The organism is Salegentibacter mishustinae, assembly GCF_002900095.1.
GTDB lineage: Bacteria > Bacteroidota > Bacteroidia > Flavobacteriales > Flavobacteriaceae > Salegentibacter > Salegentibacter mishustinae.
Map to the genome: position 1 here is coordinate 865,070 of NZ_LLKN01000002.1, position 57,671 is coordinate 922,740.

Consider the following 57,671-nt stretch of genomic DNA (forward strand, 5'->3'; position numbering starts at 1 on the left):
TGGGGAAAGGAATTACATCCCGTATATTCCCCATTCCGGTTACGAATTGAACCAGTCTTTCAAACCCAAGTCCGAAACCACTGTGTACACAGGTTCCAAACTTACGAGTATCCAGGTACCACCACAATTCTTTTTCGTCTATATCTAACTCCTTCATTTTGCTTTTAAGTACGTCTAAACGCTCTTCTCTTTGGGAGCCACCCACAATTTCCCCAATTCCCGGGAAAAGAATATCCATAGCTCTTACAGTATTGCCATCTTCGTTAAGACGCATATAGAAAGCTTTGATGTTTGCGGGATAATCGAATAAAATTACCGGGCATTTAAAGTGTTTTTCCACTAAAAAGCGTTCATGTTCACTTTGCAGATCGGCACCCCATTCTTCAATGATATAGTTGAATTTCTTTTTCTTGTTAGGTTTGCAATTTTTAAGAATTTCGATAGCCTCGGTATAACTTACTCTTTTAAAATTGTTATCTATTACAAAGTGAAGTTTTTCCATTAAGCCCATTCCACTACGGTCTGCTTTTGGCTTGGCTTCCTCTTCAGTTTTGAAACGCTTGTCTAGAAATTCAAGATCGTCCTTGCAGTTTTCTAGAATATATTTCAATACATATTTTATAAAATCTTCGGCTAAATCCATGTTGCCATCAAGGTCGCAGAAAGCAACTTCTGGCTCTATCATCCAGAATTCAGCTAAATGACGCGAAGTATTGGAATTTTCGGCTCTAAAAGTAGGTCCGAAGGTATAAATCTGCCCAAGTCCCATTGCGTAAGCTTCTCCTTCTAATTGTCCCGAAACGGTTAAATTGGTTTCTTTTCCGAAGAAATCTTCACTAAAATCAATACTGCCGTCTTCTTTCTTTGGTGGGTTTTCCATGTCTAAAGCACTCACCCTAAACATTTCGCCGGCTCCTTCGGCATCACTTCCGGTAATAATTGGTGTGTTTACATAGTGGAAGTTATTTTGCTGAAAATAACTGTGCACAGCAAAAGACAGTTTAGAACGTACACGCATAATGGCGCCAAAAGTATTGGTGCGTACTCTTAAATGAGCCTGTTCTCTCAGTTTTTCAAGACTATGGCGTTTTGGCGAAAGAATGGTAAGTTTTACCTCTTCTGGATTCGCATCTCCAAGAATTTTAAATTCTTTTACTTCAATTTCAACTCGTTGTTGATTCCCCTGGCTTTCAACCAGCGTACCTTTTACCGAAATCGCCGAGCTAACGGTGATTCGTTTTAGTTCGTCCTGGTCAAAATTTTCAAAATCTATTACACATTGCAGGTTGTTGATGGTTGAACCATCGTTTAAGGCAATAAAGCGATTGCTCCTAAAAGAACGTACCCAGCCGTTCACCTCAAATTCCTGTAGGAATTGATTGCTGTCTAATATTTCAGCAATTTTTGCTTGTATCATTTATGTAAGATTTTAAAAAAACAAATATAATTTTTCCGCTTCAGCCTGCAAAGCAAGCCGGTTTTTATTAATTTTTAGATTCTTCTTTTTCAATTTCAGCTTCATCCTCATCGGTATCTATAATTTTCATTGCCGGCTCCTTTAAAGTTTCCTTATTAGCAATATTCTTTTCAAGGGAAAGCAACAAAGAAGGTAACAATAATAAATTAGCAAGCATTGCGAAAAGTAAGGTTGCCGAAACGAGTCCGCCAAGAGCTACAGTTCCACCAAAACTACTGATCATAAATACTGAAAACCCGAAAAACAGCACGATTGAAGTATAGAACATACTCACGCCGGTTTCTCGTAAGGCCGCATAAACCGAACGTTTAATTTTCCAATTATTGGCTTTTAGTTCCTGCCTGTATTTCGCTAAAAAGTGAATCGTATCATCTACCGAAATCCCGAAAGCGATACTAAAAACAAGGATCGTAGAAGGTTTTATTGGAACCCCTAAAAAGCCCATCATTCCCGCTGTTACTAACAGTGGCAACAAGTTAGGAACCAGGGAGACAATTATCATCCTAAATGATCTAAACATCCACGCCATAAGCAGGGCAATTAATAAGATGGCCAGGGAAAGGGAGATCACAAGATTTTTTACCAAATAGTTAGTTCCTTTCTGGAAAATAAGAGCCTTCCCAGTCATAGAAACTTCGTAGCGTTCTTCAGGAAAGATCTTATTGATCTTTGGCCAAAGATCTTCTTCCAAATCCTCCATTTTGTCGGTACCCACATCCTTCATATAAGTGGTGATCCTGGCGTATCTGCCGGTACTATCTACATAAGAGCTCAATAAGTTATCGTTTGAAGAAAAGCCTTTAGCGTAAGGCATAATGAAATTTTGTTCCTGGGAACTCGGTAATTGATAATATTTAGCCTCGCCGTTATAGAAAGCCTGTTTAGAATATTTTACAAGTCGTGTTACCGAAATAGGTTGGGAGAACTCTGGAATTTCGGCAAGATGATTTTGCAGTTCTTCCATCCGCTTGAGCGTAGCCGATTTTAGCACGCCGTTTTTCCGTTTTGTATCTACCAAAATTTCTAAAGGCATCACGCCGTCAAATTCCGCTTCAAAGAATTTAATATCCTGAAAAAACTCTGCATTTTTTGGCATATCTTCCAGTAGACTTCCTGATATTTTTATGGTATAAATTCCAATTATACTCGCTACCAGGAGCATAATTGAAATTATATAGATGCTAATGCGATGATGCCTTACCATTTGCTCCATCCAGTTCACAAAACCACTAATCCAGCGCTTATTAAGGTGTTTTAGGTGTTTGCGTTTCGGCATATTCATATAACTGTAGATAACAGGAATTATCAATAAGCTTAGAATAAATATGGCAACGATATTAATGGAGGCCACAATACCAAATTCCTTCAATAAAGTACTATCGGTAAGTATAAATGTTGCGAAGCCCGAAGCCGTGGTAATATTGGTCATTAAGGTGGCATTTCCCACTTTAGTAATTACACGTTGTAATGATTTTGCCTGGTTACCGTGTTTCTTTATTTCCTGTTGGTATTTATTTATCAGGAAGATGCAATTAGGAATTCCTATTACAATAATAAGCGGCGGAATAAGGGCCGTAAGCACGGTAATTTCGTAATGCAGTAAACCAATTACTCCAAAGGCCCACATAACGCCAATGCAAACCGTGATCATTGAAATAATAGTTGCTCGAATAGATCTAAAAAAGAAAAAGAAAATGAGTGAGGTAACCGCCAGTGCTGCAAGAATAAAAAGCCCAATTTCGTCAATAATATTTTGGGCATTTAATGTTCTTATATAAGGCATCCCGGAAACTTTTACATCTATGCCTGTTTTTTCTTCAAAATTGATGATAAGTGGCTGTAACTCTTCTAAAACAAAGGTTTTGCGCTCTTTAGAGTTTACAATTTCCCTATTCATATAGATCGCCGACTGTACCGTATTAGAATGAGAACTATAAACCAGGTTTTCGTAAAAAGGTAATTGGTTATAAAGCTCGTCTTGATATTGCTGAAGTTCTTCTTTAGTAGGGTTTTCTTCAGAAATAAAAGGAACCATTTCAAACCGGCTGGGATCTTCAAACTTTTTTAGCTGTTGAAGGTTACTAACAGAAATCGCATATTCTACTGCAGGATATGCCTCTAGTTTTTTGGTAAGTTCTTTCCAGGCCTGGAAGTTTTCAGGTTGAAAAAGCGTGGAGTCTTTAACTCCCAGAAGCACAACATTTCCCTCTTCTCCAAATTTGTCTAAAAACTCGTTATAGGCAATATTATCTTCGTGATCGTCTGGTAACAGGTTAGCTTCTGTATAAGAAAAGCGCATATTTTTCCACTGGGTAGAAAAAAACACTGTAGTGGCAACAATAAGTAGAAGTATAATTATCCTATTACGCAAAATTAATCGCGCAATCGAGTTCCAGAATCCGAAACTAAAAATCTTGGCCATGAGAAGGGTTTAAGCGAGCGCAAAGGTATAAAAAGGAAGCCTATTTATCAGGCTTTAAGAGATTAAAGTAGCGCCGACTTAAATATCTAAATGAAAAGTAAATTTAAAGGCGAAATTTTCATCAAAGGTAGGCAAACTGTAAGGTCCGTAGCGATAGGCAGCTCCCAGGCCAAATCCTAAAATTATCTTTTGTAATTCTATACCAAATTCGTGATAACCTTCTTTTAAACTTTTAAAAGGAATACTATGCCTTTCGGGATTACTAATATCTCCAATGACGTGACGCGAGATAAAAACCAGTTCCGGCTGAACTAACCGGTGAATATTTATAGGTCTTAATTGATGCTTAATATGTAACATCGCTTGCTTATCACTAAAAAATTCATTGTAATACATGGTTTCAAAACTGCGTCTTCCTGCTACTGAAAACCTGCTGAGAATACCATTCCGACTGGGACTGTTGGGTAGAGAATGAAATAAATGTGTAAGCGGAACTTCGCCTGTGGCATAATTACCTTCAAGGATGATTTCGGTTCTTGATTGGTTAAGTCTTTTTATTTCGTGTTCTACCAAAAGTCCAAATTTGGTATAATCGAAATCTCCACCAAAAACTCCGGAAAACCCTTTCGTGATCTGTCCTGTAAATTTAGGATAGCCTTTTTCTATTAATTTAGTAGCATTTGGTGTCTTTAAAAATTTAGCAAATGGTCGCCATAAGAAAGAAAATGTAGCTTCTGAAAGGATGTATTCAGAAAATTCCTGGCCGTTTAAAAGAAAACTATAATCCCGGGTTTGACTAATATCACTTTTAGAAAGCCGAAATTCTGTTTTGAAATCTGAACCAAATCTATGTGTTAAGCCACTACTTATGGTACGATGCTCGTAAAAGAAATTAATATTTACAAAACGTGGTTCTACAATAGAAAATTCATTTTTTCCCTGTAAATAATGGAAGCTTCCGGTTTCTACAATATCCCGGGTATAATTGAATTTGAGATCGGTTTCGGTTGCTTTATTAAGATAAATTGAAGTCCCTAAATTATATTTAAAAACTTCATCTTTTGTACCATAAACCAAATAGCCGTTTAAACTGAAATCATCTGAAATCTGCTTATTGGTTTTTCCGCCAAAGCCTAATCTGATTCCTTCGTAATTATTGAATTTAAAGAATTTTCCCAGTGAAAAATCCCAAAAACCAACGGGATAATATCCAGAAGAGATCGAATTTTTAAAGCTAATCTGCTCTTCAATTTCTTTTTCTTTTATAAGCCGTTCGGCTCTTTCCTGGGTAATTTTATTTTGATTGCTTAAGGCTTCAGTTCTATTTTTCTGCCAAAAATCCTCCAAGCGGGACTTAGCTTCGGGTATTACCACAATTTCTGCTGAAGTATTCAAGCTCTCTTCAGAATTCAACTGAATATCAAAATTGGTGCTCGTGGTGGTTAGGTATAAATTAGGATCTGTCTTTCCCGGGGCGAGAATATTATTAAGAATTGATTCTTTCTTCTGCAGCGTTCCGGAAGAGATCATGCCGCCGAAGATTGAAATAGATTTGCCGCCATTTCCCGGACGAATTGTTGTTTTTTGCGTTTTTGGAAACCATAATTTTTTTTCAGGAAAATATTGATATTCCTGGTCTATTTCCAGTTTTACCGCTCCTAAAAGTTGTGCTTTTGCCTGCTGAATTGCGTAAGATTGGGTGTCTAAATAAAGTATTCCTTCTAAGCCTGCGACCGCGCGTTGCCTTTTTGGTTTAAAATAGATAACATAAGCCGGCCGGGCAGAAGAAGTGGTATCAAGAATTTTAAAATCGTAATTTTTAAATGACGATTTCTCAAGCGGCCCTGCGTAATCGGTCTCAAAAATATTAAAATCTTTATGGTAAAGCGAAAACGGATTTACAGAAAGGGAAAGGATCTCATAAACGGGTTTTTCAAATCCCGCATTTTTTAAAGCTAAAACCTCTTCTTTTAAACCTTGTTTTTGGGAAAAATAAAATCTGGATATTTTTTCAGAAAAATAGCTGGCTCCCGAATTTATAACAGTGCTTAATTCAAAATTAGTACTGTCGCTCTGCATTTCAAGTTTATTGGCTTCATTATCTATTATAAACTTGTTATAGTTTTTAAAGTTGAAACTTTTTAATCTTTTTTCAGGATCGTTTTGCGGTTTAAGCGCAATAGCATTTTTAATAATGGCTTCAGGTTTATTTTTTTCAGAAGAAATAGTTACAGGCTTAAGCGCTTCGATCTTTGGCGTTAATTTAACCCTAATGTATTCTACCTCTTTTGAAACTGTAAATTTTTGAGGTTCAAAGCCTATATAGGAAAAAGTAAGTTCGGTTTTGTCTTTTGTTAGGTTGAGAGAAAAACTACCATCTATTTTACTTAGATTTTCTTTATTCTCGTATTCCATTTTTGCGTAGGCAAGGGGCTCACCGGTTTGCTCATTTACAATCCTACCTTGAAGTTCTTGCTGGGCAAAGCTAATGCCTGAAAAAAGCAGAAAAATAAGCAAGAACGAATAACGCATAGGTTTTTCTGGATTTTAAACAATTTTGATGAAGCCTAAAATAAAGGAGGCTGTTTGAGAAACTTGTTTTCGTCAAGCTTTCCCGACACTTCGGGAGTATTTATAGCTTCTAGTTTAGATCCTGAAACCAGTTCAGGATGACGATTTTAAAATTCTTCAAACAGCCTCTAAAATAACAAGAGAAAATGACTTTCTATTATATAGTCATAATTTCTTTTTCCTTGTTTTCAAGGATAGAGTCAATACGTGTAATATGAGCATCGGTTAATTCCTGAACCTCATTTTCAGCATCTCTAAGTAAATCTTCAGAAATATCAAGTTTCTTTAATTCGTTGTTAGCCGATTTTCGGTCGTTTCTTACTCCAATTTTAGCATCTTCCGCTTCGGCTTTTGCTTGTTTTGTAAGTTGTTTACGGCGCTCTTCAGTTAAAGGTGGTACGTTTATAATTACACTCTCCCCGTTGTTCATTGGATTAAAACCGAGGTTTGCCATCATAATTCCTTTTTCAATATCTTTAATAAGACTTTTCTCAAAGGGCTGAATAGAAATAGTTCTGGCATCTGGTGTATTCACATTGGCAACCTGTTGAAGCGGTGTTTGAGCTCCATAATATTCTACCATTACACTACCAAGCATTGCCGGGTTGGCTTTACCCGCCCGAATGTTTTGCAATTGTTTCTTTAAGTGATCAATCGCCTTTTCCATATTTTCTTTGGCGGTGTCTATAATAAATTCAATTTCGTCTTCCATTTTTAAAATATTAGTTGAGCGTAATAAAACTTTATAAATTAACTTTTGTTCCTATTCTTTCGCCGGTAACTACTTTTAGAAGGTTTCCGGGAGTATTCATATCGAAAACAATAATTGGCAGCTCGTTTTCCTGGCTTAGGGTAAAAGCAGTGGTGTCCATTACTTTTAGACCTTTTCTAATCACATCATCAAAAGAAATAAAATCGAACTTCGTCGCTTGCTTGTCTTTTTCAGGATCGGCATTGTAAATTCCATCTACGCGGGTTCCTTTTAAGATAACATCGGCGTGAATTTCAATAGCTCTTAAAACTGCAGCAGAATCTGTTGTGAAATAAGGATTTCCAGTTCCTCCTCCAAAGATCACCACACGGCCTTTTTCTAAATGGCGAATAGCTTTTCTTCTAATAAAAGGTTCGGCTACTTCATTTATTTTTACGGCAGATTGTAACCTGGTTTGTACATCGGCATCTTCCAGGGCGCTTTGTAAAGCAAGCCCGTTAATAACAGTGGCAAGCATTCCCATGTGGTCGCCCTGCACGCGATCCATTCCTTTGCTGGCCCCGGCAACACCTCTAAAGATGTTTCCGCCACCAATAACTATGGCTACTTCTATTCCTTTATCGGTTACTTGTTTAATCTCTTCGGCATATTCTGCCAAACGATCGGGATCTATGCCATATTGGCGCTGTCCCATTAATGCTTCTCCCGATAATTTTAAAAGTATTCTTTTGTACTGCATAGTCTTTTTGTAGTGATTGGTGCAAATATAGGTAATATCTTAAACTGAAAAATAACATATTCACAATCAATCTTCCGCTAATTACTAATTTTTTTATTCGATAATCAAGATTTAAATATTCGGGGCCTTGCTTCGAAATCAAAAAAATCATTTTCTGACTAATGGATTTATCACCTGATAATTTAATAAAGAGAAAGTTGGAATTCAGTTAAAATTATGGGAGGATTTTTTCAGAATGTCAGCCAGGGTTTATGAATTGAAATGGCGAGGTTTTTGCTACATTTGAATTAATAAAAATCGATAAACTATGTTAGGATATTATATAATTGCCGGGCTCATTTTTATAGTGAGTATGTATGTGAGCAATAAACTGAAGAGTAAGTTTAAAAAATACTCTAAAGTGCATTTGCAAAACGGAATGAGTGGAAAGGAACTTGCCGAAAAAATGTTGCGTGATAACAATATTAATGATGTAAAAGTTATTTCTACACCTGGGATGCTTACCGATCATTACAATCCTCAAAAAAAGACTATTAACCTTTCTGAAGGTGTTTATAGTCAAAGAAACGCGGCTGCAGCAGCTGTGGCAACGCACGAAACCGGTCACGCTATTCAGCATGCTAATGCTTATAGCTGGTTAACCATGAGAAGCCAGTTGGTGCCGGTGGTAAGCGTGGCTTCAAGATTTTCACAATGGGTAATTTTTGGAGGATTAATCTTAATGGCCACTACGGCTATAGGAAGCACCGTTTTACTTATTGGAATTATTATGTTCGGGATGGGAACTTTGTTTAGTTTTATAACTTTACCCGTAGAATATGATGCGAGTAAGCGCGCTTTAGCCTGGTTAGAAACCGAAAATATGGTTTCGGGCCAGGAACACGAAGCCGCCGAAGACTCCTTAAAATGGGCCGCAAGAACTTATGTGGTTGCCGCAGTTGGTTCTTTAGCTACTTTACTTTACTTTCTTAGTATTTATATGGGAAGAGATTAATACTGAAATTGTTTCTTCGGAAAATTATAAAAAGAAAACCCGCTTCAGCTGAAGCGGGTTTTTTATTTCGTATAATTAGAAAAGCCTTTATTCGTCAAACAGAACTAGTTTCGGCTTCTAATATGTTTTGATAATCAAAAACTTAGATCCTGAAATAAATTCAGAATGACGATGTAAAAGGAAGCTTAATTCCAGAAATATTTTTGCTAAAAATCTATTCCGGGCGTTTATCTCTAATTTGTGGGATACGCTCGTCTAGCAATTTAAGTCCAAGACCATCGGTTCCCATAAGGTCGAATAACTCAAGCGCACGGCGCATGGTTTGTTCTTCTTCCATTTGTTCCTGGATAAACCAGTGTAGAAAATATTCTGTAGTATAATCGTTTACCTTTCGGCATTTTCCTACCAGGTTATGTATTGATTTGGTGATAGCTATTTCCTGGTCTAAAGCGGTTTCAAAGATTTCTTCCAAAGATTTAAAATCGTGGTTTACACCACTAACTTCAGGAGAAAAAGCAGTACCGCCGTTATCGTTAATATATCTAAAGATCTTCATCATATGCTCTCTTTCTTCGGCAGCCTGTTCGTAGAAAAAATCTGCGCTATAAGAAAGGGCGTTATGGTCACACCAGGATGCCATTGCTAAATAGGCTGATGAGGAGTGTGCTTCTTTTTCAATTTGTTTATTTAAAAGATCCATGACATCTACATGGATGCTTAATTTTTGTCTTACTAAATCTTTCATTGGTCATTTTTTATAAAATTAGCCAAATAGCAAGTAAGAACCTAATTGCGAATTGAATTTAGAAGTAATCTAAAGTGAAGAAATTAAACTGAAGTAGCGAGCAGTGAATTGAGTTCAAGCATAGCAAAAGTTCCTGTAATGAATTCTTTTAGATCTATGCATTCTAGAGTATTAAACAGGAAAAAATGCTGACGGTTGCAAAGCATAAGCATTTCCATCCCGTGAATGTTTTGCCCGTTAAAATGTGATTCCAGGTCAATTTCCTTAACCTGTTGCCTAAAAGCCAGCAACTGGCAAAAACCAAGCTTAATGGATTTATGCGGAAACTCAATGAAAAAGCATCTTTGCTTATCGCACTGATAAGAAATAAAGAATTGAGACTGGTGTAATACTTTCATCTTGCGGCAAAATTAATTCTTATTTAGAATAAATCCAAAGAATTAAATTTTGATTTGCCTTTTTATTTGTTGATTTAACGAAATAAAAGTTTCTGTTCGCGAAACGCCCTCTATAGCCTGAATATTTTTATTTAAGACATTCATTAAGTGCTCGTTGTCTTTACATAAGATCTTTATAAAAATAGACCAGTTTCCAGTAGTGTAATGGCATTCTATAACTTCTGGGATTTGGCTAAGTTGCTTTACAGCTTGCGGGTTGCTAACCGCTTTATCTAAATAAACCCCCACAAAGGCCATGGTTTTATAGCCAAGCAAGCGGGGGTTAATCATAAGTTTTGAGCCTTCAATTAAACCGGCTTTTTCCAATTTTCGTAAACGTTGATGAACTGCCGCGCCGGTAATTCCAATATTCCGGGCAATTTCAAGGATAGATTTCTTAGCATCTTCCATTAAGAAATTTAAAATGGTCTTATCTATACCATCTATAACTACATTTTCGTTTACAACTTTCATTGGGGGTGGTTTGTTTAATTAAAAAGCTAAAGTAGGAAATTGAATTCAAAAATTTAATTTCCTACTTCGCCAAACGGATTGTACCCTAAATATTCAGTTTCGGTTTCTTTGAAAATAATATCGTGTTTTTCTAATTCTTTCAAGATAGGTCCATAAACTTCTTTCTTTATAGGAAGCTGAACGCCCGGTGTGGTTATTTCACCTTTTAAAATTTTTAAAGTGGCTATCGCAACCGGAAGTCCTACGGTTTTAGCCATAGCAGTTTCTTTTTGATCTTTCCCAATATGTACCATGGTGGCATCTATTTGTTTTTTCTCGCCATTTAGTTCATAACCGAATTTATGATACATCACGATCATATCTTTATCATCTGCCGCAAGGCTCCATTTATCCATTAATATTTTTTGAAGAGCCTGGGCTGGAGTGGCTTCTTTAATGCCAATCTTTTTGTTTTTGTTGAAGATATCTAGCTCCAAAAGCTTCTCCCACATAAGATCGTCCTGATCTATCTTTAAATTATGCCGAAGTTTAAGCTCAACGGTATCTGTAGGAGAGTAAGGAAGAAACGAATTTACAAAATCACGATAGCTCATATCTTCTGAATCTTTAATTGTAAAGCTATCATCTGTCATTCCCAGTTGCACAAACATATTCCAAGCCCGGCTGAAACCAACTCTTCTAATTGTCCCACGATAAAGTGTAAGTACATCTTCCAGGCCGTAAATACTCATATAATCTAATGAGTTTCTATTGGCGTAACCTTCAAATTTTCCATAACCTTCTACTTGTAAAAGTTCTGTTCTTCTAAACAGTCTATGATATGGAATGTATTTGTATTTACCTTCCTGGATAAATTTGGCAACACCACCCTGGCCTGCAACGACAACATTTCTTGGGTTCCAGGTGAATTTATAGTTCCAGAGGTTGGTATCACTTTCTGGGGCAACGAGGCCGCCGGTAAAGGATTCGAATAAGAGCATTTTTCCACCTTTATCGCGAATTCGGTCTATTACCTGCATGGCACTCATATGGTCAATGCCGGGGTCTACCCCAATTTCATTCATAAATATGAGTCCGTTTTCCTTTACTTCTTCGTCTAAAGTTTTCATTTCTTTGCTTATGTAAGAAGCGGTTACCATATTTTTTTTGAATTTCACGCAGGCCTGGGCCACTTCAATATGAAACCTCGCCGGAAGCATAGAAATTACGATATCGGCGTTTTTAACCGCGTTCTCCCTGCTTTCTGCATTAAAAATATCAAGGTGAAATGCTTCACAGCGACTTTTATTTCCGCAGGCTTTTTTAGCATTTTCCAGATCAATATCTCCAATTTTTAAAAATAGATCTTCTGCCTCGGCTTTAGACAAAAGGTGGTCAATTAGGACGGAGGTAGATTTTCCCGCCCCTATTATTAAGATTTCTTTCATAAAATAAATTAGTTTTGTGTAGTGGTTAACGAATGTATTAAATCTTTAACTCATAAAAAATAACCTAAATGAATAGGAAATTTTTAATAACCGGAGCGATTTTAGGACTTTTAGCGGTAATAATTGGGGCTTTTGGTGCACATGGCTTAAAACCATTATTAGATGAAGCAGCCAGCGATTCTTTTGAAACCGGGGCGAAATACCAAATGTATCATGCCTTGTTGTTTCTTTTAATAGGAGGTTTTAGACTGGAGCCATTTCGCTTTCAAAAACCTATTTTTTTCTTACTATTATTTGGAGTGATTTGCTTTTCTGGCTCAATATATTTGCTAGCTACTAATAATTTAACACCTATAGATTTTAGTGGAATTGCATTGGTTACCCCGCTGGGAGGTACGCTATTAATAGCGGGGTGGACTTTTCTACTGCTCGAATTCATAAAAATAAAGCGGAAATAATTTAAGAAAGTTTAGCAGTTTATCTCTATAAGATTTATAATTTTGTACCCATAAACAAACCACACACTTTAATTTTATGGACGTACATACCCAAACTACGAAAACGATTTCGCTAGAAAATTACGGAATCAAAAACGCAAGGGTACATTACCAGTTATCTCCTGAAGAACTTCATTATGATACCATCGAACATGGCCTTGGAACTGAAACAAATTCTGGCGCTTTGGCAATTAATACTGGAGAGTTTACCGGGAGATCCCCAAAAGATCGCTTTATAGTAAAAGATGAGGTAACTCGCGAGAAAGTTTGGTGGGGAGAGATCAACATCCCTTTTGATCCAGATAAATTTGACAAGCTGTATGCTAAAGTTGCAACATATCTTTCTGGGAAAGAAATCTATGCACGAGATGCTTATGCTTGTGCGGAAGATAAATACCGCTTAAATATTAGGGTGGTAAACGAATATCCCTGGTCTAACATGTTTGCTTATAATATGTTTTTGAGACCCGAAGAAAAAGAGTTGAAGAACTTCCAGGAAGATTGGTTAATCCTGAATGCGCCTGGTTTTAAAGCAGATCCTAAAGTAGACGGTACCAGGCAAGAGAATTTTGCCATTCTTAATTTCAGCAAAAAAATTGCTTTAATTGGTGGCACCGGATATACCGGCGAGATCAAAAAAGGAATTTTTTCAGCTTTAAATTTTATACTTCCGGTAGATAGAGATACCCTACCAATGCATTGCTCGGCAAATGTTGGGGAAGATGGAGATACCGCGATATTTTTCGGCCTTTCCGGTACGGGTAAAACTACGCTCTCTGCAGACCCAAATAGAAAACTAATTGGAGACGATGAGCATGGTTGGACCAAAGAAAATAAAATCTTTAATTTTGAAGGAGGTTGCTACGCGAAAGTGATTAACCTAACCGAAGAAAACGAACCCGATATTTACAGGGCTATTAAACCCGGAGCCATTCTAGAAAATGTTGTTCTGGATGACGAAGGCAATGTAGATTTTGCTGATACCAGCATTACTCAAAATACAAGGGTGAGTTATCCAATAGATCATATAGATAACATAAAGGTGCCTTCGGTAGGTGTAAATCCAAAAAATATATTTTTCCTTACGGCTGATGCTTTTGGAGTTTTGCCTCCAATAAGCAAACTTACACCAGGCCAGGCTGCATATCATTTTATAAGTGGATATACGGCTAAAGTGGCGGGTACAGAAGCTGGAATTAACGAGCCTTTACCAAGCTTTTCAGCTTGTTTTGGTGCTCCTTTTATGCCTTTACATCCTACGAAATATGCCGAGATGTTAAGTGCAAAAATGAAAGAAGCCGGCGTGAACGTATGGTTGGTTAATACCGGGTGGACCGGGGGAGCTTATGGTACCGGAAACCGAATGAAGCTTAAGTACACTCGTGCTATGATTAGCGCTGCGCTCAATGGAGAGCTGAAAGACGTTGAATATACCACTCATGAAGTGTTTGGCTTAAAAATGCCTGTAAATTGTCCAGATGTTCCTGCTGAGGTTTTAAATCCTAAAAAAACCTGGGAAGATAAAGCGGCTTATGATAAAAAGGCGGGAGAACTTTCAAGCTCCTTTAAAAAGAACTTTGAAAAGTTTGAAGAATATGCCAATGATGAAATTATGGCCGGCGGGCCAACTTCCTCATAGCATTGTTTTTAATTAGTTAATTGAATCAAAAAAATCCGGTACATATTCGTACCGGATTTTTTAATGGAAATATATAAATGGAAGGTAATCTTAAATCACTGGGTGAAGTTTAAAATGCTTCTATAGGTTATTTCTTATTTGCTTCAGCAATATATTTTTGCAATGCCATCGTCATAGATGGAGTATCTGGTGTTGGCGCCTTGATGTTTACGGTTAGTCCGTGTTCCTTAGCTGCCTTTATAGTAGTGTTTCCAAACACCGCTATTTTAGTTTCATTCTGTTCAAAATCTGGAAAATTTTCGAATAGTGATTTAATACCGCTTGGGCTAAAGAAAACCAAAATATCATAAGTTACGTCACGCAGGTTAGAAAGATCGCTTACTACAGTTTTGTAAAATGTAGCCTGCTTCCATTCAACGCCTAATTTATCCAGGGTTTTAGGAACATCTGGCTTCAGCATATCAGAAGATGGTAATAAAAACTTCTCGTTCTTATATTTCTTAATAAGTGGAGAAAGATCGGCAAAAGTTCTTTTGCCAACATAGATTTTCCGCTTGCGGTAAACTACATATTTCTGTAAATAATAGGCTACAGCTTCACTCAAACAAAAATATTTAAGGGTATCTGGCACCTTAAACCTCAATTCCTCGGCAATTCTAAAAAAATGATCTACGGCATTACGGCTGGTAAGGATAATAGCTGAATACTTAGTAAGATCTACTTTTTGCTGGCGTACTTCTTTAGAAGAAACACCTTCTACGTGGATAAAAGGGATGAAATCAATTTTTACTTTTTGTTTTTCCTCAAGCTCAAAATAAGGAGAATTCTCTACTTTAGGCTCGGGCTGGGAAACCAAAATTGTTTTCACTTTCATATATCAATACTTTTATTTGATCCTTTTTTTAAATTGTAATTAGCTTGTACAAAATAATATAAGGGGCAATTTCGAGAGCGCAAAGGTACAAAATAAAATAAAACCAATTACCTGTAATAAGACTTTGATTTTTTCTGTAAATCAATAACAGGCTAAATATATTGGTTAGGACTAAAATACCCAATAGACTGTATAGGGTAAAGGCAGTAGGAGTAAAGGTATAGATGAATATTAAACTGGGAATTAACAAAATAAGTCCTATAAAATTGCGGTAACTTATTTTTTGGTATAGGTAAGAATCTATCTGTGCATCTAAATCAAAAACGTTCCCAACTATTTTTTCCAGGCCAAATTTAAGTAAGACAAAACTAGCATAAGCAGTGGCGATTCTTATAAAGAGGAAGACCGGTTCTAAAGAAGATTCTTCCCAGAAGTAATTAAAAAACAGATAAAAAAGCAGGGAAAAAGAGATGAGATGAACAAAGAAAAGCAAAATGTTAAAAGGATGAAAAGCTTTGTTCTTCTTTCCCCTAAACATCATAAATTTGTTTGAAGTAAGCAGTGAAAGAAAATCTTCGAAACGCTGTGGATATGCGGTTTTCACAATGGCTAATAGCAAGAATGCACCCATTAAAGTAAGGGTGATCCAGTCTAGTGAATTAATATGTCTTTCTACAGCTTCCAGGATTAAATTTTTTATGCAAATGTATAATTATTTTGAGGTTAAAACTTGAAGATTAAGCCGGGAAACGAAGATTTAAAATGCCTACATTTGTGCAAAAATTGGTAAGATGGTAAAGGGGATAGTCATTGTACCCACCTTTAATGAAATTGAAAACATTGAGAGACTGGTTAGAAATGTGTTTTCTCAACAAAAAGAATTTCATATTTTGGTGGTAGATGATAACTCTCCAGATGGTACCGCAACCCGTGTAAGAACATTGCAAGCTGAGTTTCACGATAATCTTTTCCTGGAAGAAAGAATGGGAAAGCTTGGTTTGGGAACAGCTTATATTCACGGTTTTAAATGGGCGCTGCAAAGGGATTACGAGTATGTTTTTGAGATGGATGCCGATTTTTCTCATAATCCCAACGATCTTGTTAGATTGTTCAATACCTGCAAAAGGAACGATGCCGATGTGGCTATAGGTTCTCGCTATGTTACGGGTGTTAATGTGATTAACTGGCCTATGAGTAGGGTTTTGTTATCCTGGCTGGCATCTAAATATGTAAGATTTATTACCGGAATGGATATCCATGATACCACGGCCGGTTTTGTTTGTTATAAACGAAAAGTGCTAGAGACAATAGATTTGGATAGTATTCAGTTTGTAGGTTATGCTTTCCAGATAGAAATGAAGTTTAAGGCATATTTGCTGAAATATAGATTAGAAGAAGTTCCCGTGATATTTACAGATAGAACCCGGGGAACTTCAAAAATGAGTGGCTCCATAATTTCTGAAGCTATTTTTGGGGTAATAATAATGAAGATTAAAAGTCTTTTTAAGCAGATTAAATTGAAATGAAGAAGGTCTTAATCAAGAACGCGAAGATTGTAAATGAGGGTAAAATTACTGAAGCCGATGTTTTTATTGAAGGTGGCATAATTGTAGAAATTGCCGAAAGCATTAGCGCTAAATCTCCAGATGTACAAATCTTTGATGCTGAAGGCACACACTTGCTGCCCGGCGTGATAGACGATCAGGTGCATTTTAGAGAACCCGGGCTAACCCATAAGGAAAATATAGAAATGGGTTCTCGCGCGGCAGTTGCCGGAGGAATCACTTCTTTTATAGAAATGCCTAATACCATTCCACAAACTACTACCATAGAAAAACTGGAAGAAAAATTTAAGTTGGCTGAAGCGAAATCTTATGCCAACTACTCTTTTATGTTTGGTGGTACTAATGATAACCTGGAAGAAATTCTAAAGGTAGATCCAAAAACTACCGCAGCTTTAAAACTGTTTTTAGGTTCTTCCACCGGAAATATGCTGGTAGATGACGAAAAGGTTTTGGAGCAGATCTTCTCTAAATCTCCATTGCTTATCGCGGTGCATTGTGAAGACGAAGAAACGATACAAAAAAATCTTCAGGAATACACAGAGCGTTATGGTGATGATATTCCAATTGAAGAGCATCCAAATATAAGAAGCGAAGAAGCTTGCTATAAATCTTCTTCCCGTGCAGTGGCTTTAGCTAAAAAGACCGGGGCAAGATTGCACGTTTTTCACGTTTCTACAGAAAAGGAACTGAGTTTATTCAGCAACAAGAAAAAGCTTAAAGATAAAAAGATCACTGCAGAGGTTTGTATTCACCATCTTTGGTTCAATGATTCCGATTATAAGAAAAAAGGAACTTTGATTAAATGGAATCCTGCGGTGAAAACCGAGAAAGATCAGGAAGCTTTAATGAAAGCTTTAAATAACGATTTGCTTGATGTTGTGGCTACAGATCACGCCCCACATACTAAGGAAGAAAAGAAGAATGTTTATACTAAAGCTCCAAGTGGAGGCCCGCTGGTACAGCATTCCCTTGCTGCAATGCTACAATTCTATCATCAGGAAAAAATTTCTTTAGAGAAGATTGTAGAAAAAATGTGTCATAATCCAGCTATTTTATTCCAGATAAAAGATCGCGGATTTATTAGAGAAGGTTATAAAGCCGATTTGGTACTGGTAGATCTAAACGCGCCCTGGTCGGTGCAACCAGATAATATTCAGTATAAATGTGGCTGGTCTCCTTTTGAAGGCGTGACCTTTAAATCTCGAGTAACGCACACATTCGTGAATGGAAATTTAGTATACAGGAACTTCAAGCATCAACCATTTGCAAAAGTGGCAGAGCGTTTGCAGTTTGATAGATAATATGTTTAAAAAAATCATTTTACTTTTTAGTCTCACCGTGGTCTTTGTCGCGTGTCAGGATATTGAAAAATCTGAAAAGCCGGAAGATCTTATTTCTGAAGATAAAATGGTAGATGTAATTACTGAGATTTCCCTGCTCCAGTCAGCTAGAAATTTTAATAAGCGTATTTTTGAAAACACCGGGATTGAAGGCCAGGAATATGTTTTTGAGAAATATAATATAGATAGTCTTCAATTTAAACGCAGCAACGATTATTACGCTGATAATTATGAAATTTATCAGCGTATTTATGACAGTGTAAAACAGGGCTTTGAAAGAATGAAAGTTAAGCTGGATACTCTTCAAAAGAAGGAACAGCGGCTTAAAGATTCTATTGCTGAAGCTAAACGGGACTCTTTAAGGAAAGTGAAAGATTCTTTAAATCCTAAAGAGCAGCGGGAAATTGAGAGAATTTCAGATTCTATTATAAACGAAAAAGATTCGCTAAATAATTTGGTGAAAGATAGCCTTCCTAATCCAATGTCCAGGAATTAAGCCTTATCTTTTTTATAGCATTTAGCCGTTTCAGCAATTACTTTTTGCATGGGCGTAAATTCAAAACCAATACTTCCTTTTATTTTTTCATTATTATACACGGCATGTTGAAATAGGGTATTTACCGTATTTTTCGTGATATTCCTTTTTGCGCCAAAAAATCCACCAATTTTCTGAAAGAACCAGCCAAACCAGAGCATCCATTTTTTTAAGGATTTTTGGGGTTTTGGTTTGCCCAATTCGGTTGCTGTTAGCTCAAAAACAGTTTTAAAACTAAGATTTTCTGAAACTAAAATATAATCTTCATTTGCAATCTCAGCCTGCATAATTTTCTGCATCACGTCTACTACATCTTTCACGCCCACGAACCCGGCAATTTTAGGGAAGTGGTAATTCATTCCCTTGTCAATTTTTGAGAAGATTTTGCCGGTACCTTCTTCCCAAAACCCGGGACCAATAATTACTCCCGGTTTTACAATTACGGTTGGAACTCCTTCCTGCGTACCTCGCCAGGTTTCAATTTCGGCACCATATTTAGAAATTGCATAGTCGCTATGGTCGTCTTCAGGATTCCACGTGCTACGTTCGTTAATTTCTTTGTTGTTTAAGCTTTTTCCAAGCGCAGCAACACTACTTACATAACACAATTTCTCAACTTTAAAGGCAATACATAGGTTTACGATTTTTGCGGTACCTTCAATATTAATTTTTCTAAGTTTTTTATCATCTGCAGGATCAAAAGAAACCAGGGCTGCACAATGATAAACATATTGTATGTTTTTAAATGCTACGTTGAGTTGAGGTATGTTGGTAATATCGGCTTCAAACCATTCAATTTGTTGGAATAGGCTTTTGGCTTCTTCAGTAGAAGTATAATAGTTGAAAACGTGCTCAACCGCCGCGAGGTCGCTGTTTTTTCGATGAAGGGCTCTAACTTTTTTGCCGGCTTTTAATAAATTCAGCAATAAATGTGAACCTACAAGTCCGGTGCCGCCTGTAACTAAAATCATGTGGTAAATATACCAAAACCACTTAGGAAAAATAAGAGTTTATGGTATCTTTACTCGATAGTGGAGATTTAAATCTCCGAAATTTTCCAACAAATCAAAATATTATTTAGTAATAGAGCCTCGCGGACTTGCTTCGAGGTATTTTACTATTATTTTTGCTTAAAATTACTTGAATTATGAATAAGAACTTTGTAGAAGAATTAACCTGGAGAGGCATGTTGCACGATGTGATGCCGGGCACCGAAGAACATTTAAAAGAAGGAATGCGCGGCGCTTATGTGGGGATAGATCCAACAGCCGATTCGCTACATATTGGCCACTTAGTGAGTGTAATGATGCTTAGGCATTTTCAGCTTTGTGGGCATAAACCTTTTGCATTAATTGGTGGTGCTACGGGAATGATTGGTGATCCTTCAGGAAAATCTGCAGAACGAAATTTGCTTGATGAAAAAACTTTACGTCATAACCAGCAGTCTATAAAAAATCAACTTTCTAAATTTTTGGAGTTTGGGAAGGAAGAGGAAAATGCTGCGGTAATGGTTAATAATTACGACTGGATGAAAAATTTCAGTTTCCTGGAATTTATTCGCGATGTAGGGAAGCACATTACCGTAAATTATATGATGGCGAAAGATTCGGTTAAAAAGCGTTTGTCTTCTGATGCTGCCGAGGGAATGTCGTTTACCGAATTTACCTACCAGTTAGTACAAGGTTACGATTTTCTGCATTTGTTCAGGGAAAATGATTGTACCCTGCAAATGGGCGGAAGCGACCAGTGGGGGAATATTACTACGGGAACCGAAATGATTAGGCGTGTGGCCAATGGAAAAGGTTATGCTTTAACCTGCCCCTTAATTACAAAAGCCGATGGTACTAAATTTGGGAAAACCGAAGGCGGAAATGTTTGGTTGGATCCTAAGCGTACCTCGCCTTATAAATTCTACCAGTACTGGTTAAACACCAGTGATGTTGATGCTGAAAAATATATTAAGATCTTTACCTTATTAAGTAAAGCTGAAATAGAAAAAATTGTTGAGGAGCATAAAGAAGCACCTCATTTACGTGCGCTTCAAAAAACTTTGGCTGAAGAAATTACCGTGATGGTGCATTCACAAGAGGATTATGAAAATGCTGTAAAAGCTTCTGAAGTACTCTTTGGTAAAAGTACCGCTGATGATTTAAAATCTTTAGACGAGGCTACTTTTTTAGACGTTTTTGAAGGTGTACCTCAAGCTGAAATTGCCAAAGCTGAAATAGAAAATGGTTTGGATATGATTGGAGCTTTATCGGCTAAAACCAATTTCTTACAATCCAACGGTGAAGCTAGAAGGGCGCTTAAGGAAAATTCTGTTTCTGTAAATAAAGAAAAGGTAAAAGAGGATTATACTATTACCGCTAATGATCTTATTAATGGTAAATACGTAATTATTAATAAGGGAAAGAAGAATACTTATATTATTAGAACGGTTTAGTTAAAAATACAAAGCCCCGTAAACAGGACGTTTGCGGGGCTTGCAACTAACTAACCAATCTAATATGAAAAAATTTCACTTAGCCGTAAGAATCAATTCAATTTATTCAACATTCTTCTTACATATACTAAGTCGATAGAACTCCTGAAAATTTACAGGCTTTAGCATATTTTAACTATAACGTGCTGATATTTAGTTTTTTATTAGCTAATGTTTAGAGAGTAATTGTTATAGGATTAAAAGGTTGCATCCCCGAATATCGCTATTATCAAATCTTCCAAGAATTTCTGTGCTGTCATCATTTATTTGTCTAGCTAAATCTTGAGTTGCGATAAATGAACAAGAGTTAAAATTGGCCAGGTCTATCACGTTTATGCCACCAGTCTTGTGTTTTGGGAGATAAACAAGGGCATCTTCGGGATCACGTATAAGAATTTTCATCCACGGCGGAGTTTCAAAAACTCCGTTGCCTTTAGAATAAGATTGCGAAAGTAATTCGGTCATTCCATATTCACTATGGATTTTGTTTACTCCAAATCCTTCGGTAAGAATTTGATGCAATTCTTCCCTAATCATTTCTTTTCGACGGCCCTTCATTCCGCCGGTTTCCATAATTGTGGTGTTTTTTAAGTCGAAATTGTAAGTTTCTACTAAATTCAGTAAGGCGAATGAAACACCCAGGAGAAGAATCTTCTTCCCGGTTTTGTCTAATTCTTTAAGTTTATGTTGTAAAGCTTCAAGGTCATCTAAATAAAAGCCGCTTTCGGGATGTTTGCTGCGCTTTATTAAACTATCGGCCATATAGATTAGCGAAGAGCCCCGGCGTTCTAAATAAGAAGGTAGCAAGGCCAGAATAACTATTTCCTCAGGATTTCCGTAGAAAATTTCAAAAGCCTTTAAAAAGCTTTTTTCATATACATTTAGGTCGGTTACGTAATGTTTGCTGGTAGCAGAACCGGTAGTGCCGCTGCTGGTAAAAATTATCTCAGGAGTTTTTTCGGAAGAAATAATTTTCTTCTTTTTAAAGAATTCTATAGGTAGAAATGGAATCTCTTCGACCCTGGAAACGTTTTTCGGGTTTCGTTTTAATAATTGGCAAAATTCGCGGTAAACAGGATTGTGTTGAAACTGATAGGAAAAAACTTCAAGAGTAATTTCATTAAAATCTTTCTGAGTAGAAATATTAAAAATTCTTTCAGCTAACATTCTTATGGAAATTTAGAAAAGCGAAGTTAAGAAATCTAAGATATGCCTTATGGGTATAAGTTTATCTTACCACCAACTTTCTTGTAGCGGTAGCTTTTTCTTCTTTAATTTTTAAAATGTAGATCCCTGCGCTTAGGTTAGAAACATCGAGCTCTCTTCCCCTTAACTTAGTGCGTTGAACAGGTTTTCCTAAAACATTATAAATCTGGATATCCTTTTCTTTATTGTTGGAAGTGCTGATATAAACTTTCCCGTTGGTTACCGGGTTTGGATAAATAGATAGGCCCTCTATGGGAATTTCGGTTTTATTCCCCGAGCTAGTAGTCTCCTGGGCATAAACTGCGTTTGGCGCAGAAAATGTGAGGAAAACAGCTATTATGAAACTATAGAAGTAGTATTGCTTCATTCTTTTTTCTAGAGGTTTTTACAAACTTACGATAAAAATTCAAAAATCTTGCCAGATTTATTGTGCATTAAGTATTAATTTTTTACTAAAAAAAGGCTGCCTGTGAGGGCAGCCTTTTTGAGCTAAATCATTATTAAATAATACTACAAATTACTGTACCCAGCTAAACATTTCAGCATCTACAGTGGCTTCCGTTTCGTAAGCAACTTCTAAGCTTGCGTCTTCACCTTCAATCTGGATTCCAGAAAGATCTGTTCTTCCTTCCTCGGCAATATCAATTGCAGTGTCGTAACCTGAAAGAGAAAGACCTGTTATTGTAGCTCCAGATTGTGCTTTAAATTGCAACGCAATTCCTCCGGTTTCTGAAACTGCAGTAAAATTCTCAACAGTAGGATTTCCATTTACCCCATCAGCTTCAATCGCGGTTGAAAAATTTGGAATAGTATGGTAAACATAAGTGTTGGTTACCGAACCATTCCAGCCTTCTGTCCAGTCTACAGCATCATCTTCATTATTTTCTAAATAAAGATTGGTCGCTGATACAGAACCTCCAAAAAATTCAACGCCATCATCAGAACCGTTTAAGATCGCAATATTTTGAATGTTTGTTTCAGATCCAACTGCATAAAGCGAAAGACCGTTGTATTGTGATTCTGAATTAATTTGAGCTCCAGCATCAGATAGTATAAGGTATTCAATTGACCCTGAGTTGTCTTCAGGATTATCTCCTCCGTAGATAATTCCACCTACTTCTGCAGTAGCATCAATTCCGGCAGTAGTTTCGGCATTACCTGCAATTACAAGTCCGCCCCAGCTTCCTGCAACACCAGAGGTAGAAGACATTACCACTGGGTTATCTTCTGTTCCTTCAACATTAATCATTGCTCCTTTTTGAACAACAATATAAATGCTGGTTCCTTCTGTGTTATTATCACTTCTTGCAGTAATTTTAGTTCCTGCAGGAATTGTTAAAGTTGCACCTTCTTCTACAGAAACCACACCGTTAATTATATATTCTGAATTTGCGTCTAAAGCAAGATCTGTATCAATAGTACCTGGAAGTACAGAAACATTTCCACGATTATCAACCCAGTCAAACATAGAAGGATCTACGGTTTGAGCTTCAGAATAATCCATATCCAACTCTGCGGTAGCACCGTTTAATTGAATTCCAGAAAGGTCTGTTCTGCTTTCTTCAGCGATATCCAAAGCGGTATCATATCCTGAAAGGGAAAGGCCATTAATAGTTGCGCCAGATTGCGCTTTAAATTGTAAAGCAACTCCACCGGTAGAAGAAACTGCAGTAAAGTTCTCGATAGTTGGATTTCCATCCACACCATCAGCTTCAATTGCAGTAGAGAAATTTTCGATACTGTGCAGTACATAGGTATTGGTAACTGTACCATTCCAACCTTCTGTCCAGTCTACAGCATCATCTTCGTTATTTTCTAAATAAAGATTGGTAGCTGAAACAGAACCTCCAAAGAATTCAACTCCATCATCAGAACCGTTTAAGATCGCAATGTTTTCAATAGTTGTTTCAGATCCAACTGCATAAAGGGAAAGCCCGTTGTACTGTGATTCTGAGTTGATTTGTGCGCCGGCATCAGAAAGTACAAGGTACTCTATAGAACCAGAATTATCTTCAGGATTGCTTCCACCATAGATAATTCCACCAACTTCTGCGGTTGCATCAACACCGGCTGTAGTTTCAGCGTCACCTGCAATTACAAGTCCACCCCAGCTTCCGCGCTGACTATTAGAAGATCTCATGATTACCGGGGCAGAAGATGTTCCCTGGATGTCTATCATTCCCCCTTTTTGAACTACGATGTAAACACCTGTAGCATCTTCGTCGGTATCTGCAATAATCTCGGTTCCTGCAGGGATGGTTAAGGTAACTCCCGGTTCTACCGAATAAACACCTGTAAGATTGTAGGTTTCGCTTCCATCTAAGGTGCGATCTTCCTCAACACTACCGTTAAGAACAGTTCCTTCAGGGGTTGGGGTTGGATTGTCGTCGTCCAGCCTTTCAAATTCATCATCAGAGCTGCAGCTCGTGATTGACACACCTAGTGCCAGGGCTAAAGTTGGTAAAAATTTGGTTTTAAACATTTTCATAATTTAGGTTTTAATAAAATTGAATGGTTAATATTTATATTTGAATGGTTATTAAAATGAATAGTTTACTCCAAGGCTTAAGACTGCGCCTCTAGTATAAGATCTTACCGTTTGCGTGGCTTCTATACCGGTAGAACTTGGTCTAATATCCTGTACTCTTTCTATTTCAGGATTTAAAAGGTTTTGACCGCGGAACTGGAAATCCCAATGATCGCCTAAACTTTTACTTACAACAAGATCAAGCGTTACAAAACCCTTTTCTACAATTTCGTCGTTGTAAAATACATCACCCTCGTTCTGGGCTTCAGGAGCACCAAGCGCATATATTTTATCTGAAGCGTAATTTCCTACTAAAGAAGCTCTAAATGGATTTTCAGACTCTGTAGAAACATTTATCGAACCGTTAAAGATCCAATCTGAAGCTCCCTGTAAGCCGATCTCACTTTTATTATTATATCTAAAAGTTCTAATAAAGGTTTCCCCATCAAATACATCTTTTAGGTCTTGTTTGTGCCACATTCTTGAAGCGTTAAATGCCACTTCCAGGTCTAAACCTTCTGGAGTTTCATTATCGATTACCTCAAGTCTAGTTTCAAGTTCTAATCCGTAGATATTTGCTTCTTCCCCGGCGTTGAAATAAGAGAAAACACCTGCTGCACCTCTATCCTGAACTTTATTGATTGGATCTTCAATATTTTTATAGAATCCGGTTAGGGAAATTAATTGTCCCGAAGATGGAAATAGTTCATATTTTAAATCGAAATTCAGGTTGTTTGAAGCGTCAAGATCTGGATTACCCCTGGTTACCTGTCCTGTTTGAGAAACATATTCAAAAGGAGCAATTTCTTTAAATTCAGGTAGGGTAATTGTTTTACTAGCCGAGAACCTGATGTTTGAATTCTCGTTTGGAGAGAATTTTACATTTACACTCGGGTAAATATTGTTGTAGGATTGATTGGAAAACTGTGGCAGGTTTGTAGGGTAGTTGTTTACGTCAAAATCTACATTAAGTTCGTCTTCCTGGAAACGTGCTCCAAGGTTAACATTCCAATTATCTTTCCCGTAGTTAAAGTTTACAAAACCACCGTAAGATTGCAATTCTGCATTATAAAAATCGGGTGTAAGCTCGTTAATTTGCAAGTTTCCACTTCTAAAATTCTCTATGGTGAAAACACTGGATAGATTGTCTAAAGAAGTTGGATTATAAGTGTTTGTAGGGCGCTCTATAACTCCAAAGAAACGGGAAACAAAGTCTCTTTGTTTGTTTCGGTAACTTCCACCAAAGTCTACGAAGATGTTCCTGGTGTCGTCTTCATTTTCTTCAGAATTAGCGAAAGTGATCTTGTCTTCAACATAAGCATTGATCTCGTTATCCTCAATTTTTTGAGAAGACTTTCTTTGCTGGTAGCCACCCATTCTTCCTAATTGAATAAAATCTTCGCCATCGTAGTTCACTTCATTTCTTATACGGTTAGGCTCATCGGCATTAACAAGGTTATAACCCAAGCCCCAATTCAATTCATTTTTATCTGATATATTGTGCGTACCGTGTAATTGGTTTATCCATAAACGAGTTTGTTTAATATTCTGGTCACGTACAAATTGGTTAAGGCCTTCGGCAGGTCCTGTTTCTTCAAAAACAACACCTTCACCATTTCTACCGGCTTCATAAACTTCATCGGTAAGTTTATTGATAAAAAGGCTGGTTGCTTTTATTTCGTGATCATCATTAAACTCGTAGAGCACATCTAACATCCCGGTAGTATTATCGGTTTGAGTAAAATTCTCTACATCGGTGAAATAATCGTAGCGGTTATTGTTTCGGTATTCGGTAAATTCACCTTCACGATACTCAAATTTCCTTGATTGTGAAGCTGTTAAAAGTACTTTTAAGTTTTGGCCGAATTTTTTTCCGGCTGTTAAAGCATATCTCCTGTTAATTGGAGCATCTGCAGTTTGTGTATCCCAGCTTTGGTTGTAAAGCGTATATTCAATTGGGGTATTTTGCTGGTGAAAGCCGAAATAGGCATTGTCTTGATTAGGGCTTACTTTAAAGTTTGAAAATTCTCCAACTGCATTGGTATTTACGCCAACTCTAATTCCAAGGTCAAGTTCTTCGCTGCCTACCAATTCTCTGGATTCAATATCGATATTTCCCGAAGCCTGGTCTGCAGAATAGGAAGGTGAATAAGTTTTGCTTATTCCCACACTTTTAATAACCCGTGTAGGGAATAGACCTAAATCTATATTCTTGCGTTCTACATCATCAGATGGAATTGGTAAACCGTTTAGAGTCGAGTATAGGTAACGATCTCCTAACCCTCTCACAAATATATCTCCGGAAGCTTCACTGCTGGTAACTCCCGAAATTTTGGTGGTAGCGGTACCCGCATCAGAAACGCCTATTTTAGCCAGTTCCTGGGCGCCAATACTTTCCTTTATTTGTATCGCACTTTTTTGTTCCAAAAGTAAAGCCACTTCAGAATCCTGTCTTGAAACGGTAGAAATTACAACTTCGTCTAAAGCTGCAGCGCTAGCTCCAAGGCCGGTGTTCACTTCAGTTACTTTTCCCGCAACAACTTCAACATTGGGTATTGTTAAGGTTTCGTAACCTATAAAGCTAAATTCTACAGTATAAGTTCCGGGCTCAACATTTTTTAAGGAATACAGCCCGTCAAAATCTGAAGTAGTTCCTTTGTTTGTTTCCTTAATAATTACATTGGCGAAAGGAAGAGGTTCGCCCTCCACTTCATTGTCAGATAATTTCCCGGCAATTGTTCCGGTAGTCTCGTCCTGGGCTTGTGTTGTTATGCTTAAAATAAGCAGACTTAAGATAAATAAATAATTCTTCATCACTGTGTTTAGTTCTCTGGTGCAAATTAACGGTGGAAGTGTAAAGCCTCTGTTAAGCTGAAATTATGTGTTTATGATTATAATGTTAGCTTAAGGTTACCAAGTATGATGCAATTATAAAAGTTCAAATTAATGGTTACTTTTACCTAATATTTACCAATTCAAGTAAACTAAAATGAAAAAAAAGGACCTTAAAATCTTACTGGTAGACGATGAGCCAGATATCCTGGAAATTGTTGGATATAACCTATCTGCAGAGGGATACCAGGTGATTACTGCAGATAATGGTGCAGATGCTGTAAAACTTGCTAAAAAGAAAAAGCCACAGCTTATTATCCTGGATGTAATGATGCCCGAAATGGATGGGATTGAAGCCTGTGCACAAATTAGAAAGCTGCCGGAATTAGAGGAAACTATTATCGCTTTCCTTACCGCCCGTGGTGAAGATTATTCTCAAATGGCCGGTTTTGATGCGGGTGCAGATGATTATATTACCAAACCTATTAAACCGAAAGTTTTGGTAAGTAAAGTAAAAGCTTTGCTAAGAAGATTTAAAGATGATACGGCAACTTCTAATGTGGTAAAAATTAAAGACCTTATTATTAATCGCGATGAGTATAAGGTGATTAAAAACGGAGAAGAAATAATTTTACCCAGAAAGGAATTTGAATTACTCTCATTACTGGCTTCAAAACCAGGGAAAGTTTTTAAAAGAGAAGATATTCTAGATAACGTTTGGGGCGCCGAGGTTGTAGTGGGTGGCCGTACCATAGATGTACATATTAGAAAACTTCGGGAAAAAATTGGCGACGAATGTTTTAAAACTGTAAAAGGTGTAGGCTACAAGTTTGTTGTTTAATGGCGAAAAAATTTAAACGTTCATATAAGTTTGCAATAAAGACTGCGCTCTATATCACCGTCTTCTTAAGCGTGGTATTGGCCGGTTTTGCTCACTTTACTACCGGGCTTATGCTAAAACCTTTTTTCGCGTTTGTTCTTATTACCTATTTTGTTTCTTTCTTTATTATTCAATACAGGGTAGAGCACTTTATTTACAAGCGAATTAAAAAGATCTACGATAATGTTTCGCTATTAGATTCCACTACCTTAAGTCCCAGCCAGGTTACTACAGATATGGCTACGCTTACCCGTGAAGTTGAAAAATTCACCAAAGATAAAAAGCTGGAGATAGACACGCTTAAAGTTCGTGAAGCCTATAGAAAGGAGTTTATGGGAAATGTTTCGCACGAGCTTAAAACTCCACTTTTTACCGTTCAGGGATATATTCTCACATTGCTCGATGGTGCCATGAAAGACAAAGCGGTGCGAAAAAAGTATTTGCAGCGCGCCAGTAAAGGAGTGGAGCGACTTATATATATAGTGCGAGATCTGGATATGATCACCAAACTGGAAACCGGTGACCTTCATTTGGAAAAGGAGGACTTTAATATTGTGGAGCTAATTCAGAGTTCATTTGATCTTTTAGAAATGAAAGCTTCAAAGAAAAATATCACCCTTACTTTCGATATTGATTATGACGAACCTATTTGGGTGTATGGAGACAGGGATAGAATTCAGCAGGTTTTAACCAATTTGATTGTAAATTCTATTAAATATGGAAAGGAAGACGGAACTACTGAAATCAGCATAGAAAACCTTATAAAAAATAAGGTGATCGTGCGGGTAACCGATAATGGAGAAGGTATAGAAAAAGAAAATCTGCCACGTGTTTTTGAACGTTTTTACCGAGTAGATAAAAGTGGCTCCAGGAAAGAAGGAGGCTCCGGTTTAGGACTTTCTATCGTAAAACATATTATAGAAGCCCACGATGAGAAAATCTACGTGGAAAGTGTTTTTGGAGTGGGTAGCGAATTTTCATTTACCCTTGAAAAGAGTAAAAATGTCCCTGAAACTGACACTGAAATCTAGGCTGCTGAAGCCCGAAAAATCTTTCAGGTCCTCAAGTTTTGAAATGTCAAAATCCTCTTGTTTGCAAAAAGGAGCTATTCCCAGTTTCTTAAAACGTCTGGCTAAATATTCCTGTTCATACTGGCCGGGAGTTGGTATCAGAAAGGCTTTTTTCTCAAGTTTGGCCAAATCCATAATGCTGGAATAACCAGAACGACAAATTATTACCTCGCTACTTAGAATTACTTCTTGCAAGGCTTTAGAGGTTAAGTAATTTTTGATCTTAAGATTTCTGTTTTTAGAAGAAATAGTGTTTTCAGTCATAACTCCTCTTACCAGGATTATTTTTCTATCTGAACTCTGAAAAGAACTGAGCAATTTTTCTTCCAGCATAGTCCGTTGTGGTTCGGGGCCAGATAGAATCGCTGCGTAATCATACTTTTTTTGCTGAGGTATTTTATTAAAGCGGCTAAGTGGCCCAATGTATTTGACGTTTTTAGGTGTATCCTTTAAATGACCCATAACTCCGCTTAGGTTATGGTTTCCGGGCGTGTCGGGAATCCAGCATTCATGGAATTTTGAAATGTAGTTTTGGTGTATTTTGCTGCTTAAATAGGTGGTGTTTCCGCTTAGCACACTTAACTGGTGAGTTATAAAAACAGAGGTGATATTTTCATGCCGGCATCCAAAGCGGTTGTCAGAAATTATTCCGTTAAGATGGTGGGTTGCAACCAGGTCTTTAATTTTCTTTCTTTCCAGCCTTATCGCCTTTAATATGCCCGGAGTTTCAGTAAATAGTTTCCATTTAAAAGAATTTGCAGATTTGCTATAGGAAATATTATAGGAGGGGAGTTCAAAAGCTTTAATTGATGAGAATTCCTTTTTTAGTAATTCCAGGGCAGCACCATCTGAAGCGATAAAAACCTCAAAATTATGCTGCTGTAATTCCTTAATAACAGGTATGCACCTCGTAGCGTGGCCAAGCCCCCAATTTAAAACCGCTACTAAAATTCGTTTCTTATGCATATATCAAATATATTATTAAGGGCCTGTGCGCTATTTTCTTTAGTTTTACCAAAATATTAAATTAAGGCGTGGGAAGTAAGAATAAATTAAGACGATTCAGGGAGAACGAAACATTTGAAAATGTGATACAACCCTCCCGGGAAGAGCTGGAGAAAGATCAATTCAGTTTAAAAGGAAACTGGAATAAAGATTTTTTTAAAAACGATAATCCTATAGTGCTGGAGTTAGGCTGCGGAAAGGGCGAGTATACTATTGGTCTTTCTAAGCAAGATTCAGCAAAGAATTTTATAGGAATAGATATTAAAGGCGCCAGGTTTTGGAGAGGTGCAAAAACGGCTATTGAAGAAGATCTGGAAAACGTAGCTTTTTTAAGAACTCAAATTGAATTAATAGATCGCGTTTTTGCTGAAAATGAAGTAGATGAGATTTGGATCACTTTTCCCGATCCGCAAATTAAATATAAGCGCACCAAGCACCGATTGACCAATGCCGAATTCCTTCAGAAATATAAACATATTTTAAAAGCTGAAGGGCTGGTGAATCTTAAAACCGATAGTGAATTTATGCACGGTTATACACTTGGTCTGCTTCACGGTGAAGGTCATGAGATTTTATATTCGCATCACGATATTTATAAAAATGAATATTCGCCAAAAGCAGTAAGGGAAATTCAAACTTTCTATGAAAAACAGTATCTTGACCAGGGAAAACCTATAACTTATATTCAATTTAGAATAAAATAAGTCCCTTTTGGAGGAAACAAAGCTTTTTCTAATTACCTATTTCGCAGCCTTGCTTGGGGTGGTGCCACCCGGTTTGGTGAATATGACCGTGGCTAAAACCTGCGTTGAAAAAGGGAAGAAAAACGGACTCTACGTTGCCTTGGGAGCTACTATTGTAGTGATTATTCAGGCTACCGTGGCTGTTTTGCTGGCTAAATATATATTCAGAAATGAATTTGTTCAGAATATTTTATTGCGTGCCGGGCTGGTAATATTTATTCTCCTGGCTGTTTACTTTTTTATTCAGGCAAAAAAACGCGGCGGAATAGAGCATAAATCCCGCAAAGCAAATTCCAACAGTATTTTTAAAGGAATGCTTGTGGCGGCGTTAAATATTTTTCCCGTTCCTTATTTTGTAGCTATTGCGGGAGCCCTGAATATCGGTGTAGGTGCCTCTTACGATTGGTCCCGAATAATAGCATTTATTTTAGCAGCATTTATAGGTAGTTTTACTACATTATATGTTTACGTACTGTCCTTTATTAGAATTGAAAAACAAGCCGAAGCATTTTCTAAATATTCCAACTACTTTATGACGGCCCTTATGCTTATTCTGGTAATTGTAACCCTTTTAAGAATTTATTACTCCTAGGTTTGGAAGAAAAGAACTTTTTTGAAAGGGTTTATGAAGTAGTGAGACAAATTCCAAAGGGAAAAGTAACTTCCTATGGTGCAATTGCAAAAAGCATAGGAGCAGCAAAAAGCGCCAGAATGGTTGGTTATGCAATGAATTCGGCTAAAGAACTGGATGATGTTCCGGCGCACCGCGTGGTAAATAGAAACGGACTCCTTACCGGGAAAAGTCATTTTGGAGATCACAGCGCTATGGAGCAAATGTTAGCTGCTGAAGGCATTAAAGTAGAAGACAATAAAATTCAGGATTTTGAAAAACATTTTTGGGATCCGGTGAAAGAACTGAAATAAAATTTTAGGTGTAAATTACTCCATAACTTGGCTTTATTCTTCTATAAATCAATTATGGGTAAATACTTCGTTTTCTTAGCTTTTACACTTATATTTGCGTTTAGAATGAATCTATATAAGCTGCCTGGTTTTTTGCGAAAAACCTCGTTAATGCAGCTAAAAATATCCTGATATTCTCAGGAATATAAAATGTTTTAAATGAAGTTAGACAGGAAAGAAATATTAAAATCGCTGGAAACTATTTCTGTAGCCGGAGAAGGCAAAAATATGGTAGAAAGCGGTGCTATTCAAAACGTGATGACCTTTGGTGATGAGGTAGTTGTAGACCTTGTTTTACAAAATCCTGCTTTGCATATAAAAAAACGTGCGGAAGTGGATGTTATGAAAGCTATTCACGAACACGTAAATCAAAAGGCCAAGGTTAAAGTTAATATTAAAGTAGAATCGGCAGATAAGAAGCCGGAAATTAAAGGAAAATCTATTCCTGGAATTTCTAATATTATCGCCGTTGCTTCTGGAAAAGGAGGCGTGGGTAAATCTACAGTAACTGCTAACCTAGCGGTAACTTTATCTAAAATGGGCTTTAAAGTCGGGATTTTAGATGCCGATATTTATGGACCTTCTATCCCAATGATGTTTGATGTTGAGACCGAAAAACCACTCTCGGTAACTGTAGATGGAAAGTCTAAAATGAAACCTATTGAAAACTACGGAGTAAAAGTACTTTCAATTGGTTTTTTCACCAAGCCTAATCAGGCTGTGGTTTGGCGTGGGCCAATGGCCGCTAAGGCGTTAAACCAAATGATTTTTGATGCTGCCTGGGGCGAGTTAGATTTTCTTTTAATAGATCTTCCGCCTGGAACAGGAGACATCCATTTATCTATAATGCAATCGCTTCCTATTACCGGTTCGGTTGTAGTTAGTACGCCGCAAAATGTTGCTCTGGCCGATGCTAAAAAGGGAGTGGCAATGTTCCGCCAGGAAAGTATAAACGTGCCTGTTTTAGGGATAGTTGAGAATATGGCATATTTTACTCCAGAAGAACTTCCTGAGAATAAATATTATATCTTCGGAAAACAAGGAGCTAAAAATCTTGCTGAAGATATAGATACTCCATTCCTGGGAGAAATTCCATTAGTGCAAAGTTTAAGGGAATCTGGAGATATAGGTCGCCCTGCAGCTTTGCAAACGGCAACACCCTTAGAAACAGCTTTTGAGGATATTACCCGTAATATGGTTCAGGAAACAGTAAATAGAAACAAAAGTCTGCCTCCAACTGAAGCGATAAAGATCACTACAATGGCCGGATGCAGTGCAGTTAAAAAGAAATAAATGACGAGCGAAGAAGTAAAATTAAATGTAGAAAAAGCCCTTGATGAAATTCGTCCTTTTCTGGAAAGTGACGGGGGTAATATTTCTTTGATCTCTATAGAGAACGATCGGCTGGTTAAAGTTCGTCTGGAAGGCGCCTGTGTAGATTGCACAGTAAATCAAATGACGCTTAAATCTGGAGTAGAAATGACGATTAAAAAATATGTACCTCAAATAGAAAGCGTGGTAAATATTCAAAAGTAAGCAACGAGCTTACCTCAAAATTTGCAAATAGCATGATTAAAACCGATATACTTATAATTGGCGCAGGGCCAACAGGCCTTTTTGCGGTTTTTGAAGCCGGATTATTAAAATTAAAATGCCATTTAATAGATGCGCTTCCACAACCGGGAGGGCAGTGTTCAGAGATCTATCCTAAAAAACCAATTTACGATATCCCCGGGTTTCCCGAGGTTTTGGCTGGAGATCTTGTAACCAATTTAATGGAGCAAATAAAGCCTTTTGAGCCTGGATTTACGCTTGGCGAAAGAGCGCAAACCATAGACAAACAAGAGGATGGTAGTTTTATTGTAACCACCAATAAGGGAACAAAACATCACGCACCGGTGGTAGTGATTGCCGGTGGTCTTGGAAGTTTTGAACCCAGAAAACCCCCTATTGCAAACATTGCACAGTTTGAAGATAAAGGTGTAGCTTATATTATTCGGGAGCCGGAGGTTTACCGCGATAAAAAAGTAGTAATTGCGGGTGGAGGTGATTCAGCATTAGACTGGGCAATTTATCTGGCCGATATTGCTAAAGAAGTTTCCCTGATTCACCGAAGAAAAGATTTCCGTGGTGCTTTAGATTCCGTAGAAAAGGTAGAAGAACTTTCAAAAATTGGAAAGATCAACCTCATTACCGATGCTGAGGTAACCGATCTTCAGGGAGAGAATGAGCTGGAAAATGTAGTGATTACTCACAAAGCTTCGGCTTCAGAAAAAGAAATAAAGGAAACCGATTATTTTATTCCTTTATTCGGACTTTCGCCTAAATTAGGACCTATCGCAGATTGGGGTCTGGAAATAGAGAAAAACGCTATTAAGGTTGATAATGCTTACGATTATCAAACTAATATTCCGGGGGTTTACGCCATTGGTGATGTAAACACCTACCCGGGAAAATTAAAGTTGATTCTTTGCGGTTTTCACGAAGCGGCCATTATGTGCCAAAGTGCTTACCAGCGTATTTTCCCAGATAAGAAATATGTGATGAAGTACACTACCGTTAGTGGAGTGAGCGGATTTGACGGTAGCAAAAAGGAAGCTAAGAAAGAAGTAGTAAAAAGTATAAATTAAAACAGAAAAATTCAGTTGTAGTGTCGTTAACCTGAACTTGTTTCAGGCTCTAAGAGCTTAGATTCTGAATCAAGTTCAGAATGACGTACCATCTTGAATATTCTTTTATTAGGAGATATGTCTGATATTAAAATTACAATTATAGACCGGGAAGGGGAAGCCCACGTGGTAGATGCCCCAACAGATATGAATATGAATCTTATGGAAGTTGTTCGTTCTTTTGAACTTGCTCCTGAAGGTACTGTCGGTATTTGTGGCGGGATGGCGATGTGTGCATCGTGCCAATGCTATATTCTTAATTTTGAGCATATGTTGCCCGAGCAAAGTATTGAGGAGGAAGATATGCTGGATCAGGCCTTTTTTGTACAGGATAATAGCCGTCTAAGCTGCCAAATTCCAATTACTGAAGAATTAGATGGTTTGGAAGTAAAGCTTGCGCCTGAAGCTCCTTAAACCTATTTTTATTCGTCGAACTGAACTGGTTTAAGCTTCTAATATTGAGCTTAACTTAGGGATCACTGATAGTGTAATATAAAAACCTCACACATTTTATGATCTGTGAGGTTTATTTTTTTTAAGTCGTTTGTAAGTTTTTAGATTCTATATTTTCTGAAATCTCTTCTTCAATACCTTCCCATAGTTTCAAACGGGCATCAAGCGCTTCTTCTGCGGTACGTTTTACTTCTTCCCATTTCTTCTCATCATTCCCACAGAGTTCTTCTACCATTCTAAAGGCCATTGGTCCGTGCTCATCGCCATCCAGTTCTATGTGGCGATCAAAATAATATTTAAATAAACTAAGATCTTCTTTTGGGAAATTCTGCTGCACATTTTCTATAATAGAAGTGAACATCCCAGGAATAAGTCCTTCGCGCCCAAAAGTAAATGCTGAAGCAATTTTATGAGGTTTTTCTTCTGAAATTACTTCAAAGGTATTTTTTAGAAATACTTTAATATTTAGCGGAAGTTTGGTAGCTGCAATAAGTAAAAAGATATCGGTGCCGTGATGAACCTGGAGTAAAAAGTCTTTAATCCTCCCGGTATCGGCGCCACTTTTTTCCATTGCACCCAGATACATTTCAAAATGGCTTTGATGATCACCGAAGTAATTCACATCGGTTTCTTCAGCAAGTACTATTTCATTGATTAAATAACGAGTTTCAGGATTGCCTACAGGCACCCAGGGATTGGTAGTTTTGGTAAGTTTCTCCTGTAAGGCAGTAAGCAAAGACATAAAATCCCACACAGCAAAAACGTGATGCTCCATAAAGATTTGTAGATGCTTTGGAGTCTTTATTTTTTGATATAAAGAATGCTCTAAAAGTTCGTTTATTTTAGGCTGTAGTGCCTTATTTACCTCATTTATTCTATTTTTCTCTCCCATTTTGCAAAAATAAGATTCTCTTTAGGATTTATAAAATTTAAACATTCATTTAAAACTGAATTAACGCTCAATTTCAGCTTTTTAAAGTATATTCAAAATATGGCGAAACAGTTTTTAAATTCATATAATGTCATTGTTTTTTATTCAAATAAATCAAAAGATTATTTGCAAATAGACGGGGTTGTGGCTAAAAATCCCAAGCCGCTTAAAAAAGAATGCTGCGAAAAATATAAAAAGGGCAAACGCTGTAAACGCTGCCCTTGTTTTGATCTGCTTTAAAAACATAATTTTTGTTAAAAAATGTTAATAAATGTTTATTTTAGCTGACAATCAAAAATCATCAGTCAAATGAAACGTTTATCTATTGCCTTAGTTTTAGCCTGTTTTAGCCTATTCAGCTGTTCAACAGAAGAAGAACCAGAAGTGAATCCAGCACCATCTGAACCTGCTCTTTTAACAGGTGTTTTTTTAGATTCTCCTGTGGAGGGTTTAATTTATAAAACAAATACCCAGGAAGGCATAACCAATTCCGCTGGAGAGTTTCAGTTTGAAGAAGGTGAGACAGTCAGTTTTTTTGTAGGGTCAGTCAAAATTGGAGAAGCTAAAGGTGAAAATACAATTACGCCCATTGATATAGCTGTTACTCCAAACGCTAATATTAACTCTTCTGAAGTGAAAAATATTGCTGCTTTCTTACAGACTTTTGATGCCGACAAAGAACCTGAAAATGGTATTCAAATTTCAGATGAAGCGGTAGAAGCTATGTCGCTAACTGAAATTGATTTTAGAAATCCTATTATCCAATTATTGGGTGAATTAGTGATGGAAATTAATATGAATACTCTAGCAGATCTGGAAGTTGTTTTTCCTGAAGAAGCTACGAACCATCTTGCTCAAAGTCTCGAATTAGATTACGAAATGTCGGGATTAGAAGGGGGTGCTTTCTTTCATATTGTAGAATCATGGGAAACCAGAACCCGGAATGTGCATTGGATTCATGAATTTGATTCCGAAGGGAAAATTTCAAAGTCTAAGGCGTTTGAGAAATATCCCTGGAGGCCACTCCTTTCTTATAGTTATAGTGATTACAATACTAACGGATTTCCAGAATTTTTTACCGGAGACCATCTCCGTGCAGATGGTTCCAGCGGATTTACCTTGAATTATTATTTTTCCTATGAAGAAAATTCTAAAATCGAGTCTTTTTCATATAGTCCTTCGTCGATGAGTGATTCAGATCTATATGTTTGGAAAATAGATGCAATTGATGAAGAAAGAAGAGTAACCGAGGTCTCGATTTTTGAGCAGGGTACTTCTACTGGAAGCACTCTTTATGAGTTTGATGATCTTAATAATTCTAATAAGATTCTCATATATGTTAATGGGACGAGTGAACCAAAAACGATAGAAGAACTTGTTTTTACCGAATTCGGCTCTTTAGCAATCAAGAAAATGTATGATGGGAGCAGGCTAACTCAATTAACGAATAGACATTATCGGGAAGATTATACTCCCGAGAAAGAAGTAAGAATAGATTACAGAGATTCATTGCCAGATCTCAAGACAATTGAATTTAAAGATGAAAACGGGCAGATTAATAGAATAGAAAAATATACGGCTGACGTTTTGTTTGAGCTTTTTGAAAGGTTAGAAGACGGTTCTTCTACAAATACAGTTTACAATATAGAAGACGGATCTTACTATATTGAATACAGAGATACTAATAATCAAAAGTATAAGACAGAATATTATGATGCTGATGGGAACCTCCTTTCCACTGAATAATAAAAGAATTTATAAAAAGGCCCGGTTATTAAATATCCCGGGCCTTTTTACTTTTATTGAAAAGCGGGAATCCCTGTAATATCCATTCCAGTTATTAGTAAATGTATATCGTGCGTACCTTCGTAAGTGATTACACTTTCCAGGTTCATCATATGGCGCATAATGCTGTATTCGCCGGTAATCCCCATACCGCCTAGAATTTGTCTTGCTTCCCGGGCTATTTTTATCGCCATTTCTACATTATTTCTTTTGGCCATAGATATTTGAGCCGAAGTCGCCTTTCCCTCATTTCTAAGAACACCCAATCTCCAGGCCATAAGCTGAGCCTTGGTGATCTCGGTGATCATTTCTGCTAATTTTTTCTGCTGAAGTTGTGTCCCGGCAATTGGTTTGTCAAATTGCACGCGCTCTTTTGCATAACGCAAAGCGGTGTCATAGCAATCCATTGCAGCGCCAATAGCTCCCCATGCAATTCCGTAGCGGGCAGAATCAAGACAACCTAATGGAGCACCAAGTCCGCTTTTATTCGGCATTAGATTTTCCTTTGGCACTTTTACATTATCAAAAATAAGTTCTCCGGTTGCGCTAGCGCGAAGTGACCATTTATTATGAGTTTCAGGAGTAGAAAAGCCTTCAATTCCTCTTTCTACGATAAGACCATGAATACGTCCGTTTTCATCTTTCGCCCATACCACTGCAATATCTGCAAAAGGTGCATTAGAGATCCACATTTTAGCCCCATTTAATAAATAATGATCGCCTTTATCTTTAAAATTAGTGGTCATCCCGCCTGGATTAGAACCGTGATCTGGCTCGGTAAGCCCAAAACAGCCCATAAATTCTCCCGATGCTAATTTTGGTAAGTATTTTTTGCGTTGTTCTTCTGTACCGTATTTAAAAATAGGATACATTACCAGTGAGCTTTGAACAGATGCGGTAGAGCGAACCCCACTGTCACCACGTTCAATTTCCTGCATGATAAGTCCGTATGAGATTTGATCCAGGCCAGCACCGCCATATTCTTCCGGGATATAAGGACCAAAAGCTCCAATTTCGGCTAAACCGCTAATTATAGATTTAGGGAATTCTGCTTTTTGAGCAGCATCTTCAATTATTGGAGAAACTTCGCGTTTCACCCATTCTCTGGCGGCATCGCGAACTATCTTATGTTCATCGGTAAGCAGCTCATCGATATTATAATAATCTGGAGCCTGGAAGTTATCTGTTCTCATCTGTGTGGTGTTTTACACAAATGTAACTAAGCTTTTTAAAGCAAACAATTTTAAGATTATAATTTAAGATAGAAGTCTTTTACAAGCTTTTTATAAGCATCTGTATAATTATGTCGTGAAATTTCAATGATAAGTTCATTTTCTTCAGCCTGCTCCTTTTTAAAATTAAAGCTTAGCAAACTTCTCTTTATTTCTGATTTTTCATTGCCGCGAACCCGGATAATTTTCTTTGGAAAAAGCCCAAATACACGGGCGAGGCTTATAAAATTACTTTCTTCCTTATGCGGAATAATCGCATTGAATTCCCCATTTGGATGAAGTAGTTTTGAAACACCTTCAAGTAATTCTGAAAAAGGCAGAGCTTCAGCAAAACGGGCTTTATTTCTACTAGCGCTTTCTGAAGTATAATCTTCAGCATAAAATGGCGGATTTGAGATAATTAGCTCGTACTTGTCTTCATCCTGCATTTCTTCTACAAATTCATCAAAAGCGGCATGATAGCAAAATAGCCTGTCGCCCCAGGGGCTTTGTTCAAAATTATCTACAGCTTGTTCGTAAGCATCTTCATCAATTTCTAAAGCATCAATAAGAAGGGCAGGGGAGCGTTGTGCTAGCATTAACGCAATTAGGCCTGTTCCTGTTCCAATATCAAGTATACTGTCTGGTTTCTGCTCCAGGGAAGCCCAGGCGCCTAGTAAAACACCGTCGGTGCCAATTTTCATGGCGCAGCGATCTTGTTCTATCTTAAATTCTTTAAACTGAAATGCTTTTTCTGACATTTGATAAAATTAAAAAAACCGCTCCAGATAAGTGAAGCGGTTTTAGATTTATTAGGATTTCCGCCTGCGCGGAAATGACAAATTTTAATTACTCTCCTAAAGCAACTCTTTCGAAACCTACAACAGTAAGATCTGAATCTACAGATTTTACGTAGTCTGCAACGCTTTGCTTACCGTCTTTGATAAACGCCTGGTTAACTAAAGTGTTGTCTTTAAAGTAACGCTGAATTTTTCCTTTTGCTATTTTGTCTAGCATTTCTTCAGGTTTACCTTCCTGACGAAGTGTATCTTTAGCAATCTCTACTTCTTTATCTATGGTTTCCTGGTCTACACCTTCTTCGTTAAGTGCGATAGGGTTCATAGCGGCAGCTTGCATAGAAACGTTTTTTGCAGCTTCATCTGCACCTTCAACATTTTTAGAAAGACCGGTGATTACAGCAATTTTGTTTCCTGCGTGAATATAAGAACCTACAAACGGAGCTTCTAAAGTTTTAAAAGCACCAATTTCTATTTTCTCACCGATTACACCAGTTTGCTCAGTTAATTTATCTTCAACTGAAATGCCATTGTAATCTGCTTTAAGCAATTCTTCTTTTGAAGAAACAGTAAGTGCGATATCTGCGAAATTGTTTGCCATTTTTACGAAATCATCGTTTTTAGCAACAAAGTCGGTTTCACAGTTAAGAGAGATGATAATACCTTTGGTGTTATCGTCGTTTACCTTAGCAATTGCAGCACCTTCGGCTGAATCTCTATCGGCTCTCTTAGCAGCAACTTTCTGACCTTTTTTACGAAGTACTTCAATAGCCTTGTCAAAATCACCATCTGCCTCTACAAGTGCCTTTTTACAATCCATCATACCGGCACCGGTAGCTTTTCTTAATTTGTTTACTTCTGCGGCGGTTATCTTAGCCATAGTATTGTTTTTTATTTAAAAAAGTCGCTTAGAGACCAACTGTTAGGAAAGAAACTAAACGACTTTTTGAATGTTATAAAATGTTATTTTATTCTTCTTCGTTAGATGAAGCTTTGTCTAAAGTTTCTTTCTTAGACTCAAGTTTTACATCTTTCTTAGCTTCTTTCATTGCCTTTTTGTCTTCGGCATCTTTAGAAGGAGCTTCAGCCTCTGGTTGCTTTACAGCAGCCTTTGGTGCTTTTGGCTCTTTTTCTTCTTTGTCAGCTTTCTCTTTTTTAGATTCTTTAGAAGCTTTTCTTTCAGAAAGGCCGTCTACAATAGAATCTGCAACATAAGAAACCACTTTGTTGATAGACTTTGAAGCATCGTCATTAGATGGAATTACGTACTCAACCTCACGAGGATCTGAGTTTGTATCTACCATAGCGAAAATTGGAATGTTTAATTTTTGAGCTTCTTTAATAGCAATGTGTTCACGAGTAATATCAACAACAAAAAGCGCTCCTGGAAGTCTGCTCATATCAGAAATAGAACCAAGGTTCTTTTCTAATTTAGCTCTTAAACGATCTACCTGAAGACGTTCTTTTTTAGAAAGTGTATTAAAAGTACCATCTTTCTTCATTCTATCAATAGAGGCCATTTTCTTAACAGCTCTACGAATAGTTACAAAGTTGGTAAGCATACCACCGGGCCAACGCTCGGTAATGTATGGCATATTTGCTTTTTCAGCTTGTTCGGCTACTATTTCTTTAGCTTGTTTCTTGGTAGCTACGAAAAGTATTTTTCTTCCGCTGGCTGCAATTTTTGCAAGGGCATCACCTGCCTCCTGCATTTTAGCAGCACTCTTATATAAGTTGATGATGTGAATCCCATTACGCTCCATATAGATGTATGGGGCCATATTTGGGTTCCATCTTCTTGTAAGATGTCCAAAATGTACACCTGCATCAAGTAATTCTTTTACTTCTACTTTGTTTGCCATTTTTGTAATAGTTTACGTTCTGTTGAAGATAGCAACAAGTAAGTGGCTGTTTTAAAAACACGGCCTTACCTGTTTAGATGCTAAACTAACTTCCGCTGGCAGCGGAATAACAACAAAAATCTTTTTAATATTAAATGAACTTTGGAATATAAATTCCAATAAAAATTAACGTTTAGAGAACTGAAATTTCTTACGAGCTTTCTTCTGTCCAAACTTCTTACGCTCTACCATTCTTGGGTCTCTGGTCATTAAACCTTCTGGCTTTAACACCGCTCTGTTCTCTGCATCCAGTTCTACCATTGCTCTTGCAAGTGCAAGACGAATAGCTTCTGCCTGTCCTGTAATACCACCACCGTAAACATTTGCTCTTACGTCAAAGTTATCGTCATTACCGGTAAGGTTAAGGGCCTGGTTTACTTTGTAAAGTAAAGGACCTGTGGTAAAGTAGTCTTTAAGGTCTTTTTTGTTTACGCTAAATTTTCCGCTTCCTTCAGAAACATAAACACGCGCAACCGCCGTTTTTCTACGGCCAATTTTGTGAATAACCTCCATTACTTAAGATCGTTTAAGTTAATAGTTTTAGGCTTTTGTGCAGTGTGATCGTGTTCTGATCCTGCGTAAACCTTTAAATTTCTAAATAGGTCTGCTCCAAGTTTGTTCTTTGGTAGCATTCCTTTTACTGATTTTTCGATTAATCTCTCTGGATTCTTTTCGAATAATTCAGCTGCTGTTAGACTTTTTTGTCCACCCGGGTAGCCAGTATGACGAATGTATTCTTTCGAATCCCATTTCTTACCGGTTAAGTTGATCTTTTCTGCATTGGTAACGATTACGTTATCACCACAATCAACGTGCGGGGTGAAGTTAGGTTTGTGCTTACCTCTTAGTAGCTTGGCTACTTTAGAAGCTAGTCGGCCCAACGTCTGTCCTTCAGCATCTACGTGTACCCAATCCTTGGTCACGGTAGCCTTGTTGGCTGATACTGTTTTGTAGCTTAATGTGTCCACACTAATTAAATTTACTTATTATTAAACATTCCATTCCCATTCCCAGCATAAATCATGTCGGGAAATCGGGGTGCAAATGTACAATTATAAATTCATATAGCAAATCCGAAATTAATTAATTTATTTTGAGGGATATAGCTGCGGAACTTAATTCCATAAATGAACAAAACCTGTTCAATTTTAGATTATAGGTTTTCACTTGCGGCTTATTTCCCACTACCTCTTACTACCTAAAATCGATAAAAGGCACATAATGAATGTTAAACGGTAATTTTTATGTTAATAAAGTCATAAAAATCTTTAAATACTCCTTAGCTTTGTTCTCTCAAATTGATTTAGCTATGAAAAACCTACTTAGATTAAAAAGTCTCTTTATATTAGGAATTATCTTTAGTATAGCATCTTGTGAACCTAACCAGGACCATGTGGCCGAAACTGAGGTAAATAATTTAAATGCTACTGCAAACATTACTCCAGAAGATCTTGAAGGAGAATGGGAACTTTCAGCTATGAATACCGATTTTGCGGTGAATCTTAATAATGATACCATCCATAACAAGAACATTTTACTTGAAACCGATTGTTTTAAAAATGTGGGCGTGATTTTTAATCCAGATGGAAGTATGACTACTACCAATTCTAAACTCGATTTTAAGGCCGGTGAAAGTAATGATGATTTTAAATGCCTTTCAGGAAGAACAGATACCGGGAGCTGGGATGTAGAAAATGTAAACGGTGATGAGCGTCTGGTAATTACGATGACTATTGATGGCACTACTCGTACCCACAGCCGAATTTTAGATAGAACTGCCAATACCTTTGCTTTTGAAATAAGCAAATTTGAATCTGAGCAATACTATGGAAATCCAGACGGGACGGATGCCGAAGAGGTTACCGTTTTATCTTTAGAATATACAAGGGTGAACTAGCCTAACCAATCTTTTTAGTGTTAGATAGAAAAACCTCGCAACTTTGGTTGCGAGGTTTTTTGTTTTTCCAACCCTTTAGGAGTTAGATCCTGAAACAAGTTCAGGATGGCGTAATTAATCTATCTTAGTTAGAGCATTACGAATTGATTATTGGGTGAAAAGCTTTTAAATTCTTATTCTAATGCGCTTCTAGCCAGTTATTGCCTTCTCCTAATTCTACATCTAAAGGAACTTCCAGTTTGTAAGCGTTTTCCATTTCAAACTGAATCATTTTCTTTACTTCTTCAACTTCGTCTTTGTGGGCATCAAAAACCAATTCATCATGCACCTGAAGTAACATTTTGGTTTTGAATTTTCCTTCCGTAAGTTTTCGGTAAATATTTATCATTGCCAGTTTTATAATATCTGCAGCGCTACCCTGTATTGGTGCATTAACCGCGTTCCTTTCTGCAGCGCCACGCACTACAGCATTTTGTGAATTGATATCTTTTAAATACCGCCTTCTGCCTAAAATGGTTTGTACATAACCGTTCTCCCTGGCAAAAGCTACCTGGTCTGCAATATATCCGGTCAATTTAGGATAGGTTTTATAATAGGTATCAATAAGTTCTTTTGCTTCGGCACGAGATAAATTGGTTTGATTGCTTAATCCGAAAGCCGAAACACCATAAATAATTCCAAAATTTACAGTTTTAGCGTTGCTTCTTTGCTCGCGGGTTACTTCATCTATATTTACATTAAAAACCTGGGCGGCGGTAGAAGCGTGAATATCTTTGCCTTCTTTAAAGGCTTTAATCATATTATCTTCTTCGCTAAGTGCGGCGATAATTCGCAATTCAATTTGAGAATAATCGGCAGCGAGTAGAATATGATTTTCATCTCGTGGAACAAAAGCTTTTCTAACCTGGCGACCACGCTCGGTTCTTATCGGTATATTTTGAAGGTTAGGATTGTTGGAACTCAATCTTCCTGTAGCTGCAATAGTTTGCACATAATCGGTATGAATTCTGCCGGTAGCTTTCTGCACCTGATTTGGTAAAGAATCTACATAAGTATTTTGGAGTTTTACCAAAGCACGATACATTAATACATCTTCTACGATTTTATGCTCTTTGACTAAAACCGAGAGTACATCTTCGCTGGTTGAATATTGGCCTGTTTTGGTCTTTTTTGGTTTCTTAACCAACTCCATTTTTTCAAAAAGGATAATTCCTAATTGTTTTGGAGAGCTAATTTTAAATTCTTCCCCGGCTTCTTTATAAATATTTTGTTCCAGTTCTTTAATATCACTATCTAAAGCATCAGAAAGGGATTTAAGGAAATTCTCATCTAATTTTATGCCTTCCAGTTCCATTGCGGCTAGCACTCTAACTAGCGGAATTTCAATTTTATCAAAAAGCTTTCGGGTTTCTGCTTCTTTTAATTCCTGTTCAAAGAATTTTTTAAGCTGTAGGGTGATGTCGGCATCTTCTACACCATATTCGGTCTGTGCTTCAACAGGAACATCTCGCATCGACTTTTGATTCTTTCCTTTTTTTCCTATTAATTCTGAAATAGGTTGCGGCGTATAATTGAGGTAAGTTTCGGCAAGCACGTCCATATTATGACGCATATCTGGATTGATCAGGTAATGCGCGATCATGGTATCGAAAAGCTTTCCTCTTATTTCAATATTATATTTAGCTAAAACCTTGATATCATATTTAAGGTTTTGCCCAATTTTTTCAATTTTTTCGTCTTCAAAAAACGGTCGCAACTCCTCAATAAGTTCCTGTGCTTTTTCGCGTTCTTCGGGGAAAGGCAGGTAAAAACCTTTGCCTGGTTCCCAGGAAAAAGCAATGCCCACCAGCTCTGCTTCCAGCGCATTTAAACTTGTGGTTTCAGTATCCAGGCAAACGCTGTTTTGTTTCATTAAATTCTGAAGAAACATTTGCCTGGCCATTTTAGTATTCAGGCTTTGGTATACGTGAGCAGTATCTTTTAAAGATTTTCTTCCGCCAGAACTGGCTTCAATTTTATCTGAATCGTCTCCTGAAAACAATGAAAACTGTCCTTCTCCGGCAGTTTTTGAAACTTTTTTGGCTGAAGGAGAATTGCTAACCTGGGTTTGTTGTTGATCTTCTTCTCCGCTAAATAATTTTATAAATTGATCTTTAAGTCTTCTGAATTCAAGCTCATCAAAGATCTCCTGAACTTTATCTGAATCGGGTTGAGAAAGTTCATAATCTTCAGCGTGAAATTTCACATCGCAATCGGTAAGAATAGCTGCCAGTTTTTTAGAAAGAATTCCCTGTTCGGCGTGACTTTCAACTTTTTCTTTCATCTTTCCTTTCAGCTGGTCGGTATTGGCTAGCAGCTCTTCCATACTTCCAAATTGCTTCAGGAATTTTTTGGCGGTTTTCTCGCCTACCCCGGGAAGTCCAGGGATATTATCTACCGCATCGCCCATCATTCCAAGGAAATCTATTACCTGCTCGGGACGTTCAACTTCAAATTTCTTTTGAACTTCGGGGATACCCCAAATTTCGATTCCGTTACCCATTCTCGCCGGGCGGTACATAAAAATATTTTCGGTTACCAGTTGGGCAAAATCCTTATCTGGCGTTACCATAAAAACCTGGTAATTTTCTTTCTCGGCTTGTTGGGCAAGAGTTCCAATAATATCATCGGCTTCCATTCCGGCTAATTCCACTACAGGAATATGCATGGCTTTTAAAATATCCTGGATAATAGGAATCGCGTCCTTTATAGGCTCTGGTGTAGCATCGCGGTTAGCTTTGTACTCTGCGAACATTTCGGTTCTAACCTGGCTGCCTTCTTTATCAAAGCAAACGGCAAGATGATCTGGTTTTTCCCGCCTAATTACATCGAAAAGAGAATTCATAAAACCCATTATCGCTGAAGTATCAAAACCTTTAGAATTAATCCTCGGGTTTTTAATAAAGGCATAATAACCTCTAAAAATCAGGGCATAAGCATCAACAAGAAACAGGCGTTTTTGAGCAGACATATATTTTGGAATATTATTTTTTCTGAATATCCCAAAACTACAAAGATATTATCATACAGGCTTTAGGCCGCACTAAAAACTTACGGATTAAAACCGGAGAAATATTTAATTATGCAACCACAACTTTTCTTCTCTTATTGCTAAATGCGTAATAAAAAATGTAAGCGTAACAAGCCATTACTAAAATTAGGGCTATGTTGAAATTGAAAGAGTCGGTTAAGTAACCGTAAGCCGGTGGAATTATAGCGCCACCCACAATCATGGTACATAATACTCCAGATCCCTGAGCTTTATCGTCACCAAGCCCGTCTAAAGCAAGGCTGAAAATTGTAGGAAACATTATTGAATTAAATAATCCAACTCCTATTATAGTCCACATGGCGGCTAGACCAACCGAGAAATTGGAAATAAGAATCATTCCAATTGCTCCCAGAGCGAAAATGCTTAAGATTTTTGCAGGATTAAATATAGAAGTAAGGTAAGAACCAATAAATCTTCCAATCATGGCTCCCGTCCAATAGAAAGTCACAAAAACTCCCACTACCGCCATATCACTGGAAGACGAAACACCGGTGCTTAAGATCCATTCAGCAATTGTGCGCATAAAAGAAGTTTCTCTTACCGTGGCGGCAAGGTCCAGGCTTAAAAAGTAATTTACCATATAGCTCCCCAGGGAAACTTCGGCACCTACATAGCAAAATAGGGCAATGGAACCCAGTATAAGGTTTCTGTTCTTTAAGACTTTGCGGTAATCGTTGGAGGCTTCTTTATCGCCAACTTTTGGAAGTTTTACGAAGAAGAACACAAGGGCAATTACCCCAATAAAAGCTGCAATTCCTAAAAATGGAGTTTGTACTGCGGCAGCCTCAGCAACCAAATAACTTTTTTGAGCGGCAGCATCCAGTGCTTCTATTTCAGCCGTAGTTTTTACTTTATCCTGAAGAATAAAAAGTGCTCCAAGAGCAGGGGCGATGGCAGTTCCCAGTGAGTTGAAAGCCTGGGATAGATTCAGTCTACTGGAAGCGGTTCTTTCGGGGCCCAGGATAGTAACATAAGGGTTAGCGGCAACCTGAAGAATAGTAATTCCGGCAGCAAGTGTGAAATAACCCAACATAAAAATACCGAAGACACGATAAGAAGCAGCGGGATAAAATAATAAACAGCCTATTGCCATTGTGCTAAGGCCCAGGATAATTCCTCTTTTATATCCAATTTTTGATAAAATGTATCCTGCTGGAATGGAAAGTAAAAAATAAGCGCCAAAAAACGCGAATTGTACCATTCCGGCCTGAAAATAAGAAAGTGTAAAAACTTCTCTAAGTCTCGGGATTAGCGAGTCTACAAGAACGGTGATAAATCCCCAAAGAAAAAAAAGTATAGTTACAAATATAAACGCGGTACGGTAAGATTTTTTTTGTTCCATTTATAGATAAGATTGGCTAGGAGTATTGGTGTTTTGGTTGTCCTGATATTTTACAAAGGTAAAACCTTTGTGGAGGCAAAAAGAACCTATTTCTCCATTTTTTGCCAAAGCTAAGAAAGCTACCTGGAAATCTTTATAATTGGAGTTCTGTTTAACAATTCGCTCCACGGCAATTTCACAGGCTTCCTGAGCGCTTTTACCCTGGCGCATTAATTCTACGATAAGGAAACTGCCTACACTTTTCATAATTGCTTCCCCCATTCCGGTAGCTACGGCGCCTCCAATCTCATTGTCAAGATAAAGGCCGGCACCAATAATAGGAGAATCCCCAACCCGGCCATTCATTTTATATGCCAGGCCAGATGTAGTACACGCACCGGCAATATCGCCTTTTTCGTCAAGGCAAAGCATTCCTATGGTATCGTGATTCTCAATATTGATAATTGGTTTATATTCTTTTTTCTCCAGCCATTTTTTCCAGTTTTCTTCAGATTCTTTTGTCAGTAAATTTTTCCGCTGAAATCCCTGCTGAATAGCAAACTGTAAAGCACCTTCTCCCGCTAGCATAACATGCGGAGTTTCTTCCATAACCTTCCTGGCTACCGAAACCGGATGCTCAATTTTTTTTAAATAAACCACGCTGCCACAGTCTCCCGAGGGCGACATTATGCAGGCATCTAAAGTAACGTTGCCATCCCTGTCTGGTGCGCCGCCATTTCCTACGGTAGTATTTTTAAGATTGGCCTCCTCAACTCTTACCCCTTGTTCGGCCGCATCTAAGGCTGAAGCTCCTTTGTAAAGAAGCTCGCCGGCAGTTTTGCTGGCTTCGTGAAAATTCCAGGTAGCAATGCAAATAGGAGTGGGTTTTTCCTGTTTTTTAAAGGTGGCAGCATTTAAATTATGGGTAACCGGAAAGAGGCTAAGGCTGGCGCCAGAAATCCCAGCAGCTTTTATAAAATTTCTTCGTTTCATCACTAGTTTGATTATAATTGAAAAGCCCTGAAAAATACTTCTTATTGAGGGTATAGTCAAATTTTATAGCTAAACAACATTTCTGGCACTATTTAGGTTCAAATCAATTTAGGGTTTTGGCTTGTGACAGGCGTTAAATTAAACCTAAACCAAATTTATAAAGTGATGATTAAAAGTATATTCGCAAAAATTTAGGATTGCTCATGCGTTGGATAATTTTTATAGTTTTTTTCTTATTAATCGAGATTTATGCCTACCAGGCATTAAAAACCATAACCCGAAATTACTGGGTGGTAATCCTGTATTTTGTGGTTACCCTTGCGGTATTTGCTAACTTTCTTTATCAATGGTTAACACCGGTAGAAGGGAGCGTACTCACGGGGGCACGAGGCTATGCTTTCGGGTTTTTACTTTCGGTATTGCTTTTTAAACTTATCCTGACTTTAATAATGTTCGGGGAAGATATTTTTAGATTGGGTGCCGGTGGATTTGAGAAATTATTTTCTGTAAAAGGAGAATTTTCAATGCCATCCAGGAGAAAATTTTTGAGTCAGTTGGCCATGGGGATCGCTGCCATTCCACTAGCTTCGGTTTTATATGGAATGTACCAGGGCAGGTATAATTTTAGGGTGCTTAATTACACCCTTTATTTTGATGATCTGCCAGAAGCTTTTGATGGGTACCGGCTAGCGCAAATTAGCGACATTCATAGTGGAAGTTTTGATAATAAAAAAAAGATAAAATACGGGGTAGATCTTCTTAATGAACAGGAAACCGATATGGTGGTTTTTACCGGGGATTTGGTAAATAACGAAGCTTCAGAAATGGAACCATGGAAAGAATTGTTTGGGCAAATAAAGGCTAAAGACGGTGTTTATTCTATTCTTGGAAATCACGATTACGGAGATTATAAAAGCTGGAGCTCTCCCGAAGCAAAAAAGCAAAACTTAGACACCTTAAAAGATACTCACGCTAAAATGGGATGGAAACTTTTGCTAAATGAGCATAAACTTATTGAGCGAAACGGAGAAAAGATTGCTCTAGTAGGTGTCGAAAACTGGGGTGCCGGCGGATTCAAAAAAGAAGGTGATCTCGATAAAGCAGGAGCAGGATTGAGTGAAAAAGATTTTAAAGTTTTATTGAGTCACGATCCTTCTTACTGGCAGGAAAAGATTAAAAAGGATAAAAATAATTATCATTTAACGCTTAGCGGGCATACCCACGGCATGCAGTTTGGAATTGAGATTCCAGGCTGGTTCAAGTGGAGTCCTGTGCAGTATCGATACCAAAACTGGGCTGGAATATATGAGGAATTTGGTCGTTATATTAATGTAAATCGCGGATTTGGTTATTTGGCTTTTCCCGGAAGAGTGGGAATTTGGCCAGAAATAAGTGTAATTGAACTCAAAAAAGGCCCAAAACCTGCATAATCTGAAGAATTTACTATATTTGAGTTAGTGATTTCTCCGGAAAATTAACCAGGTAAGTATAGAGATTATTAACCTCGTTTTAAAAAATGAAATTGAGGATAAAATTTAACTTAAAGAATAAGCTACATGTCAAAATTTGGTGAACTAATAGATCTCAATATTCCGGTGTTGTTGGATTTTTATACCGAATGGAACGAGGATTCGAAAGCTATGAACCCGGTGTTGCGGGAAGTTGCCGCTTCAATGGGTAACAAGGTAAAGGTGATAAAAATAGACGTAGATAAAAATTCCCAGCTTGCAGAAGCGCTTAGGGTAAAGACTTTACCTACTCTTATGATCTATAAATCTGGGGAGATGAAGTGGCGTCAAAGCGGTGAACAGGACGCTGCAACACTTGTAGGCATTCTTAAAGAATATGTTTAAAGCGCTTTAAAATCAAAGCCTTTTTCAGCATAATAATCCAATACCTTTGGTAGCGCGAATTTTAAACTTTCTGAAGCTTTAATACTGTCGTGAAAAACAATAGTGCTTCCTGCTGAAGCATTTTTCAGCACATTCTCCAAACATTTATTTTTAGATATCCTGGAATCAAAATCCCCGCTAATAACGTCCCACATCACTATCGTATAATCCTGCTTTACAAGTTTTGCAGCCTCTGAGTTTTTGATCTTTCCGAAAGGGGGTCTAAAGAGTTTGGTTTTTTGAGGGCTAAATCTTTCAATTTCTTTTTCTGCCAAAAGCGTATTTTCAATATATTTTTCTTTGGAAGTTTTCCACCCATTTAAATGATTAAATGTGTGGTTACCTATCTTATGTTTTTCTTTTAATATTTGCTGAAAAACTCCAGGATTTTTTCTAATATTATCTCCTATACAAAAGAAAGTGGCTTTTGCGTTATACTGTTTTAAAGTATCTAAAACCCAGGGTGTGATTTCAGGAATTGGGCCATCATCAAAGGTGAGATAAATGGATTTTTCGGCTTTAATTTTGGTGATTCTATTGGGGTAGAGTTTCTTTAGAACAAAAGGATATTTGATGAAAAACGGGTTCATATAGAATGGTAAATAGAACGATTGTTTAAAGTACAATTTTTAACTATAAAAAAACCTGTAAAGCGATATGGCTCTACAGGTTTGTGTTTAAAATTGGAATAGCTCTTATTCCGAAGAATCTATTCTGAGTGAATTATTTCCTCCATTTAATTCGGAATTCATTCCTTCTTCAATTAATGTTTCTTCTGGCTCTGCCGGAGTTATTTCTTCTTCCTCTCCATAAAAATGGCGAAACATTTCCAGGTGTTCATTAAACTCATCGGCTTTTTCTTCCAGCATTTCTTCATCCTGATGCACTACAAGTAAATCTATCAGGGCTCTATAGCGTTCAATATTAGATACAATTTCGTTAAAGTAACGGTATTGTCTATCTATATCCCAGCTGCCGTAATAGGCTAAATTTTCTTTATAATGCGTGGCGATTTTTTCCCAGATCTCCCTGGCTTTTTCGGGTTCACCAACTTCATAATATCCGGTAACATAAGGCTCCAGTAAAGCGTAGTAATTATAATGTTCTACCGGCATATTCTCCATAGCAAGATCAAGTACTTTTTTTGCTCTCGTGGTATCTTGCTCGTTTAGCAGGTTTTCTACCAGCCTGGCCAGGTTACTCCTGTAGGTAATAGAATTTCTACGAGTTTCGGGGTCGTGGTAAATATCGTCTGATCCCATATTACCCCAATCCCAGTTCATCACAATATCATACATTTTATCTGTATTGATACGTCCCATATCGTAAGGATTTCTAGGATCTACCGGAGTTTTAATCGGCACTAATTTATAAGCAACTCCCTCTAGTTGAAGGTATTCTTTCATCCAGAGGTAATCTTCGTCTTTAAAGCTTCCGCCAGAGAAATAAATTGGCCTTTCCCAATTATTATTAGCAAGAATATCCAGCATCATCAGAGTGTTTTTGTAAATAACCTGGGTATCTAGATTAATAACAATTTCATCTACAATTTGATCGGCAAAACGTTCATCTACAATTCCATTTTCCAAAACAGTTTCCTTATCAACCGGAATACTTACATTTTTTGTAGGGAAAGTATTTATCATCTGTCCGCTTTGTAACTCGGCCTGAGTTCTTGGATCATCATTCTGAATATAATTTAACCAGGTTTTAAGCGGAATGGTATCCTTAGTTACTTCTTTCGCAAACACAGCGTCATTAACACCGTTGTAATCTTCATTTTCAAATTGTGAAGGGATTGGATCACTCTCAAATGCTTTTCGCTTCATTTGGTCTATGTACCAATCTGTAGCAAAAAGGCTGGTATTTACAATCCTTACGTCGGTGCGGTAGCGTTCAATTTGCTGCACATACCATAGCGCGAAAGTATCGTTATCTCCTATGGTGAAGATTATACCGTTTTCATCTATAGAATCCAGGTACATTTTGGCCATAGTAAGGGTAGTATCTCTACCACTGCGGTCGTGATCGTCCCAATTTTCGGAAGCTAAAAGCACCGGCACCGCTAGTAGTGAAGCAGCAATTACAATTGGCGCCGCAAGCTTTGGTTTTAGGAATTTCTTGGCCCAATCAAAGAGGGCATAGGCTCCAAAACCAATCCAAATCGCAAAAACGTAGAAAGAACCTACTAAGGCATAATCACGCTCACGTGGCTCAAAAGGTCTTTCGTTAAGGTATATTTTTAGAGCGATTCCTGTGAAAAGGAAAAACACGAGTAATACCCAGAAGTTATTTTTATCTCGTTTAAACTGAAAAACGAGCCCAATTAAACCTAAAATTAACGGAAGAAAATAGTACGTATTTCTCGCTTTATTGTTCTTAACGTCACTTGGAAGGTTGTCCTGAGGGCCAACGTGCATCTCGTCTATAAAATCGATACCGCTGATCCAGTTCCCGTTCATGTCGGTATATTTTCCCTGGTTGTCGTCCTGGCGTCCAACAAAATTCCACATAAAATAACGCCAGTACATATAACCGATCTGGTATTCTAATAAATAGCCAATATTAGAAGCGAAAGATGGTTTTTCTACATTCAGGTAGTCCCCGAATTGGCGTAAGAAATTATGATAATCACTATTGTCGAGTTCTCCCTGCGCATAACGGTTCTGAAATTCATTTACCGCACTAACCAGCCTTTCTTCTCCCTGGTATTCCTGTTTTATGGTAAAATCCAGCGGCCCGGTAAAATCCATATAATTTGCCGCGTGTTGCGAACTCCACATTCTTGGTAAGAAAGCTTTATGGGAATCATCCAGGTTTTGCCTGGCATTCTTATAATCGTTTACAATAATATATTTTCCGGCCTCTTCGTCTTTTTCGTATTTGGGCTTGGCATCAGAGTAAGGATTGTCTTCATCTAAACCTGCATACATTTCAGAAAACTGCGGGCCGTAAAATAAATGTGTTTCCCCATATTGTTCCCGGTTGTAATAGGCTAGTAATTCACGAGCATTATCGGGACTGTTTTCATTAATAACTGTAGGTGCATTAGATCTTATAGGAAGCATTACCCAACTTGAAAATCCAATTAGGATAAACAGGATACAAAGGAATAAGGTGTTTAGCTGAAAATAGTTTTTCTTTCGGGTATAATTAATTCCGAAGTAAAAGATGGCTACAATCACTAAAAGCGCGATTACGGTACCGGTGTTAAACGGTAGACCAAGCGAATTGGTAAAGAACAATTCTGAAGCGGCAAAGAAAGTAAGCGTGTAAGGCAGAAGTAGTTTAAAAATGAACATCAAAACTGCAACTACTACGATATTTGCTATAATAAAATTCTTAACAGTAACCTTTTTATAATTTTTGAAGAAATATAAAAAGCCGATAGCCGGAATAGTAAGCAGTCCTAAAAAGTGGACTCCAAAAGATAAGCCTACCACTAATGAGATTAAAATTAGCCAGCGATTTCCACGAGGTTTAAACATATCGCGTTCCCATAGCAAACCTAAGTAGAAAAGAAGAGCCATAATGCAGGCCGCCATAGCATAAACTTCGGCCTCTACGGCACTGAACCAAAAACTATCAGTATAAGTGAATGCTAAAGATCCAACAAGAGCGCTACCTAAAACAGCCATTTTATTGGCGGGATTAAGTTTGTCAACTGGTCCCGCTATTTTTAAAACCAATAAACTTATGGACCAGAACATGAAAAGTACTGCAAAAGCACTGGCGGCTCCAGACATAAAGTTTACCATTAGCGCTACCTGCGAATTATCGGTCGCAAATGTAGAAAAGAATGCACCCAGCATTTGGTATAAAGGCGCTCCCGGCGGATGACCTACTTCAAGATTTGCGGAAGTTGCAATGTATTCTCCTGCATCCCAAAAGCTTGCTGTTGGTTCCAGTGTTAGGGTGTAAGTAGTAAGTGCAATTAAAAATACCAGCCATCCTAATATTTTATTCCACTTCCTGAAGCTAAAATCTGTCATTTTTGAGTAAAATTGAATCTTATGTGGCGAATTTAATAATAAAAATAAGAATGTTTTAGTAACGGACTTTAAAACGAAATATTTTCTGAAAAGACTGAAAATAAAGCTGTTTTACAAAATTTGTTTTTCGAGAATTTAAGGCAAAATTGAGCTGATAAAAAAATACTCTTCATTTTTTAAAGAAAAAGTTTGCGCAATAGAAACTTTGTTTTAAATTTGCATCCGCATTACAGCAATGGCCTATGGTGTAACTGGCAACACGTCTGGTTTTGGTCCAGAAGAGTCTAGGTTCGAGCCCTAGTAGGCCAACAAAATTAACCGAATTCTGAAAAGAGTTCGGTTTTTTGTTTTTTGGAATAATTTGCCCGGCACATATTTCTAAAAAGTGCGTCATTGTGAGGAGGCGTTAGCCAACGTGGCAATTTATAATTACGCTTTATTCCTTCTTTCGTAATAACGGAAAAGCATTAGCTAAGATTAAATCCTACCCCAATTTGTAGTTGTGAAGTATATTCCCTGGTGTTTAAAGGTGTTTTACTGTCAAAATAATAATCGTAGATCATAAAAACCTTAAACCAATTTGCCAGCGGAATATCCAGCCTGAATTGTTTTAGAATCCTGTAATCCTCTAAATTTCTATAAAGTGGTTGATAGTAAACGGTATTAGTGATAGAAAATCTATTAGATTTGGAGAGATAGGAAATTGATAAGTAGGTGCTATTTCTATGATTATAATTTGTTGAACCAGCCCTGTCGCTATATTCTACCTCATACAAATAGCTGTTTCCCAGGTAACCTGTAAAATATTCCCGGTCCATCCATTTCATCCTTAAACCTGCACCAACCAGGTTTCTTTGTTCTACCACCAAAAGTTGATTGTATTGTCCCTGGAGAAAAGCCTCCAGTCTCAATAGGTTGCTGAATTTGTAATTAAATCTTGTATGTAGAAACCAGGAGTTCTGTAAATTTCCTTCTTCAGCATCTATTAATTTGTAGTTCCCTAAAAAAAGATAGATTTTCCTTAAATCTTTAGATTTTAATTGCGTGGTAAGCGTTCCATTTAGTTGATTTACCGCTAGTCCATCATTATTAGAATGGTTAAAAGCAAAATCGGCATTCAATACAAAACGAGAAGAATCGGTTTGAAGTCTTTTAGTTTCTATGTTTACTAATTGGGCGTTTGCAAAAATTGGGCAGAGTAAAAGGAGAAAAAGAAATCTTTTGAACATTAGGTCTATTTGGGGCAAAGATAAAAACTAGGCACTATATGTAAAAAGACAAATATCTAATTCCTTAATTTTAGCTGAATTGTAAAAATAATACCTGTTTCTAGTTTTTTCTTAAAAAATTAAGATCCCGTTTTCTTAATAATTCGTTCAACACTTTGTAATTTAGTTTCCATAAATCCTAACCAATAAAATGTGGCTTTAGAATTTTTTAAAGAAAACGAGCAAGTATTTAATACCTTATTCGAAGCGGCTTCAGAGGGTGTTGTGGTGGTAAACGATCAGCAAACAATCGTTACCGCAAACAAGGCTGCCCTGGAGATGTTCGGGTACCAAAAAGAAGAGCTTGTAGGAGCAAACCTCAATATCCTTATTCCTAAACAATATAAAGCCAACCATCATGAACATTTCGATAAGTTTATGGCTCATAGCGAAAAGAGACAGATGGGCCACGGAAGGGATCTTTTTGGAGTGAAAAAAAACGGAACGCAATTTCCTGTTGAAGCAGGATTGAATCCGTTTAAGGTAGATGGTGAGCGCTTTGTAATGTCTTTAATTGTAGATATTACGATTAGAAAAGAAAACCAGCGTCAAATTAGAGAATTGAATGCTGAATTGGAGGATAAAATAAAGATAAGAACCCAGGAACTTAGTAATACGGTTGATGACCTGGAGAAGGAAATTTCAAAAAGAAAAGAGGCGGAAAAACGAATTAAACTGGCCTTAAAACAGGAAAAAGAACTCAATGAATTAAAAACGAAATTTCTTTCCCTGGTTTCACACGAATTTAAAACCCCGCTAAGCGGAATACTTACTTCGGCCACTTTAGCCGAAAAATATACCCAAACCGAACAACAGGAGAAACGTACAAAGCACCTTACCACCATAAAAAACAAGGTGCATTATCTCAATAATATTCTAAACGATTTCCTTTCGCTGGAGCGCCTGGAATCTGGTAATGTAAATTATAAATACACTGCATTTAGTCTTAATAAGTTAGTGAACGAGGTGATTTACAATGCCAATGTAACACTTAAACACGGGCAGGAAATAGAGTATGATAATGACATGGAAGATGTTACCCTATATCAGGATGAAAAGATCCTGGAACTCATTCTTTCAAATTTAATCGGGAATTCTATTAAATATTCGCCAGAAGATTCCACGATATATTTCAGAATATTTCCGAAGGATAAAAAGATTATTTTTGAAGTAGAGGATGAAGGAATGGGAATTCCGCAGAAAGATCAGAAGCATATCTTTGAGCGTTATTTTAGGGCTGAAAATGCCCTGCTAAACCAGGGAACCGGGATTGGGCTCAATATTGTAAAGGTGCACGTAGAAAATATGGGCGGC

General features: G+C 37.4%; 51 protein-coding genes and 1 tRNA gene (2 of these 52 running past the window's edge). 22 read left to right on the forward strand and 30 right to left on the reverse strand.

Annotation, left to right across the window (positions count from 1 at the left end; translation table 11 throughout):
- From asnS to pyrH, 5 genes are all read right to left on the reverse strand, one after another.
- Positions 1-1,417 carry the 5' portion of an asparagine--tRNA ligase gene (gene asnS, locus APB85_RS06790; protein WP_057482575.1) on the reverse strand. 26 nt of this gene lie to the left of the window's left edge, so the window shows 1,417 of its 1,443 coding nt (coding positions 1-1,417); the start codon lies at positions 1,415-1,417; the stop codon falls past the left edge of the window.
- A 67-nt stretch (positions 1,418-1,484) separates the two neighbouring features.
- Entirely contained in the window at positions 1,485-3,899 is a 2,415-nt protein-coding gene (locus APB85_RS06795; protein ID WP_057482576.1) for an efflux RND transporter permease subunit, read from the reverse strand.
- Positions 3,900-3,977: 78 nt separating this feature from the next.
- Positions 3,978-6,431 (reverse strand): DUF5686 family protein, encoded by a 2,454-nt coding sequence (locus APB85_RS06800; protein WP_057482577.1) that lies wholly within the window; start codon positions 6,429-6,431, stop codon positions 3,978-3,980.
- A gap of 196 nt (positions 6,432-6,627) precedes the next feature.
- On the reverse strand, positions 6,628-7,182 hold the full coding sequence (gene frr / locus APB85_RS06805) for a ribosome recycling factor (RefSeq protein ID WP_057482578.1): 555 nt from the start codon (positions 7,180-7,182) through the stop codon (positions 6,628-6,630).
- Between the two features lie 31 nt (positions 7,183-7,213).
- Positions 7,214-7,921: a UMP kinase gene (gene pyrH / locus APB85_RS06810; RefSeq protein ID WP_057482579.1), complete on the reverse strand. Its 708-nt coding sequence runs from the start codon at positions 7,919-7,921 to the stop codon at positions 7,214-7,216.
- 307 nt (positions 7,922-8,228) lie between these two features.
- Between pyrH and APB85_RS06815 the strand changes: the two genes are divergently transcribed.
- Positions 8,229-8,915 (forward strand): zinc metallopeptidase, encoded by a 687-nt coding sequence (locus APB85_RS06815; RefSeq protein WP_057482580.1) that lies wholly within the window; start codon positions 8,229-8,231, stop codon positions 8,913-8,915.
- A gap of 214 nt (positions 8,916-9,129) precedes the next feature.
- On the opposite strand, the gene APB85_RS06820 is transcribed toward APB85_RS06815, so the two are convergent.
- The 4 genes from APB85_RS06820 to APB85_RS06835 all read right to left on the reverse strand — a co-directional run bounded on the left by APB85_RS06820 (position 9,130) and on the right by APB85_RS06835 (position 11,998).
- A complete protein-coding gene (locus tag APB85_RS06820; protein ID WP_057482581.1) occupies positions 9,130-9,660 on the reverse strand; it encodes a ferritin in 531 nt (176 codons plus the stop codon).
- Between the two features lie 83 nt (positions 9,661-9,743).
- Positions 9,744-10,058 (reverse strand): hypothetical protein, encoded by a 315-nt coding sequence (locus tag APB85_RS06825; RefSeq protein WP_057482582.1) that lies wholly within the window; start codon positions 10,056-10,058, stop codon positions 9,744-9,746.
- Between the two features lie 42 nt (positions 10,059-10,100).
- Entirely contained in the window at positions 10,101-10,571 is a 471-nt protein-coding gene (locus APB85_RS06830) for an Lrp/AsnC ligand binding domain-containing protein (RefSeq protein ID WP_057482583.1), read from the reverse strand.
- A 53-nt stretch (positions 10,572-10,624) separates the two neighbouring features.
- A complete protein-coding gene (locus APB85_RS06835) occupies positions 10,625-11,998 on the reverse strand; it encodes a saccharopine dehydrogenase family protein (protein WP_057482584.1) in 1,374 nt (457 codons plus the stop codon).
- Between the two features lie 68 nt (positions 11,999-12,066).
- On the opposite strand from APB85_RS06835, the gene APB85_RS06840 reads away from it, so the two are divergent.
- A complete protein-coding gene (locus APB85_RS06840) occupies positions 12,067-12,456 on the forward strand; it encodes a DUF423 domain-containing protein (RefSeq protein WP_057482585.1) in 390 nt (129 codons plus the stop codon).
- 76 nt (positions 12,457-12,532) lie between these two features.
- Positions 12,533-14,134, forward strand: coding sequence for a phosphoenolpyruvate carboxykinase (ATP) (gene pckA, locus APB85_RS06845; protein ID WP_057482586.1), 1,602 nt, complete (start codon positions 12,533-12,535; stop codon positions 14,132-14,134).
- 127 nt (positions 14,135-14,261) lie between these two features.
- Here the strand turns inward: pckA and APB85_RS06850 are convergent, their stop codons facing one another.
- Both APB85_RS06850 and APB85_RS06855 read right to left on the reverse strand, forming a co-directional pair.
- Complete coding sequence (locus APB85_RS06850; RefSeq protein WP_057482587.1) at positions 14,262-15,008, reverse strand: uroporphyrinogen-III synthase; 747 nt, start codon at positions 15,006-15,008, stop codon at positions 14,262-14,264.
- A 28-nt stretch (positions 15,009-15,036) separates the two neighbouring features.
- Positions 15,037-15,714: a DUF4271 domain-containing protein gene (locus tag APB85_RS06855; protein WP_317039038.1), complete on the reverse strand. Its 678-nt coding sequence runs from the start codon at positions 15,712-15,714 to the stop codon at positions 15,037-15,039.
- Positions 15,715-15,799: 85 nt separating this feature from the next.
- On the opposite strand from APB85_RS06855, the gene APB85_RS06860 reads away from it, so the two are divergent.
- From APB85_RS06860 to APB85_RS06870, 3 genes are read left to right on the forward strand one after another with little or no spacing between them, the layout of a single operon-like run.
- Positions 15,800-16,534: a polyprenol monophosphomannose synthase gene (locus APB85_RS06860; RefSeq protein ID WP_057482589.1), complete on the forward strand. Its 735-nt coding sequence runs from the start codon at positions 15,800-15,802 to the stop codon at positions 16,532-16,534.
- Complete coding sequence (locus tag APB85_RS06865) at positions 16,531-17,874, forward strand: dihydroorotase (RefSeq protein ID WP_057482590.1); 1,344 nt, start codon at positions 16,531-16,533, stop codon at positions 17,872-17,874. The genes APB85_RS06860 and APB85_RS06865 overlap by 4 nt, the downstream gene beginning before the upstream one ends.
- A gap of 1 nt (position 17,875) precedes the next feature.
- On the forward strand, positions 17,876-18,409 hold the full coding sequence (locus APB85_RS06870; protein ID WP_063870600.1) for a DUF4296 domain-containing protein: 534 nt from the start codon (positions 17,876-17,878) through the stop codon (positions 18,407-18,409).
- Here APB85_RS06870 and APB85_RS06875 read toward each other — a convergent pair.
- Positions 18,406-19,419 (reverse strand): NAD-dependent epimerase/dehydratase family protein, encoded by a 1,014-nt coding sequence (locus APB85_RS06875; RefSeq protein ID WP_057482592.1) that lies wholly within the window; start codon positions 19,417-19,419, stop codon positions 18,406-18,408. The two genes, APB85_RS06870 and APB85_RS06875, sit on opposite strands and share 4 nt — an antisense overlap.
- A gap of 176 nt (positions 19,420-19,595) precedes the next feature.
- On the opposite strand from APB85_RS06875, the gene tyrS reads away from it, so the two are divergent.
- Positions 19,596-20,891 carry a tyrosine--tRNA ligase gene (gene tyrS / locus APB85_RS06880; RefSeq protein WP_057482593.1) on the forward strand — a complete coding sequence of 432 codons (1,296 nt, stop codon included), beginning with the start codon at positions 19,596-19,598 and terminating at the stop codon, positions 20,889-20,891.
- Positions 20,892-21,119: 228 nt separating this feature from the next.
- Here tyrS and APB85_RS06885 read toward each other — a convergent pair whose 3' ends face one another.
- The 4 genes from APB85_RS06885 to APB85_RS06900 form a co-directional block, all read right to left on the reverse strand.
- Positions 21,120-22,097, reverse strand: coding sequence for a LuxE/PaaK family acyltransferase (locus APB85_RS06885; protein WP_057482594.1), 978 nt, complete (start codon positions 22,095-22,097; stop codon positions 21,120-21,122).
- A 61-nt stretch (positions 22,098-22,158) separates the two neighbouring features.
- On the reverse strand, positions 22,159-22,503 hold the full coding sequence (locus tag APB85_RS06890) for a T9SS type A sorting domain-containing protein (protein WP_057482595.1): 345 nt from the start codon (positions 22,501-22,503) through the stop codon (positions 22,159-22,161).
- Positions 22,504-22,653: 150 nt separating this feature from the next.
- Positions 22,654-24,624: a hypothetical protein gene (locus tag APB85_RS06895; protein WP_057482596.1), complete on the reverse strand. Its 1,971-nt coding sequence runs from the start codon at positions 24,622-24,624 to the stop codon at positions 22,654-22,656.
- A gap of 51 nt (positions 24,625-24,675) precedes the next feature.
- A complete protein-coding gene (locus tag APB85_RS06900) occupies positions 24,676-27,477 on the reverse strand; it encodes a TonB-dependent receptor (protein ID WP_063870598.1) in 2,802 nt (933 codons plus the stop codon).
- A gap of 175 nt (positions 27,478-27,652) precedes the next feature.
- Between APB85_RS06900 and APB85_RS06905 the strand changes: the two genes are divergently transcribed.
- Positions 27,653-28,336, forward strand: coding sequence for a response regulator transcription factor (locus APB85_RS06905; protein ID WP_057482598.1), 684 nt, complete (start codon positions 27,653-27,655; stop codon positions 28,334-28,336).
- Positions 28,337-28,446: 110 nt separating this feature from the next.
- Positions 28,447-29,406, forward strand: coding sequence for a sensor histidine kinase (locus tag APB85_RS06910; protein WP_373295151.1), 960 nt, complete (start codon positions 28,447-28,449; stop codon positions 29,404-29,406).
- On the opposite strand, the gene APB85_RS06915 is transcribed toward APB85_RS06910, so the two are convergent.
- Positions 29,353-30,411 carry a glycosyltransferase gene (locus APB85_RS06915; RefSeq protein ID WP_057482600.1) on the reverse strand — a complete coding sequence of 353 codons (1,059 nt, stop codon included), beginning with the start codon at positions 30,409-30,411 and terminating at the stop codon, positions 29,353-29,355. The two genes, APB85_RS06910 and APB85_RS06915, sit on opposite strands and share 54 nt — an antisense overlap.
- Before the next feature lie 68 nt (positions 30,412-30,479).
- Between APB85_RS06915 and trmB the strand changes: the two genes are divergently transcribed.
- From trmB to APB85_RS06950, 7 genes are all read left to right on the forward strand, one after another.
- Complete coding sequence (trmB, locus tag APB85_RS06920; protein ID WP_057482601.1) at positions 30,480-31,154, forward strand: tRNA (guanosine(46)-N7)-methyltransferase TrmB; 675 nt, start codon at positions 30,480-30,482, stop codon at positions 31,152-31,154.
- 7 nt (positions 31,155-31,161) lie between these two features.
- Entirely contained in the window at positions 31,162-31,785 is a 624-nt protein-coding gene (locus APB85_RS06925; protein ID WP_057482602.1) for a LysE family translocator, read from the forward strand.
- Between the two features lie 2 nt (positions 31,786-31,787).
- Entirely contained in the window at positions 31,788-32,117 is a 330-nt protein-coding gene (locus APB85_RS06930) for an MGMT family protein (protein WP_057482603.1), read from the forward strand.
- Between the two features lie 198 nt (positions 32,118-32,315).
- Positions 32,316-33,449, forward strand: a complete 1,134-nt coding sequence (locus APB85_RS06935; RefSeq protein ID WP_057482604.1) for an Mrp/NBP35 family ATP-binding protein — start codon at positions 32,316-32,318, stop codon at positions 33,447-33,449.
- Positions 33,450-33,692: a NifU family protein gene (locus APB85_RS06940; protein WP_057482605.1), complete on the forward strand. Its 243-nt coding sequence runs from the start codon at positions 33,450-33,452 to the stop codon at positions 33,690-33,692.
- Positions 33,693-33,724: 32 nt separating this feature from the next.
- Positions 33,725-34,786 (forward strand): NAD(P)/FAD-dependent oxidoreductase, encoded by a 1,062-nt coding sequence (locus APB85_RS06945; RefSeq protein ID WP_057482606.1) that lies wholly within the window; start codon positions 33,725-33,727, stop codon positions 34,784-34,786.
- 117 nt (positions 34,787-34,903) lie between these two features.
- Entirely contained in the window at positions 34,904-35,239 is a 336-nt protein-coding gene (locus APB85_RS06950; protein WP_057482607.1) for a 2Fe-2S iron-sulfur cluster-binding protein, read from the forward strand.
- Between the two features lie 121 nt (positions 35,240-35,360).
- Here the strand turns inward: APB85_RS06950 and APB85_RS06955 are convergent, their stop codons facing one another.
- On the reverse strand, positions 35,361-36,170 hold the full coding sequence (locus APB85_RS06955; protein ID WP_057482608.1) for a DUF3050 domain-containing protein: 810 nt from the start codon (positions 36,168-36,170) through the stop codon (positions 35,361-35,363).
- Between the two features lie 348 nt (positions 36,171-36,518).
- On the opposite strand from APB85_RS06955, the gene APB85_RS06965 reads away from it, so the two are divergent.
- Complete coding sequence (locus APB85_RS06965; protein ID WP_057482609.1) at positions 36,519-37,955, forward strand: hypothetical protein; 1,437 nt, start codon at positions 36,519-36,521, stop codon at positions 37,953-37,955.
- A 53-nt stretch (positions 37,956-38,008) separates the two neighbouring features.
- Here the strand turns inward: APB85_RS06965 and APB85_RS06970 are convergent, their stop codons facing one another.
- The 6 genes from APB85_RS06970 to rplM form a co-directional block, all read right to left on the reverse strand.
- A complete protein-coding gene (locus APB85_RS06970; protein WP_057482610.1) occupies positions 38,009-39,187 on the reverse strand; it encodes an acyl-CoA dehydrogenase family protein in 1,179 nt (392 codons plus the stop codon).
- A 56-nt stretch (positions 39,188-39,243) separates the two neighbouring features.
- Complete coding sequence (locus APB85_RS06975; protein WP_057482611.1) at positions 39,244-39,966, reverse strand: tRNA1(Val) (adenine(37)-N6)-methyltransferase; 723 nt, start codon at positions 39,964-39,966, stop codon at positions 39,244-39,246.
- Between the two features lie 88 nt (positions 39,967-40,054).
- Complete coding sequence (gene tsf / locus APB85_RS06980) at positions 40,055-40,882, reverse strand: translation elongation factor Ts (RefSeq protein WP_057482612.1); 828 nt, start codon at positions 40,880-40,882, stop codon at positions 40,055-40,057.
- 88 nt (positions 40,883-40,970) lie between these two features.
- Complete coding sequence (rpsB, locus tag APB85_RS06985; protein WP_057482613.1) at positions 40,971-41,864, reverse strand: 30S ribosomal protein S2; 894 nt, start codon at positions 41,862-41,864, stop codon at positions 40,971-40,973.
- A 165-nt stretch (positions 41,865-42,029) separates the two neighbouring features.
- On the reverse strand, positions 42,030-42,416 hold the full coding sequence (gene rpsI / locus APB85_RS06990; protein ID WP_057482614.1) for a 30S ribosomal protein S9: 387 nt from the start codon (positions 42,414-42,416) through the stop codon (positions 42,030-42,032).
- Positions 42,416-42,871 carry a 50S ribosomal protein L13 gene (rplM, locus tag APB85_RS06995; protein ID WP_057482615.1) on the reverse strand — a complete coding sequence of 152 codons (456 nt, stop codon included), beginning with the start codon at positions 42,869-42,871 and terminating at the stop codon, positions 42,416-42,418. The genes rpsI and rplM overlap by 1 nt, the downstream gene beginning before the upstream one ends.
- Positions 42,872-43,212: 341 nt before the next feature.
- Here rplM and APB85_RS07000 point away from each other — a divergent pair, with 341 nt between their 5' ends.
- Complete coding sequence (locus APB85_RS07000) at positions 43,213-43,800, forward strand: DUF5004 domain-containing protein (RefSeq protein ID WP_057482616.1); 588 nt, start codon at positions 43,213-43,215, stop codon at positions 43,798-43,800.
- Positions 43,801-43,978: 178 nt separating this feature from the next.
- Here APB85_RS07000 and polA read toward each other — a convergent pair whose 3' ends face one another.
- The 3 genes from polA to APB85_RS07015 form a co-directional block, all read right to left on the reverse strand.
- On the reverse strand, positions 43,979-46,810 hold the full coding sequence (gene polA, locus APB85_RS07005; protein ID WP_057482617.1) for a DNA polymerase I: 2,832 nt from the start codon (positions 46,808-46,810) through the stop codon (positions 43,979-43,981).
- Positions 46,811-46,919: 109 nt separating this feature from the next.
- Positions 46,920-48,233, reverse strand: a complete 1,314-nt coding sequence (locus APB85_RS07010) for a sugar MFS transporter (protein WP_057482618.1) — start codon at positions 48,231-48,233, stop codon at positions 46,920-46,922.
- A complete protein-coding gene (locus APB85_RS07015; protein WP_057482619.1) occupies positions 48,234-49,205 on the reverse strand; it encodes a N(4)-(beta-N-acetylglucosaminyl)-L-asparaginase in 972 nt (323 codons plus the stop codon).
- A gap of 203 nt (positions 49,206-49,408) precedes the next feature.
- Here APB85_RS07015 and APB85_RS07020 point away from each other — a divergent pair, with 203 nt between their 5' ends.
- Positions 49,409-50,635 (forward strand): metallophosphoesterase, encoded by a 1,227-nt coding sequence (locus APB85_RS07020; RefSeq protein WP_057482620.1) that lies wholly within the window; start codon positions 49,409-49,411, stop codon positions 50,633-50,635.
- Between the two features lie 126 nt (positions 50,636-50,761).
- Positions 50,762-51,058 carry a thioredoxin family protein gene (locus APB85_RS07025; RefSeq protein ID WP_057482621.1) on the forward strand — a complete coding sequence of 99 codons (297 nt, stop codon included), beginning with the start codon at positions 50,762-50,764 and terminating at the stop codon, positions 51,056-51,058.
- Here the strand turns inward: APB85_RS07025 and APB85_RS07030 are convergent.
- Together APB85_RS07030 and APB85_RS07035 are read right to left on the reverse strand one after the other, a co-directional pair.
- Positions 51,055-51,723 (reverse strand): polysaccharide deacetylase family protein, encoded by a 669-nt coding sequence (locus APB85_RS07030; protein WP_317039035.1) that lies wholly within the window; start codon positions 51,721-51,723, stop codon positions 51,055-51,057. The two genes, APB85_RS07025 and APB85_RS07030, sit on opposite strands and share 4 nt — an antisense overlap.
- 69 nt (positions 51,724-51,792) lie before the next feature.
- Entirely contained in the window at positions 51,793-55,089 is a 3,297-nt protein-coding gene (locus APB85_RS07035) for a DUF2723 domain-containing protein (RefSeq protein ID WP_057482623.1), read from the reverse strand.
- Between the two features lie 236 nt (positions 55,090-55,325).
- Here APB85_RS07035 and APB85_RS07040 point away from each other — a divergent pair.
- Positions 55,326-55,398 (forward strand) — tRNA-Gln (locus APB85_RS07040).
- 158 nt (positions 55,399-55,556) lie between these two features.
- On the opposite strand, the gene APB85_RS07045 is transcribed toward APB85_RS07040, so the two are convergent.
- A complete protein-coding gene (locus APB85_RS07045) occupies positions 55,557-56,318 on the reverse strand; it encodes a DUF481 domain-containing protein (protein ID WP_057482624.1) in 762 nt (253 codons plus the stop codon).
- Between the two features lie 192 nt (positions 56,319-56,510).
- Between APB85_RS07045 and APB85_RS07050 the strand changes: the two genes are divergently transcribed.
- Positions 56,511-57,671, forward strand: the 5' portion of a protein-coding gene (locus APB85_RS07050) for a PAS domain-containing sensor histidine kinase (RefSeq protein WP_057482625.1). The gene runs 72 nt beyond the window's last position; only the first 1,161 of its 1,233 coding nucleotides appear in the window; its start codon is at positions 56,511-56,513; its stop codon lies off the right edge, out of view.

What these genes read in the sequence shown, in the direction of transcription:
- APB85_RS06795 (WP_057482576.1), bottom strand. Translation starts at nt 3,899, where the DNA reads ATGGCCAAGATTTTTAGTTTCGGATTCTGGAACTCGATTGCGCGATTA.
- APB85_RS06800 (WP_057482577.1), bottom strand. Translation starts at nt 6,431, where the DNA reads ATGCGTTATTCGTTCTTGCTTATTTTTCTGCTTTTTTCAGGCATTAGC.
- frr (WP_057482578.1), bottom strand. Translation starts at nt 7,182, where the DNA reads ATGGAAGACGAAATTGAATTTATTATAGACACCGCCAAAGAAAATATG.
- pyrH (WP_057482579.1), bottom strand. Translation starts at nt 7,921, where the DNA reads ATGCAGTACAAAAGAATACTTTTAAAATTATCGGGAGAAGCATTAATG.
- APB85_RS06815 (WP_057482580.1), top strand. Translation starts at nt 8,229, where the DNA reads ATGTTAGGATATTATATAATTGCCGGGCTCATTTTTATAGTGAGTATG.
- APB85_RS06820 (WP_057482581.1), bottom strand. Translation starts at nt 9,660, where the DNA reads ATGAAAGATTTAGTAAGACAAAAATTAAGCATCCATGTAGATGTCATG.
- APB85_RS06825 (WP_057482582.1), bottom strand. Translation starts at nt 10,058, where the DNA reads ATGAAAGTATTACACCAGTCTCAATTCTTTATTTCTTATCAGTGCGAT.
- APB85_RS06830 (WP_057482583.1), bottom strand. Translation starts at nt 10,571, where the DNA reads ATGAAAGTTGTAAACGAAAATGTAGTTATAGATGGTATAGATAAGACC.
- APB85_RS06835 (WP_057482584.1), bottom strand. Translation starts at nt 11,998, where the DNA reads ATGAAAGAAATCTTAATAATAGGGGCGGGAAAATCTACCTCCGTCCTA.
- APB85_RS06840 (WP_057482585.1), top strand. Translation starts at nt 12,067, where the DNA reads ATGAATAGGAAATTTTTAATAACCGGAGCGATTTTAGGACTTTTAGCG.
- pckA (WP_057482586.1), top strand. Translation starts at nt 12,533, where the DNA reads ATGGACGTACATACCCAAACTACGAAAACGATTTCGCTAGAAAATTAC.
- APB85_RS06850 (WP_057482587.1), bottom strand. Translation starts at nt 15,008, where the DNA reads ATGAAAGTGAAAACAATTTTGGTTTCCCAGCCCGAGCCTAAAGTAGAG.
- APB85_RS06860 (WP_057482589.1), top strand. Translation starts at nt 15,800, where the DNA reads ATGGTAAAGGGGATAGTCATTGTACCCACCTTTAATGAAATTGAAAAC.
- APB85_RS06865 (WP_057482590.1), top strand. Translation starts at nt 16,531, where the DNA reads ATGAAGAAGGTCTTAATCAAGAACGCGAAGATTGTAAATGAGGGTAAA.
- APB85_RS06870 (WP_063870600.1), top strand. Translation starts at nt 17,876, where the DNA reads ATGTTTAAAAAAATCATTTTACTTTTTAGTCTCACCGTGGTCTTTGTC.
- APB85_RS06875 (WP_057482592.1), bottom strand. Translation starts at nt 19,419, where the DNA reads ATGATTTTAGTTACAGGCGGCACCGGACTTGTAGGTTCACATTTATTG.
- tyrS (WP_057482593.1), top strand. Translation starts at nt 19,596, where the DNA reads ATGAATAAGAACTTTGTAGAAGAATTAACCTGGAGAGGCATGTTGCAC.
- APB85_RS06885 (WP_057482594.1), bottom strand. Translation starts at nt 22,097, where the DNA reads ATGTTAGCTGAAAGAATTTTTAATATTTCTACTCAGAAAGATTTTAAT.
- APB85_RS06890 (WP_057482595.1), bottom strand. Translation starts at nt 22,503, where the DNA reads ATGAAGCAATACTACTTCTATAGTTTCATAATAGCTGTTTTCCTCACA.
- APB85_RS06895 (WP_057482596.1), bottom strand. Translation starts at nt 24,624, where the DNA reads ATGAAAATGTTTAAAACCAAATTTTTACCAACTTTAGCCCTGGCACTA.
- APB85_RS06900 (WP_063870598.1), bottom strand. Translation starts at nt 27,477, where the DNA reads ATGAAGAATTATTTATTTATCTTAAGTCTGCTTATTTTAAGCATAACA.
- APB85_RS06905 (WP_057482598.1), top strand. Translation starts at nt 27,653, where the DNA reads ATGAAAAAAAAGGACCTTAAAATCTTACTGGTAGACGATGAGCCAGAT.
- APB85_RS06910 (WP_373295151.1), top strand. Translation starts at nt 28,447, where the DNA reads ATGCTAAAACCTTTTTTCGCGTTTGTTCTTATTACCTATTTTGTTTCT.
- APB85_RS06915 (WP_057482600.1), bottom strand. Translation starts at nt 30,411, where the DNA reads ATGCATAAGAAACGAATTTTAGTAGCGGTTTTAAATTGGGGGCTTGGC.
- APB85_RS06935 (WP_057482604.1), top strand. Translation starts at nt 32,316, where the DNA reads ATGAAGTTAGACAGGAAAGAAATATTAAAATCGCTGGAAACTATTTCT.
- APB85_RS06940 (WP_057482605.1), top strand. Translation starts at nt 33,450, where the DNA reads ATGACGAGCGAAGAAGTAAAATTAAATGTAGAAAAAGCCCTTGATGAA.
- APB85_RS06945 (WP_057482606.1), top strand. Translation starts at nt 33,725, where the DNA reads ATGATTAAAACCGATATACTTATAATTGGCGCAGGGCCAACAGGCCTT.
- APB85_RS06950 (WP_057482607.1), top strand. Translation starts at nt 34,904, where the DNA reads ATGTCTGATATTAAAATTACAATTATAGACCGGGAAGGGGAAGCCCAC.
- APB85_RS06955 (WP_057482608.1), bottom strand. Translation starts at nt 36,170, where the DNA reads ATGGGAGAGAAAAATAGAATAAATGAGGTAAATAAGGCACTACAGCCT.
- APB85_RS06965 (WP_057482609.1), top strand. Translation starts at nt 36,519, where the DNA reads ATGAAACGTTTATCTATTGCCTTAGTTTTAGCCTGTTTTAGCCTATTC.
- APB85_RS06970 (WP_057482610.1), bottom strand. Translation starts at nt 39,187, where the DNA reads ATGAGAACAGATAACTTCCAGGCTCCAGATTATTATAATATCGATGAG.
- APB85_RS06975 (WP_057482611.1), bottom strand. Translation starts at nt 39,966, where the DNA reads ATGTCAGAAAAAGCATTTCAGTTTAAAGAATTTAAGATAGAACAAGAT.
- tsf (WP_057482612.1), bottom strand. Translation starts at nt 40,882, where the DNA reads ATGGCTAAGATAACCGCCGCAGAAGTAAACAAATTAAGAAAAGCTACC.
- rpsB (WP_057482613.1), bottom strand. Translation starts at nt 41,864, where the DNA reads ATGGCAAACAAAGTAGAAGTAAAAGAATTACTTGATGCAGGTGTACAT.
- rpsI (WP_057482614.1), bottom strand. Translation starts at nt 42,416, where the DNA reads ATGGAGGTTATTCACAAAATTGGCCGTAGAAAAACGGCGGTTGCGCGT.
- APB85_RS07000 (WP_057482616.1), top strand. Translation starts at nt 43,213, where the DNA reads ATGAAAAACCTACTTAGATTAAAAAGTCTCTTTATATTAGGAATTATC.
- polA (WP_057482617.1), bottom strand. Translation starts at nt 46,810, where the DNA reads ATGTCTGCTCAAAAACGCCTGTTTCTTGTTGATGCTTATGCCCTGATT.
- APB85_RS07010 (WP_057482618.1), bottom strand. Translation starts at nt 48,233, where the DNA reads ATGGAACAAAAAAAATCTTACCGTACCGCGTTTATATTTGTAACTATA.
- APB85_RS07015 (WP_057482619.1), bottom strand. Translation starts at nt 49,205, where the DNA reads ATGAAACGAAGAAATTTTATAAAAGCTGCTGGGATTTCTGGCGCCAGC.
- APB85_RS07020 (WP_057482620.1), top strand. Translation starts at nt 49,409, where the DNA reads ATGCGTTGGATAATTTTTATAGTTTTTTTCTTATTAATCGAGATTTAT.
- APB85_RS07025 (WP_057482621.1), top strand. Translation starts at nt 50,762, where the DNA reads ATGTCAAAATTTGGTGAACTAATAGATCTCAATATTCCGGTGTTGTTG.
- APB85_RS07035 (WP_057482623.1), bottom strand. Translation starts at nt 55,089, where the DNA reads ATGACAGATTTTAGCTTCAGGAAGTGGAATAAAATATTAGGATGGCTG.
- APB85_RS07045 (WP_057482624.1), bottom strand. Translation starts at nt 56,318, where the DNA reads ATGTTCAAAAGATTTCTTTTTCTCCTTTTACTCTGCCCAATTTTTGCA.